Here is a 57,671-nt window from a genome sequence, read left to right on the forward strand (position 1 = left end):
GTCGGTCGATTGCGGCGCGGCGAGCAGCACGCCCGGTGCGGGGCGCCGCTCGAGGCTGGCGATCAGCGCGTCCACGCTGGCATAATCGGGTTCGCCGTTGCGCCAGTAGAGGTGCTCGATCCGCGGAAAGCGATGCTCCTCGATCGCGAACACCTCCTCGGGCAGGAACGCGCCCGGCCCTTCCTCGACCACCCCGCCAAAGGTGCCGTCGCGCTGGTGGCGCCCGGCGCGGCCGGCGATCTGCGCCATTTCCGCCACCGTCAGCCGGCGGTTGCGCCGTCCGTCGAACTTGTGGAGCCCGGCGAAGGCGACATGCGCGACGTCCATGTTCAGCCCCATGCCGATCGCGTCGGTCGCGACGAGGTAGTCGACCTCGCCTGCCTGGAACATCGCGACCTGCGCGTTGCGGGTGCGCGGGGAGAGCGCGCCCATCACCACCGCCGCACCACCGCGCAGCCGCCGCAGCATCTCGGCGACGGCATAGACCTCCTCGGCGCTGAACGCGACGATCGCGGATCGCTTGGGCAGGCGGCTGATCTTTTTCGCGCCCGCATAGGTCAGCTTCGAAAAGCGCGGGCGGCCGACGATCTCGGCATCGGGCACCAGATCGCGGATCATCGGCCGCAGCGCCTCCGATCCCAGGATCATCGTCTCCTCGCGCCCGCGCCGCCGCAGCAGCCGGTCGGTAAAGACATGGCCGCGCTCGGCATCGGTCCCCAGCTGCGCCTCGTCCAGCGCGACGAAGGCGGCATCTTGCTCCGGCATCGATTCGGCGGTGCACAGGAACCAGCGCGCGTTCGGCGGCATGATCTTCTCTTCGCCGGTGACCAGCGCGACCTGCTCCGGCCCCTTCAGCCGGACGACGCGATCATAGACCTCGCGCGCGAGCAGCCGCAGCGGAAAGCCCATGATCCCGCTCGAATGGGCGCACATCCGTTCGACGGCGAGATGCGTCTTCCCGGTATTGGTCGGCCCGAGGACCGCGGTGACCGCCGCTTTCATGACGCCAACATCGGGTCTGCCGCCGCCGGACGCAATGCGTTGAATCAACACGTTCGTCGCAGGCTGGCCGGATTGGTTCACGCGGAGACGCGGAGACGCGGAGAGTTGCGTTCGGCGCAGCCGTATCATCCGATCACGCCGGCAGCGGGCAACGCCGGTGTCGGGGAAGCAGGCCTCCGGCCCGGAGCGTAACCCCCTCCGCGTCTCCGCGTCTCCGCGCGAACCCCCTTCTTTCTTCCCGTCGCGCCTTTGCGTGAACCCAACCAACCCGACCAATCGCCGCACCGACAAAACGCCCCGTCGCAGCGTAACCCACCGGCCCCTCCGGTTAATTTGACTTTAGATATTGTCCCCCACAACGCTGCAACCCAGCGCCGGGGGGAAGACGGCGGGTAACGAAGAGGCGCCGTCCGCGTGTTCCTGCGTAACGATCAGGGTCTGGAGCTGGCCGGCGGCGGTGCCGCGCGGGGCCTCGGCGCGCGCCCGTTCGGCCGCGCGCCCGCGGCCAGGCCCGACCTCGGCCGTATCGACCGGCTGCGCGGTGCCGCCGCGGCGATCGACTGGGCACCCGATCTCGGCGCGCAAATCGGCAGCCGCGACTGGTGGCGCGGCGTCGCCACCGTCACCGTTCTGTGCGGCGCCGTCTGGGCGCTGGCGCCCGGCCTGCCGCCGCTGGTCGGCGCCACCCCCGCGCCGCTCGACGGCATCGCCTGGGAGGAAGCGCGCGGACAGGCGATCGCCCCGCTCGCCTGGGGCGGCGACACCGGCCGGCGGATGGCGGCGAACGACCTCGTCGCGCCGCTCGCCGAGGCGCCCGAACGCCCGATCGTCGATCTCAGCGCGACGCTGGGCGAGGGCGACGATCTCGACCATGTCCTGCTGCGCGCCGGCGTCGGCCGCGGCGATGCGCGCGCCGCCGCCGGTCTGGTCGCGCAGGCGGTGTCGCTGGGCGACATCAAACCCGGCACCCGCATCGCGCTGACGCTCGGCCGTCGCCCGGCCAAGACGGTGGCGCGCCCGCTCGACAAGCTCGCGCTGCGCGCCCGGTTCGACCTTGCGCTCAGCCTCGACCGCGTCGGCAACGGGCTGGTGATGACGCGCCAGCCGATCGCGATCGACGCGACGCCGCTGCGCATCCAGGGCCTCGTCGGCTCCAGCCTCTACCGCTCCGCGCGAGCGGCGGGCGCCCCCGCGCGTGTCGTCGAAAGCTATATCAAGGCGCTGGCGACCCGGCTGTCGATCGGGCGCGACGTCACCGCCGCCGACAGTTTCGACCTGATCGTCGAACAGCAACGTGCCGCCACCGGCGAAACCCGGGTCGGCGACCTGCTGTTCGCGGGGATCGACCAGGGCCGCCGCAAGGTGCAGCTGGTCCGCTGGGACGATGCGGGCAAGGCGGCGTGGTTCGACGCCAGCGGGCAGAGCGAACGCCGCGGCTTCATGGGCATGCCCGTCGCCGGCCGCATCACCTCGTCGTTCGGCTATCGCATGCATCCGCTGCTCGGCTATCTGAAGATGCACAAGGGGCTCGACATCGCCGCTCCTTATGGTTCGCCGATCTATGCGGCGCTCGACGGGGTCGTGCAGGGCGCGGGGCGCTCGGGCGGCTACGGCAATTTCGTCAAGCTGGTGCACGGCGGCGGCCTCGCCAGCGGCTATGGCCATATGAGCCGCATCGCGGTGGCGCGCGGCGCGCACGTCCGGCAGGGACAGGTGATCGGCTATGTCGGGTCGACCGGCATGTCGACCGGGCCGCATCTGCACTGGGAGGTCTGGCGCAACGGCCAGACGATCAACCCGCGCTCGATCAGCTTCGCCAGCGTCGCGGCGCTGTCGGGCGAATCGCTGCGCCGCTTCAAGGCGCGGGTGTCGGGCCTGCTCGCGGTGAAGGTCGGCCACGGCGGCTGACCGCGGGCGGGCGTGCTGTATGGGCGGTGTGTCAGGCCCTTGACCGCGCAGGCGAAACCACCGCTGCCTGTCCTACGGACGAGATGCGCCGGGATCGAATCCGCACTGTCTCTTGCTCACGAGAAATCGAAACGATCGCCCTGGATCGTTTTCTCACGCGTGTTGATGGCGTCCGAGTTGATCCGGGTTACCGGCCCTGCGCGCGCCACCGCATGATCGTGCGCTGGATGATCGCATCCTCGCCGCCGACGTCGCGCCACAGGGTGGAGAATAGCGGATCGCCCGAGGCCGGCCGCTTGCTCTCGTCGAGCCCGTCGAAGCTCACCCGGATCGGCACCGCGACGCCTTCGCCGCAGATGATGCATTCGCGGTTGCGCAGGGCCGGGATCGCATCGAGAAACCCGCGCGCGCCCTCGGGCATCGCCGCGCGCACGAACGCCTGGTCGCGTTCGTTGTTGAGGCGCATCGCGATGATCGTGCCGCATTGCGACAGCACGCCTTCCTCCAGATCGGACGGCCGCTGCGTGATGAGGCCCAGGCTGACGCCGTATTTGCGCCCTTCCTTGGCGATCCGGCTGAGGATGCGGCCGACCGAGGCGCTGCGCCCCTCGGTCCTGGCGCTGCTCGGGATATAGCGGTGCGCCTCCTCGCAGACGAGCAGGATCGGCCGCTGCGGTTCGTTGCGCGACCAGATCGCGAAGTCGAACGTCATCCGGCTCAACACCGCGACGACCACCGAGGTGATCTCCGACGGTACGCCCGAGACGTCGACGATCGAGATCGGCCGCCCGTCGCCCGGCATGCGAAAGATGCGGGCGAGGAAATCGGCCATCGTGTCCGCGACCAGCATGCCGGAAAACATGAAGCCGTAGCGCGGATCGGCCTTGATCTCGTCGATCCGGGTCTTGAGGCGCAGATAGGGCGCGGTGTCCCCCGCCCGGTCCATCTTGCCCATCTCGAGGTTGATGAGGTTGGTGAGGTCGCTGAGCAGATAGGGGATCGGTGCGTCGACGGTCAGCTTGGCGATCTCCTGCCCCAGCCGGTTCTTGGCGCGCGCCATCAGCAGGCATTTGGCGAGGATGTCGGCATCCTTCTGCCGCTCCGCCCCGCTGGAGGTGACGAAGACCTCGCAATGCTCCTCGAAGTTCATCAGCCAGTACGGCATCTGCAGGTTGTTGACGTCGTAGATCGCGCCGTTGCCGCGGAACGCCGCGGCATATTCGCCATGCGGGTCGATCATCACGACATGGCCCTGCGGCGCCAGTTCGCAGATGCGGTGGAGGATCAGCGCGGCGCTGGTCGACTTGCCGGTGCCGGTCGATCCGACCAGCGCGAAATGCTTGCCGAGCATCGCATCGACGTACAGCGACGCGCGCACGTCGCGGGTCGGGTAGACGGTGCCGATCTGGATATGCGGCTGGTCGGCGGCCGAATAGATCTGCTTCAGGTCGATCGTCGCGATCGGAAATACCTCGCAGCCGGGCAGCGGATAGCGCGTCACGCCGCGGCGGAAATTGTACAGCTTGCCGGTCAGCCGCTCCTCGTCGCCCTCGCCCAGGAAATCGATGTCGGCGGCGATCCAGTCGCTCTGGCCGTCCTGTAACGCGAGGCTGCGGATGTTGGCGATCAGCCAGGATCCGCCGACGCGCATCTTGATCTGTCCGCCGACCTGCCCGGCGGCGGCGACGACCGGGTCGGCATCCTGCGCGACGAGGTCGAGCGCGTGGCGGTCGAACAGCACGCGGCTGCTGCCGCCGGCGACCGCCAGCACGCAACCGACCGGCGTCGGGCCGAGGTTCAGCCCGGCGATCTGCCCCGCAGCGATAGGCGTCGCGCCTGCAAACGCACCCGGCACCGGCATATCGGTCATCACGGCAGATTCCTGTCCATAGACGCCGGGATCTAGGCGGGAGCGGTTAAGATACCGTCAGCGCAGGACTAAAGCCGGCGGGCGATCCAGCCGGCCGCCAGCCCCAGCCCGACCGACAGCGCGACCGCGACGAGGCCGTAGGCGATCGAATCGCGGTCCGCCGCCCGTGCGACGAATCGCTCGAAGCCCGATTTGCGGATGTCGATGTCGCGTACCGCGGCGGCGAGCACGCGGCCGTCGCGGATCAGGAACGTTTCCGCGGTGAACCGCCCGACCGGCACACGCGCCGGGATCGTCAGCCGCGCGCGGTAGAGCACGCCATCGGTGATCTCGACCGCATGCGGTGCCTCGACGTACAGCCCGGTGCGCCGCTTCAGCGCGACCAGCCCCTGCTGGAACCGATGCTCGACCGCGCTGATCGCGCTGGAACCGGGCGACAATTGCAGGCTGTCGAGCCCCAGTTCGTAGATCGCGCTCGTCCGCTCGTCGACGATCCGCCCGATCGGCCGCGACGACGCCAGCGCATAGAAACTCGGCACCGAGCTGTAGCGCTGATGCTCGGCATTGACCCAGATCCCGGCGACCTTCTGCTTCTCGCGCACCAGCACCGGCTGCGTCGGCCCCTTGACGACGACGACGATGTCGGTCGGCGCCTCGCCGCGCGGCAGCCGCCCGCCGGGGTAGAGGATCGCCCCGAACAGCAGCAGCTCGGCACCGGTGAAGCTGTAGGCGATCTCGATATCGCGCTGCGACACGTCGGGAACGAGCACCGGTTTCGGCGCCTGCGCCATCAATAGCGGCGCGAGCAGCAGGACGGCCGTCCGCGTCACGTCAGCTCGACCGTGAAGATGTCCTCGGGGCGCCAGACGAGGCCGAGCAGGATGCGCAATCCGACCAGCAGCACCATGACGGCGAGCGCGAGGCGGAGATATTCGGGCTTCACCTTGGTCGCGAAGCGCGCGCCGAGCTGCGCGCCGATCACCGATCCGATCAGCAGCAGGCCGGCGAGGACGATGTCGACCGCCTTGGTGGTCGTCGCGTGGACCATGGTCGCCACCGCGGTGACGAACAGCGTCTGGAACAGCGAGGTGCCGACGACGACGCTGGTCGCCATGCCGAGCAGGTAGATCATCGCAGGCACGAGGATGAAGCCGCCGCCGATGCCGAGCAGGATGGTGAGGATGCCCGTGCCGAAGCCCAGCAGCAGCGGCGCGAGCGGCGAGATGTAGAGCCCGGAGGCGTAGAAGCGCGTGCGCAGCGGTAGCGCGGCGACCAGCGGATGGTGGCGGCGCTTGCGTGGCCGGGCGACGCGCCGTCCGCGCGACACGCCGATCGCGGCGATCGATTCGCGCGCCATCAGCGTGCCGATCGACCCGAGCATGACGACATAGACGACGCCGATCACTGTATCGATCTGTCCGCTCGCCTGGAGCAGGCGGAATATCCATGCGCCCGCGAAGCTGCCGACGATCCCGCCGGCGACCAGCACGCCGCCCATCTTGGTATCGACGCCGTTGCGATGGAAATGCGCGATCACCCCCGACACGCTCGCCCCCGTCACCTGGCTCGCCGACGAGGCGGCGGCGACGGTCGGCGGGATGCCGTAGATGATGAGCAACGGCGTCGTCAGGAACCCGCCGCCGACCCCGAACATCCCCGATAGCAGCCCGACGCCGCCACCCAGCAGGATGATGACCAGCGCATTGACCGACAGGTTGGCGATGGGAAGGTACAGGTCCACGGGGCAGCGTTATAGGCCGCTGGCGGCGACCGGCTAGGCCGATGATGATCTTAAGGCCGATCGACATTCCGATGATGACGTGCCGAAAACGGTGGTTTTGCGTGACCGCGAGCGCAGCATACTTTCGGTAGGTGAGCACCGGAAGCCCGCGAAACCGCCGTTTGCAGGCCGTCAGGGCTGCATGGCGATCGGTCCTAGAAGTTGGTGCCGAGCGACAGCGCCGGTCCCGAACCCGGGCGCGCATCCCCGGCGATCCGTTCGCGCCAGTCGGCGGTCAGGCGGAACGCGGTACGGCCGACCGGCACGACGACGCCCACGGAAGGCCCGACGTCGAGCCGCGCCGCGCCACGCTGCGCGCCGCCCCACAGCCCCGCGCCGACGTCGAGGCGCAGCGTCCCGATCCGCCCGAGCGGATGCGCCACGCGCACCGCGCCATCGGCAAAGGCCTCGCCGCCATCGCGCGCGATCACGCCGGCCTGACCGTATCCCTCCAACTGGACGCCGCGCACGACCTCCGCCGGACCGTAGCCGCCGACGATTCCGAGGGTCGGCCCGCCGCGCCCGCCATCCAGCGCGATGCGATGTTCGGCGATGACGTGGACCGGCGCCCGCGTCGGTTGCCAGTCGAACCCTATCGCCGCTTCCCTGCCGCGGCCCGACAGCGGCGCCGACATCCGCGCGGCGAGCGCGAGGCGGCGGCGGGTGCCGAGCGCATAGGTGATCCGCGCGCCGGCCTGCGATCCGCCGAGCTGGCTGTTCGACACGCCGGTCGCGGCGCCGTCGCGTGCGATCAGCCACGCGCTGCCGGCAAGCCGCCCGCCGGTCCGCCTGACCGGCGGCGGCAGGACCGCGGGCGACAGCAGCGGCGCCGGCATCGCCGCAGGGGCGGGGTCCTGATGCCGCTCCGGCTCCCGCACCGTCGCCTGCGCGGACCCGGGCGGCGCCGGCGGACGGACGAACTGATGCGATGCGGCGGCGATCGGCACCGCGACCATGGCGTGCGCGGGCACGACGGGCACGACGAACGACCGGGCGGCCGCTGCAGCTTTCGGCACGCCGATCGCCGCGGCGAGGTCTTCGATCGGCCCGCTCACGGCCCCGGCCCCGGGCACGTCCCCGCTGCGTCGATAGAGGTCGAGGCTGCGCGCGGACGACCAGCCGCACAGCAGGATCACCAGAAAGCGTAACGGCCTCCCGCCCCTCACGCGGTCGCGGACCTCCGGGGATTGACCAGATCGGGAAAGACGTGCGCCGTCTTGTCCCAGACCAGCGTCTCGCCGCGGAGCAGTTTGAGATAACGGTGCAACGCCCGCGGCGCGGCGATCAGCGAAACGAGGTTGCCGATGAAGAATCGCGGCAGCGACCAGCATGCTTCGGACCGGCCATATGCGCGTGCGGTGCAGACGATCCGCATCATCAATCGCCAGCCGAGCAGCAGCGAGGTCGTGAGCAGCAGCCAGTCCGCCAGCCGGTCGTCCGCCGGCGGCAGCGATCGCAGCCAGCGCCACCCCGCCGCCAGCGGCCACAGCACCACCGCGGCATAGGCGACGGCGAGCACCAGCACCGATACGAGCGCCCGGCGGTCGCGCATCCGCATCCAGTGATCGGCCAGCGCGCCGGTTTCCCCCCAGCCGGTCCGGTCCCACCCCGCGAGCGCGATTCCCGTCATCCAGCGCGCCTTCTGCCGGGTCGCGGTGGTCAGGGTATCGGGGAAATAGGCCCGCACCGCGACGAGGCTGCCGTCACGGGAATCACGGACGCGGGCAAAGCGGCTGGCCCCGCCCCGCGCCGCGACGTGCAGCCCCAGTTCGTAATCCTCCGTCAGGCTGCTCGCGTCGAAGGGCGATCCGCCGCGTTCGGCGGCGATACCGGCGAGCATCGCCGTCGCGATCGCGCAGCCGGTCCCGGCGAGCGGCATCGCCGCGCCGAGCAGCGCGCGCACCGGTTGCTGGACGCTGTGCGCATAGGCGAACTCGTCCGCATAATGACCCGACACCAGCGACCCGCGCCGGATCAGCGGCAGCACCGGCAATTGCACCACCGCTTGCCCGCGAATCAGCGAATCGAAGACGATCAGCTCCGCCGGATGCACGACGTCCTCGGCATCGTGCAATACCACCGCCGTCGTCGCCCGCCCCTCCGCCCGATCGTCGCGCACCAGCGCCGCCCATAAGGTGTTGAGACAATCCGCCTTGGTCGTCGGACCGGCGCGCGCGCCGACGATGACGCGGATACGCGCGTCGGTCGCCGCGACCGCCCGCGCCGCGGCGATCGTTCCCGCATCGTTCGGATAGACGCCGACGTAGATCCGATAATCCGGGTGTTCGAACCGCCGGATCGCCGCAGACAGCATTCCGCCGATCACCGCCTGTTCGTCCCAGGCGGCGACGAACACTGCAAAGGTGGCGGGCGTCACCGGCACCGGCAGCGTGTCGGTGCGCAGGCCTCGGTCGTCCCGCCCGAACAGGCGATGCCCGATGAAGCACAGATCGATCAGCAGGTCGTCGATCCCGCCGATCAGCAATCCCGTCGCCGCGAACAGCATCGTTTCCCGCGCGGCCGCGTCCAGGCCCAGCGTCACCACGTCCATGAGCACCCCCGCCCCGTCCGTGACCATCATGTCCGAAACGGATTTAATCGGGCAAGTCGATTCCGCTAAGCGGCGGGCTTCGCGCGGCATTGCCGCGGCGCCGCGCGCCGTCATCGTCGCATCCCTGCCGAATCGGACAGACATGCTGAAGTTCCTGTGCGCGGCGGCACGCGGCATCTGCGCGCTGGATTCGCGGTCACTGGCGGCCTAACCTCGCCGCCGTTACGGGGAGACGGCGGATGCGTGGGGCGATGCGGTGGGCGGTACTGGCCTTGGCCCTCGCGCCGGTGGCGGCGTTCGGCGACAACAGCCCGCAGGTCGTGCTCGCGCAGCCCGGGGTCGGCGGCGCGGCGGGTGCGGTCGAGCGTTATACGATCCGCTTCAACCAGCCGATGGTGCCGCTCGGCGACCCGCGCAGCCCCGCGCCCTTCACCACCGCCTGCGCCGGCACCGGGCGCTGGGTCGATCAGCAGACCTGGGTCTTCGACTTCGCCGCGCCGCTGTCGGGCGATACGACGTGCAGTTTCGACGCGGCCAAGGGGCTGAAGAGCGTCGCCGGCTATGCGCTGAACGGCCGCACCCGCTACACCGTCGATGCCGGCGGCCCCTCGGCGCGGGCGGTGCTGCCGTCGGGCGACGGCGACGAGATCGAGGAGGATCAGGTCTTCCTCGTCGCCGCGACGCTGCCACCGACCCGCGCCTCGGTCGCCGCCAACGCCTATTGCGCGGTCGACGGCATCGGCGAGAAGATCCCGGTCGACGTCCTGCCCGCGGACCTGCCCGGCAGGCTGATCGGCGGGATGGGGACGCGGACCTGGTCGGTGCGCAGCTTCCTTGACAGCGCCGGCCTGCCCGAGGCGATTCCCGAGAAACCCGCCGAGCGGCAGGCGCTCTACGCCGGCGTCACCGCGCTGAAATGCCGCCGCGCGCTGCCGCCCGGCCGCGACATTGCGCTGGTCTGGCCGCAGGGCATCGCGTCGGCCTCCGGCCGCCTCGCCGGCAGCGACCAGCGTTTCGACTATACCGTGCGCAAGCCGTTCGCGGCGCGGTTCGAATGCAGCCGCACCAACCCGCAGGCGGGGTGCAGCCCGGTCCAGCCGGCCTATGTCCGCTTCACCGCGCCGGTGCCGATGAGCCAGGCCGCCGCGATCCGCCTGACGCTGGCGGACGGCAGGCAGATCGCGCCGACCTTCGACGACGACGACCGCAAGAAGGCGACGATCGCCGACGTCACCTTCAAGGCGCCATTGCCCTACGAAACCACGGCCAGGCTGACCCTGCCCGCCGGCCTGAAGGACGAGAGCGGCCGGGCCTTGTCCAACGCCGAACGCTTCCCGCTCGATGTGCGCTTCGACGCCGCGCCCCCGCTGGTGAAGTTCGCCGCCGGCTTCGGCATCCTCGAAGCGACGCAGGGCGGGGTGCTGCCGGTCACCGTGCGCAACGTCGAACCCGCGTTGCAAGGCAAGAGCCTGCCGATCGGCGGGCGGACGCTCAAGGTCGGCGACAGCGACGCGGCGGTCGCCGAATGGCTGCGCACCGTCGATGCCGCCGACGATGCCGACGTCGAGGAGGTCAGGCGCGGCGACGAGGTGATCCGCCGGATCAACCACACCGGCGACCGTTCGATCCTCGGCAATCAGGGCGCCGGCATGACGATCGGCCTGCCCGGCAAGGGTCGCGATTTCGAGGTCGTCGGCATCCCCTTGGGCAAGCCCGGCTTCTACGTCGTCGAACTCGCCAGCCCCGCGCTGGGGCGCGCGCTGCTGGGCCGCAACGCACCACGCTATGTCGCGACCGCGGCGCTGGTCACCGACATGGCGGTGCATTTCAAATGGGGCCGCGAACGCAGCCTCGCCTGGGTGACCTCGCTCGGCTCCGGCAAGCCGGTCGCCAATGCCGCCGTGCAGATCAGCGACAGCTGCACGGGCCGGCTGCTCGCGCGCGGCGCGACCGATCGCAGCGGCGGGCTGATGATCCCCGCGGGCCTGCCCGAACCGGAAACCTATGGCGGCTGCCAGGATGGATCGACCGCGCATCCGCTGATGATCTCGGCGCGCAGCGGCGACGATTTCAGCTTCGCGCTGACCAGCTGGGGCGACGGCATCCGGCCCTATGACTTCGAGCTGCCCTATGGCTATTCCGCCCCGGCCGAGACGTTCCACACCGTCTTCGACCGCGCGCTCGTCCGGCAGGGCGAAACGATCCACATGAAGCATATCGTTCGCCGTCCCAACGGCAGCGGCTTCGCGATCCCCGCCGGCTTCACCGGCACGCTGCGGCTTGCGCACCGCGGGTCGGACACGCAATTCGACCTGCCGCTCAGCATCGACGCGCGCGGGATCGGAGAGACGACATGGACCGCGCCGCAGGGGGCGCCGATGGGCGATTACGACCTGCGCATCGTGCGGGGGGAGGACGTCACCTACACCGACCAGTCGTTCAAGGTCGACGAATACAAACTGCCGACGATGCGCGCGAGCGTCACCGGGCCGAAGGCGGCGGCGGTACGGCCGAAGTCGCTGCCGCTCGACCTCTATGTCGGCTATCTGTCCGGCGGCGGTGCAGGCGGCCTGCCGGTCGACGTCCGCGTCGGCTGGTTCGCGCATGCCGCCACGCCCGAGGGCTATGACGGCTATACCTTCGGGGGAGCGAAGGTGGAGGAGGGCGTCAGGCCGATGAACGGCGATGGCGACGATCAGCAGACGCCGCTGCCGCCGACCCAGACGCTACCGGTGACGCTGGGCGCGGGCGGTACGGCGCGGACGAGCGTCGACGTGCCCGCGCTCGACGGCCTTGCCGACATGCGCGTCGAGATGGATTATCAGGACGCCAACGGCGAGGTGCTGACCGCCAGCCGCAACGTGCCGATCTTCGCCTCCGCGGTGCAGCTGGGCGTCAGGACCGACGGCTGGCTGATGAAGCAGGACGATTTGCGCCTGCGCTTCGTCGCGCTCGACACCGACGGCAAGCCGATCAGGAACCAGACGATCAGCGTGGCGCTCTACAGCCGCCAGATCCTCACCGCCCGGCGGCGGCTGATCGGCGGCTTCTACGCCTATGACAACCAGATGCGCACGACGAAGCTCGGTGCCACCTGCACCGCGACCACCGACGCGCAGGGGCTGGCGCAATGCGCGGTCGATCCCGGCGTCTCGGGCGAGGTCTATGTCGTCGCGACCAGCGCGGATGCGGACGGCCATGTCGCGCGGGCGGTGCGATCGGTGTGGCTGGCGGGCGACAACGCCTGGTGGTTCGGCGGCGACAACGGCGACCGGATGGACGTCGTGCCGGAGCGTAACGCGTACAAGGCGGGCGAGACCGCGCGCTTTCAGGTGCGCATGCCGTTCCGGTCCGCCACCGCGCTGGTGACGGTGGAGCGCGAGGGCGTGCTGTCGAGCTTCGTCACCCAACTCTCCGGCACCAATCCCGTCGTCGAGGTGCCGATGCCGGGCAGCTATGCGCCCGACGTCTATGTCTCGGTGATGGTCGTGCGTGGGCGGATCGAGAGCGGCTGGACCAGCTGGCTGCGCGGGATCGGCCAGAGCCTGGGGCTGGTGAAGGCCGAGCCTGCGCCCGAACCCACCGTGCTGGTCGACCTGTCCAAGCCCGCCTATCGCCTCGGCATCGCCCGGGTGAAGGTCGGCTGGGAGGGACACACGCTCGGCGTGACGGTGAAGGCGGACCGCGAACGGTTCAGCCCGCGCGGCACCGCCAATGTCGCATTGCAGGTCCGCCGCCCCGACGGCAGCCCCGCCGCCAGTGCCGACGTCGCCTTCGCCGCGGTGGACGAGGCACTGTTGCAGCTCGCGCCCAACGCCAGCTGGGACGTGCTGACTGCGATGATGGGCGACCGGCCGCTGTCGGTGCTGACCGCGACCGCGCAGATGCAGGTGGTCGGCAAGCGCCATTACGGCCGCAAGGCGGTAGAGGCCGGCGGTGGCGGCGGCGATGCCGCGGCGGCGCTCAACCGCGAGAATTTCCAGCCGGTGCTGTTGTGGAAGGGCCGCGTCGCGCTCGACGCGCAGGGCCGCGCGCGCCTGTCCGTGCCCCTGTCCGACGCGCTGTCGTCGTTCAAACTGGTCGCGATCGCCACCGATGGCGATGGCCTGTTCGGCACCGGCAGCACCGCGATCCGCACCGCGCAGGACCTGTCGCTCTATGCCGGCCTGCCGCCGCTGGTGCGCAGCGGCGATTGGTATGCGGCGGGCTTCACGCTGCGCAACGGCAGCGATCGGCCGATGACCGTCACCGCCGAGGTCGCGGTCTTCCCCCGCATCGCCCAGGGCAAGCCGCTGACCGTGACGATCCCGGCGGGCGGCGCCGCGCCGGTCGCGTGGAACCTCACCGCACCGCAGGCGAGCGGCACGCTCCGCTGGCAGGTCACCGCGCGCAGCCGGGACGGCAAGGCGACCGATCGCCTGACGGTCAGTCAGGACGTGGTGCCGGCGGTGCCGGTCGAGACATGGGCGGCGGCGCTGACCCGCGTCGGCGACACCAACCTGCCGATCGCCCCGCCCGTCGGGGCGCTGGCGGTACGCGGATCGGTCGACGTGCAGCTCACCGACACGCTCGCGCCGCCGCTCGCCGGCGTACGGCGTTACATGAGCGACTATCCGTACAATTGCTTCGAACAGCAGTTGAGCCGGGTCGTCGCGCTCGGCGATACGGCGCGCTGGGCGGCGCTGGCCGGGGCGATCCCGACCTATCAGGCGCCCGACGGCCTGCTGCGCTACTGGCCGAGCGAATCGCTGGAGGGGTCGGAGGCGCTCACCGCCTATGTCCTGTCGCTGACCAGCGAGGCCGGGTTGCCGTTGCCGCCCGCGCCGCGTGCGCGGATGGTGGAGGGGCTGAAGGCGGTGCTCTACGGCCGCGTCCGCCACGAAACCTACGGCGATCCCCGCCAGCAGCGGCTGGTCGCCTTCGCCGCGCTCGCCCGCGCCGGCGAGGCGACACCGGCGATGCTCGGGCAGGTCGGGCTGGCGGCGCAGGACATGCCGACCGCGCTGCTGAGCGATTACATCGCTGCGCTTGACCGCGTCCCCCTCGCCAACGCTGCTGCGCTGAAGGGACAGGCGGAGGGCGTGCTGCGCAGCCGGCTGGTCTATGAGGGCACGCGGCTCGACCTGTCGGATGCGGCGAACCAGTCGTGGTGGCTGATGTCGTCGGGTGACGAGGCGTCGATCAAGGCGCTGCTGGTGACGCTCGGCCGTCCCGGCTGGCAGGACGAGGCGGCGAGGATGATGGTCGGCGTCGCGCTGCGCCAGTCGCGCGGCCATTGGGACACGACCACCGCCAACGCCTGGGGCGCGGTCGCGGTGCGCAGGTTCGCCGGCCTCCATCCGGCGCAGGCGATCGCCGGCACGACCATCGTGCAACTGGGCGCGACCAGCGTGTCGCGGGCCTGGCCGCTCGCCGCCGAGGCACGGTCGGTCAGCCTGCCGCTGCCTGCCACGGCGACGCCGCTGCTGCTCCGCCAGAGCGGCGGCAGCGGCCCGTGGGCGATGGTGTCGGTTCGCGCTGCGGTGCCGCTCAAGGCGCCGCTGTTCGCCGGCTATCGCGCGACGCGCAGCGTCACCCCCGTGCAGGTGCGCAAGGCCGGGCAGCTCACCCGCGGCGACGTGCTGCGCGTGACGATCACCGTCGATGCCACCGCGGAGCGCAACTGGGTGGTGGTCAACGATCCGATCCCGGCGGGCGCGACGATCATCGGCGACCTCGCCAACCAGTCGCAGATGCTGGGCGAGGGCGGTGCGAATGAAGGCGTCCAGCCCTCCTATGTCGAGCGCGGCAACGACGGCTGGCGCGGCTATTTCGCCTGGGTGCCGCGCGGGCGATTCACGGTGAGCTATGCGGTGCGGCTGAACGGCGCGGGCCGGTTCGGCCTGCCGCCGACGCGGGTCGAGGCGATGTATACGCCGGCGATCCGCGCGCAGGTGCCGAACGCGCCGATGGTGGTGGCGCAGCGGTGAGGGGGGCGGCGTCCTCGCGCGATGACGGACGGCGGCGCCTGATGCGGCGGTGTGCCGCCGGGCAGGATCTCCCCATTACCCGGGGCTTGTTCCGGAGCCTGCTGTCGGGCGGGAGGAGCGATGCGCATCGACGGCGGCGTGCCTCGGTGCGGCGTGGCACCCGGAACACGTCCGGGATGACGATATGTTCAGGGCGGGCGGTGTGGCGGTGCCGCGAGTGTGCCGCCCCGAATCGTTGACGTGGCGTTTCGCTTCACCCCCCGCCGCGCCCTTGCGCTTGTCGGCGTCGTCGCGGTAGCGAGCGGTGCGCTCGATTACGTCACCCGGCCGCCGCCCTTGCCCGACTATGCCGCCGTCCGCAGCCGGTGGCATCCGTCCGAAGCGTGGCTGTACGACCGCCACGGCACGCTGATCGACAGCGCCCGTGTCGACTTCGCCGTGCGCCGGCTCGCCTGGACGCCGCTCGCCGCGATCACTCCCGCCGCGCGCGACACGATCGTCGCCGCGGAGGACCATCGCTTTCCCGACCATGCCGGCGTCGACTGGCTCGCGCTCGGTGGCGCCGCGCGCGACCGGATCGCGCGCCATCGTCCGCGCGGCGCGTCGACGCTGTCGATGCAGCTCGCCGCCTTCCTGTCCCCCGGCCTCGCCCGCCCCGGCGCGCGCGGCTGGTTCGACAAGGTGCGCCAGATCCGTGCCGGCCGCGCGCTCGAGCAGCGGTGGAGCAAGGACCAGATACTCGAAGCATATCTCAACCTCGCCGGCTATCGGGGCGAGGCGCAGGGGATCGGCGCCGCTGCGCTCGGCCTGTTCGGCAAGACGCCGGCCAGCCTGTCGCGCGACGATGCGCTGCTGCTCGCCGCGCTGCTGCCCGATCCGCGCGCCGACGCCGCGACGCTCGCCCGCCGCGCCTGCGCCCTCGCCGGCCGAGGGGATTGCGCGCGCTTTCCCGCCGCCGTCGCGGCGATGCTCGGCCCCGCGCGCAGCCTCGCGCTCGATCCCGGGCTCGCGCCGCACCTGTCCGACCGGCTGCTGACCAAAGCGGGGCTGCGCGTCACCACCACGCTCGACGCCGGGCTGCAACGGCTCGCCGCCGCGGCGCTGCGCCGCCAGCTGCTCGGCCTCGGTGGCACGCGCGCACGCGACGGCGCCGCGGTCGTCGTCGACAATGCCAGCGGCGACGTGCTCGCCTATGTCGGCGGTATCGGCGGCGCCTCCACCGCGCCCGCGGTGGATAATGCCGCGAGCTACCGCCAGGCGGGCTCGACGCTCAAGCCCTTCCTCTACGCGCAGGCGATCGAGCGCCGTTACCTCACCCCCGCCTCGATCCTAGATGATTCGCCGGTGCAGCTCGACACCGCCTCGGGCCTCTACGTCCCCCAGAATTACGATCGCGGCTTCAAGGGGCCGGTATCGGCGCGCACTGCGCTCGCCGGATCGCTCAACGTGCCGGCGGTGCGCACGCTGCTGCTGGTCGGGGTCGAACCGTTCCGCGACCGGCTGTGGGACCTCGGCTATCGCGGGCTGGTCGAGGACGGCGCCTATTATGGTTTCTCGCTCGCATTGGGGTCGGCGGAGGTGACGCTGCTCGAACAGGCCGCCGCCTATCGCGCGCTCGCGCAGGGCGGCCGGTGGAGCCCGTTGCGGCTGACGCGGGACCAGCCCGCCGCGCCGTCCCGCGCGATCGTCTCGCCCGCGGCGGCATGGATCGTCAGTGACATGATCGCCGATCCCAACGCCCGCGCCGCCACCTTCGGCCTCGATTCGGCGTTGCGCCTGCCGTTCTGGGCGGCGGTGAAGACGGGGACGTCGAAGGCGATGCGCGACAATTGGTGCGTCGGCTATTCCGACCGCTTCACCGTCGCGGTCTGGGTCGGCAATGCGGAGGGCGACCCGATGCGCGCGGTGTCGGGCACCAGTGGCGCGGCGCCGGTGTGGCGCGACATCATGATGGCGCTCCACGCCCGCAGCCCCAGCCGCGAGCCCGCGCCGCCGGCGGACGTCGAGGCCGTCCGCATCGCCTTCGCCGACGGCACCGAAGAGCCGCGTCGCGACTGGTTCCTGCGCGGCACCGCGCAGACGCTGATCGCCGCCGCGCCCGCCGCCGCGCGGCGCCCACGCTTCACCACGCCGGTCGCGGGCAGCGTCTATGCGCTCGACCCGGATATCCCGATCGATCGCCAGCGGCTCGGCATCGGCGTCAGCGGCGCGGCGGCGGCGCATCGCGTCCTGCTCGACGCCCGCGACCTCGGGCCGGCGGACCATGCGCCGCTGATCCTGCCCGGGCCCGGCGTGCACCGGCTGCGGCTGGTCGACCTCGCCGGGCGTGTGGTGGACCAGGTGATGTTCACCGTTCGCTGACGCGTCCGTCGTCGTCGCGCGAAAATAGGTGCGACGACCAGAACCATTCCTGCGGCGGCGCGTTTGCCGTCACTGATCCCTTCCCCTTTCGGGATCAGTGCCGGTCCAAGCACGGCACGGCCGCGTCGATGCGTAGCATGCGGCGCGGCCAACCGCGCCGGGGAGCAGCCTTCGCTTAGCGGAAACCCTCTTACGGCGTGTCGCGACCACCGCCGCCGCCGCCCGGACCACCCGCACCCGCCGCGCCGACGGTGCCGATATTGCCGAACAGATCCTCGAAGAAGCCGCGCTTCTTGCCCAGCGTCGGCGTGGTCTTGCCATAGGTGTCGACCTTGGCGATCTGCTCGACGCCGGTGCGCGTCACCGACTTCACCGTGCCGTTGGGATCGAAGCTGATCTTCAGCGTGATCTGGTCCTTGGGCTTGGGCTTCTGGAAATTGAGGTTGCGGCTGTCGCGCGCGACATAATACCAGTCCTCCGCACCGAACTGGCTGGCGATCGTCGGCCGGCCCAGCACCTGCGCCACCGACTGGCGGTTGTCGACGCCCGGCTGCACCGAATTCACCAGATCGGCGTCGATGATATAGCCCTGGTGCGAGCGCAGCGGCGCGCAGGCGCCACTCGCGATGGTCAGCCCGAGGCCGAACAGCAGGCCGGCACGGGCAAAGGATACGCTCATCACTATCTCCAGCGGCATCGGCGCGCATGGTCGATTGCATCGCCCGCCGATCGCCTCGATATGCGAGGAACGGATGAGCATCAAGCGCCGGCTGTCGCCGCGCACAGGACGAGGACGCGACGTGGGTTGGTGGGGACGGTTGTTCGGCGAGAGGCGCGACGAGGCGCTGCCGCTCTATAATGCGGTGGTGACGCGCGGCCGCGCGGAGCATTGGTACGTCGCGGGCGCGGTGCCGGACACGGTCGACGGCCGCTTCGACATGATCGCCGCAGTGCTGGCGATGGTGCTGCTGCGGCTGGAGACGCAGCCCGAGGCGGCGGCGCTGTCGGCGCATCTGACCGAGCGCTTCGTCGACGACATGGACGGGCAGCTGCGCCAGATGGGGATGGGCGACATCGTCGTCGGCAAGCATATCGGCAAGATGATGAGCATGCTCGGCGGGCGGCTGGGCGCCTATCGCGACGGGCTGGCGGCGGGCGACCTGACGCCGGCGCTGGTCCGCAACCTCTACCGCGGCGACGCGCCTGCGCCCGCGGCGAGCGCCCATGTCGCGGCGGCACTCGCAACGCTGCGCACCGACTTGGACGCGATGCCGCTCGACCGGCTCACTGCGGGAGACCTGCCATGACCCCACCCGAATTCAGCCGCCCTGAACGGCTCGACGCGATCGGCGCGGGTGAGCGCGAGGTGCGGATCGCCGCGACCGACGCCGAGCGTGCGGCGCTCGCCGGGCGGTTCGGCGTGCTCTCGGTCGAACGGCTGGAGGCGGTGCTGGCCGTGCGCAAGGAGGCCGCCGGCATCGCCGTGCGCGGCCGGGTGACCGGCGCGGTGGTGCAGGCCTGTTCGGTCACCGGCGTGCCGCTCGACGCGACGATCGACGAGCCGGTCGCGCTGCTGTTCGTCGCGGCGCTCGACGAGCAGGAGGAGATCGAGCTGGACGCGGGCGCGCTCGACACGGTCGAGATCGAGGGCGGCGCGGTTGACCTCGGCGAGGCGGCGGCGGAGACGATGGCGCTGGCGCTCGATCCCTTCCCGCGCAGCCCGCAGGCGGAGGCGGTGCTGCGCGCGGCGGGCGTCGTCAGCGAGGACGAACACCGCCCGCTCGGCGCGCTGCACGGGTTGAAGGCGATGCTGGAGAAGAAATAGGGCTGGAGAAGAAATAGGGCTTTAGCAGAAACAGGCGTCAGCCCGCCCGTCGCGCATCGCCCAAATCGGCGTCGGCGATCCGCCGATCCTCGCGCTGCTCGGTCAGGATCTGCCATCCGGCTATGAACAGCGCCGCGACCAGCGGACCGACGACGATGCCGCTGAGGCCGGCGACCTCGATCCCGCCCAACGTCGTCACCAGCACCAGCCAGTCGGGGATGCCGGTGTCGCGGCCGACCAGGATCGGGCGCAGGATATTGTCGGCGAGCCCGATCACCGCGACGCCCGAGACGATGACCACCACGCCCTGCCACACCGCGCCGGTCGCGAGCAGATAGACGGCGACCGGCACCCAGACGAGCGCCGGCCCAACCGCGGGCAGCAGCGCGACCAGCGCCATCAGCAGGCCCCAGAGCAGTGCCGCGGGGACGCCGACGATCCAGAAGGTGATGGCGCCGAGCGCACCCTGGACGAGCGCGACGACCACCGATCCCTTGATCGTCGCGCGGACGACCGAGACGAACTTGCCGAGCAGCCGGTCGGCGACGTCGCGGTCCAGCGGCAGCGCGTCGCGTAGCGCGGGCGCCAGCTTCTCGCCGTCGCGCAGCAGGAAATAGGTGACGTACAGGCCGACGCCGAACGCGAGCAGGAACGCCGCGGCGTTGCGGCCGATCGACAGCGCCTGGCTGGCGATCGAACGGAAGCTGTTGCGGAAGCCTTCGGCGATCCGCGCCTGCGCCCGGTCGAAGCTACCCAGTCCCGACCGGTCGAGCGGGCGCTGCACCCATTCGGGCAGGCCGTCGTGGACCTGTTGGAAATAGGTCGCGAAATCGATCTGGCCGGTCTGCACCTTGGCATAGACGCCGGCGGTCTGGTCGACGACCATGCCCGCGATCGCCAGCGCCGGGATGATGACCGCGACGAGGATGATGAGCAACGTCGCCGCCGCGGCGGCGTTGCGCCGGCCGGGCCAGCGCTTGAGCAGCCACTGGAACAGCGACTGGAACAGGATCGCCGCGAGCACCGCCCACAGCAGCGCGCCGGCGAAGGACGACACGACCAGCATCAGCCCCAACGTGATGAGCGCCAGGAACAGGATAAGCCCGCCCGATTCGAGCCGTCGTCTGTCGATCACGTCATTCCCCCCTGCGCGCCGATGCGCGTGTCAGAGGACAGAACACACTGGCGCCGTTTCGGGTCCGAAGCCGACATGCTTCCCTCGTGGCGAGGGAAACGCCGCGCTCACTCCTCGTCCGGCCCCAGCGTCGCGTCGAGGTCGCGCGGGCGGATGTAGCGGGTCAGCGTCGCGGCGCCGGTCGCCACCGCATCCCAGCTCTCGCCCGCCAGCGTCATCTCCGCCAGCGTCGCGGTCGGATATTTTTCCTCGACCAGCACGCGCAGGCCGTCCGCCGCCTCCGGCACCAGCATCAGCACCAGATCCTCGAGCCCGGGATTGTGGCCGACCATCAGCACGCGCTCCGCATCGGCGGGCAGTTCGTGCACCACGTCGAGCAGGGTCGCGGCGGAGGCGAGGTAGATGCGGCGTTCCCAGACCGGCGCCAGCTTGCGGCCATAGCCGGCGGTCACCGCGTCCAGCGTCTCGCCGACGCGGATCGCGGGAGAGGCGACGACATGGTCGAATGCCAGCCCCAGCTCGCGCAGGTGGCGGCCGACCGCCTGTGCGGCGCGCTTGCCCTTGGCGTTGAGCGGACGGTCGAAATCGCGGGTCACCGGATCGTCCCAGCCGGACTTGGCGTGGCGCAGCAGCGTCAGCGTCTTCAACCGGCGTCTCCGTGATCGATCGCGAGAGGCGCCTCTTGCCCGATCGTCCGGGAGAAGGAAAGCCGTGCCTGTACCCGCGCCACCGCCTCGTCGAGCGTCACCCGCGTGATCCCCACCCCCGCCGGAAAGGCGGAGAGCAGCCGCGACGGCATCGCCGCGGACAGCATGACGAAGGCGCCGCGATCGTCCGCGCGGCGGATCAGTCGCCCGAACGCCTGCGCCAGCCGCGCCCGCACGATCCGGTCGTCATAGGCGGATCCGCCGCCCGCCAGCCGCCGCGCGGCGTGGAGCACGCTCGGCTTGGGCCAGGGCACGCCCTCCATCACCACCAGCCGCAGCGACGATCCGGGAACGTCGACGCCGTCGCGCAGCGCGTCGGTGCCGAGCAGGCTGGCGGCGGGATCGTCGCGGAAGATATCGACCAGCGTGCCGGTATCGATCGGATCGACATGCTGCGCGTGGAGCGGCAGCCCCTCGCGCGCCAGCCGGTCGGCGATGCGGCCATGCACCCCGCGCAGCCGGCGGATCGCGGTGAACAGCCCCAGCGTGCCGCCACCCGCGGCGAGGATCAGCCGGGCATAGGCGTTGGCGAGCGCGGGCAGGTCGCCACGCTTGACGTCGGTGACGATCAGCACCTCGGCATGCGCGGGATAGTCGAACGGGCTCTTCGCCTCGAACCGCGACGGCGCGCGGGCGAGGTGCGGCGCGCCGACGCGCGCCTCCGCCGTCTCCCACCGTTCGGATTCATCGGCGCCGCCGCCGGTCAGCGTCGCGGAGGTGACCAGCGCGCCATGTGCGGGCTTGAGCACGATTTCGGCGAAGGGCCTCGTCGGATCGAGCCAGTGGCGGTGCAGGCCGATGTCATATTCGCGGCCCTCGACGCGATCGACCGCGAGCCAGTCGACGTGCGCGGGATCGACCGGGCCGCCGACGCGGGCGAGCAGCGACAGCCACGCCGCGACCGTCTCGGCGCGCCAGCCGATCGAGGCGATCGCGCCCTCGACGCGCGCGCGCGCCGGTGCGTCCATCCAGTCGGGCGCCTCGGCCAGCACCGCCTCCAGCCGCCGGCCAAGCGTCACCAGCGGCCGCACCAGCGCATCGAGCGCGGCGGCGGCGGGGGCGGCGGCCTCGATCAGCTCGGGCGTCGGTTCGGCGAGTTCGGTTTCGAGGCCATAGCCGGCATCGCCCGGCTGCTCGGCGCGCGCATAGGTAAGGCCGCGGACGGCGGCGAGCAGATGCTCGATCGGCCCGAACGGCGCGCCCTCCGCGATTCGCCCCAGCCAGCCGTCGGCGGCGAGGTGGCGCGCCGCCTCGACCGCGTCCTGGATCGCGATGCCGCCCTGTTCGTCATAGCTGGCGACGTCCGACAGCCGCGCCTGCAAACCGCGACGGCGGCCGCGTCCGCCGCTTTCGGGACCCAGAATCCAGCGGCGCAGCTCGATCGTCTCCTGCCCGGTCAGCGCGGTGGCGAACATCGAATCGGCAGCTTCGAACAGGTGATGGCCCTCGTCGAAGACGTAGCGGGTCGGGCGGGTCGTGGTTTCGCGACCGCGCGCGGCATTGACCATGACGAGGGCGTGGTTGGCGATCACCACGTCCGCTTCGGCGCTCGCGCGGGCGGCGCGCTCGATGAAGCATTTCCGGTAATGCGGGCAGCCGGCATAGACGCATTCGCCGCGCCGGTCGGTGAGCGCGGCGGGGCCGTTGCGGCGGAACAAGGTGGGGAGCCAGCCGGGCAGGTCGCCGCCGACCATGTCGCCGTCGGCGCTATACGCCGCCCAGCGCGCGACCAGCTGCGCGAGGATCGCGGCACGGCCGGCGAAGCCGCCCTGCAACGCATCCTCGAGGTTGAGCAGGCACAGGTAGTTCTCGCGGCCCTTGCGCGTCACCACCTTCTGCCGGCGCAGCGCGGCGTCCGGATAGACGCGCTCGGTCTCGCGGGAGAGCTGGCGTTGCAGCGCCTTGGTATAGGTGCTGATCCACACCGCGCCGCCGGCGCGCTCCGCCCAGAGCGAGGCGGGGGCGAGATAGCCCAGCGTCTTGCCGATGCCGGTGCCCGCCTCCGCCAGCACGAGATTGGGCGAATCGCGCATCGCCCGCGGTGCGAAGGCATGCGTCGCCGCGGCGGCAAAGGCGCGCTGGCCGAGCCGCTCCTCGGCGCCATGGCCGGTCAGCTCGGCGAGCCGCGCCTCGGCATCGGCGGGCGGGATCACCGCGGTCAGCGGCGCGGGGCGCGGTGCCTGTTCCTCCCATTCGGGCAGCCGGGCGAACAGCCAGCGTTCGTTGACCTGCGGCTTGGCGAGCAACGGCCCGATCGCGGGCGCCCATGGCCAGCGCAGCCGGCCGAGCGATTGCACCGCGGTCCAGGCCCCCTCGCGCTCGGGCCAGTCGCCCGCCGGCACCGCCAGCAAGGCGGCGGCGGCTTCGCGCAGGAAGGCGGCGACATCCTCGTCCTTGTCCGGCGGCGACAGGTCAACGGCGCGGGCAAGGCCGCCCGGCGTCGGCACCGCGAAGCGCGCCGGGTAGAGGAAGGCGAAGAGTTCGAGCAGGTCGAGCCCGGACAGTTCGGGATAGCCCAGCCGTAACCCGACCAGCGGCGCGTTGAGCAGGAACACCGGCGTATCGGCGGCGATGCGGATCGCCTCGCCCCGCCCGATCGGCCGCGTCCCCTCCGCGGTGGCGATCCAGATGCCGCCATGGCTGGCGTGGATGGCGGGATAGGGGATCACGCCGCCTCCTTACCGCGGAACGAACCGGATACGCCAGCGCGATGTCCGGCGGCACATGCGCGCGACATGGACGACAGGAACACCCTAGCGGAAACGGTCGACTCCGGTCATTTCGCTGCCTGTGTCGATCGGCTGGGCCTGCCGCCATGGGCTTCGATAGATGGACGCGGCCGTCCATCGCGCAGGTAAAGGGATCGCGGTTCTAGAGGATGCCGGCGCCGTCGATGACGAGGTCGGGCAGCGTCACGCTGGCGATCGGGCCGGCGAGCGGCACGATCCGGGTGTCGCGATAGTCGCCGTCGTGCGGCGCCCAGAATTGGTGGAGCTGCCGGCCCGTCACGTCGGCGACCCAATACTCGGGAATGCCGTGCGTCGCATACAGGCGCTTCTTGACGCCCAGATCGGCGCGCAGCGACGATGCCGCCACCTCGATGACGATCGCGACATCCGCCATGCCCAGATAGGTGCCGCGCGCGCCGCTGTCGGCCACGACGATGTCGGCGTCGGGCATGTCGTACGGCGGCAGTGCGAGGCTCGCCTCGACGAAGGCGTCGAACGCCATCGTCCGGTCCCGCAGCGCGATCCGCAACCGGAACATCAGTTCGTTCTTCAGGCGGGTGTGCGGCAGATGTTCCGAATTCACGGTGACGACGACCCCCTCGATCAGTTCGACACGCTGCATCGCGAACGCGCCCGCCCCGTCGAGCAGTTCGTAATCCTCGATACGCAGCTTGAACGGCCGCAGGTCTTCGGGCGCCAGCATGTTCATGGGGCAACCTATAGCATTTGCGCTTCGGCGCGCGAAGCGGCAGATGCGCGGGGCTATGACCGATACCGACCTGCGCTCCGCCGCCCTCGACTCCAAGGCCTGGCCCTATGAGGAGGCGCGCAAGCTGTTGAAGCGCTATCCCGACGGCAAGCCCGGCGGCGAACCGATCCTGTTCGAAACGGGCTACGGCCCCTCGGGACTGCCGCATATCGGCACGTTCAACGAGGTGCTGCGCACGACGATGGTGCGCAACGCCTTCCATGCGCTGTCCGACCAGCCGACCCGGCTGATCGCGTTCAGCGACGACATGGACGGCCTGCGCAAGGTGCCGGACAACGTCCCCAACGGCGACATGCTGCGCGAACACCTCGGCAAGCCGCTGACCCGCATCCCCGATCCGTTCGGCAAGTTCGACAGTTTCGCCGCGCACAACAATGCGATGCTGCGCCAATTCCTCGACCGGTTCGGGTTCGAGTATGAATTCGCTTCGTCCACCGAATATTACGAGGGCGGCCGGTTCGACGATGCGATCAAGGGCGTGCTGCGCCACTATCAGGGCATCCTCGACGTGATGCTGCCGACGCTGCGCGCGGAGCGGCGCGGGACCTATTCGCCGGTGCTGCCGGTCAGCCCGGTGACGGGCGTGGTGCTGCAGGTGCCGGTCGAGGTGGTCGATGCCGACGCCGGGACGATCGCCTTCACGGACGAAAGCGGCGAGCGGATCGTCCAGTCGGCGCTGGGCGGGCTCAGCAAGCTGCAATGGAAGGTCGACTGGGCGATGCGCTGGGTCGCGCTCGGCGTCGATTACGAGATGGCGGGCAAGGACCTGATCGATTCGGTGACGCAAAGCTCGAAGATCGCGCGCGTGCTCGGCGGCCGTCCGCCCGAAGGCTTCAACTACGAGATGTTCCTCGACGAAAAGGGCGAGAAGATCTCCAAGTCCAAGGGCAACGGCCTCAGCCTCGACCAGTGGCTGACCTATGGCCCGGAGGAGAGCCTCGCCTTCTTCGCCTATCGCGAGCCCAAGAAGGCCAAGTCGCTGCATTTCGGCGTCATTCCGCGCGCGGTCGACGATTACTGGCAGTTCCGCGGCAATTATGCGGGACAGGACGTCAAGCAACGGCTCGGCAATCCGGTCCACCATATCCACGACGGCACGGTGCCGGAGGCGACGCTGCCGGTGACGTTCGGGCTGCTGCTCAACCTCGTCGGCGTGATGGGCGAGGCGAGCAAGGAGCAGGTCTGGGGCTATCTGCGCAATTACGTGCCGGATGCGACGCCGGAGCGCGATCCCGAACTCGACCGTCTGATCGGCTATGCGCTCGCCTATGCCCGCGATTTCGTCGCGCCGACGCTGAACCGCCGCGCGCCCGAGGGTGTCGAGGTCGAGGCCTTGCGGCGGCTGGACGCGGACCTTGCCGCTCTGCCCGAGGGGGCAAGTGCGGAGGACATCCAGAACATCGTCTACGAGATCGGCAAGACCGGCGGGTTCGAGACCCTGCGCGACTGGTTCAAGGCGCTGTACGAGACGCTGCTCGGGTCCGAACAGGGGCCGCGGATGGGGAGCTTCATCGCTCTGTACGGCGTGGCGAACAGCCGCACGCTGATCGGCGAGGCGCTGGCGAAGGCCGCCTAGGGCCAATCGACATTCAGCCCCGACGGCATGCAAACGGCGGTTTCGCGTGCTTCCGGTGCTCACGTACCGTTAGTACGCTGCGCTCCGGGTCACGTGAAACCACCGTTTTCGGCACGTCATCTTCTGAATGTCGATCGGCCCTAGTGGCTGGCGCCCGGCCGCCACAGGACATCGCCCGCCGCGCCCGCATTCACCGCGCGCGCGGCGACGAACAGCCAGTCTGACAGGCGGTTGAGATAAGCGAGGGCGGGGGCGTTGAGCCCGCCGGCCGCCACCGCGCTCCGCTCCGCGCGGCGGACGATCGCGCGGGCGAGGTGCAGCGCCGCCGCGGCGGGATCGCCCCCCGGCAGGATGAAGCTCGTCAGCGGCGACAGCGTGGCGTTCATCGCGTCGATCTCCGCCTCCAGCCGTGCGACCTGCTCGGGCAGGATGCGCAGCGCGCCGTCGATGCCGGCGGGCGTGGCGATATCGGCGCCAAGGTCGAACAGGTCGTTCTGGATCACTAGCAGCCGCGCCGCCGGATCGCGGGAGCCGAGCGTCGCCAGCGCGACGCCGATCGCGCTGTTCGCCTCGTCGACGTCGCCGATCGCGATCATCACCGGTTCCGCCTTCGACACGCGCGATCCGTCGACGAGGCCGGTCGTCCCGGCATCGCCGGTGCGCGTGTAGATGCGGTTGAGCTTTACCACCTTGGTAGCAGGATCAGGTGCGTCCGGCGGCGAACAGGATGACGACCACGATCAGGATCGCCAATGCCTGGAAGAAGATGCGCTGCTGCATCATCTTGTTCGATTTGAGCGACGCCGCCGACGGGCCTTCGCCGCCCCGGACCTGTGCGTGCGATTCCTGGAGGAAGGCGATGATGCCCCGGACCAGCGCGACCACCGTCGCCAGCATCGCCGCGATCAGCAGAATGACGAGGAAGGTGTTCATGCCTTCTACTTAGGGATGCTGCGCGGCAAAGCCAATGGGAAGCCGCCCGGCGCGCATGGCGTCGGCGAGCGCGGGGCCGTCCGCCCCCGCGGCGCGCAGATCGGCGAGCGCGGGAGCGCCGTTGCGCTTGGCGAGCCGCGCGCCGTCCGGGCCGGTCAGCAGCGCATGGTGCAGGTAGCGCGGCGTCGGCAGACCGAGCAGCGCCTGCAGCAGCCGGTGGATATCGGTCGCGCGCAGCAGGTCGCGGCCGCGCACCACGTCGGTGACGCCCTGTGCGGCATCGTCGACCGTCACCGCGAGGTGATAGCTCGCCGGCGCATCCTTGCGCGCCAGCACGACGTCGCCGAACGCCTGCGGATCGGCGCGCTGCGGCCCCGCCTCGCGGTCGGTCCAGTGCAGCGGGCCGGCGCGCCCCACCGCCGCCGTCATCGCCAGCCGCCACGCATGCGGCGCGCCGGCCGCGATCCGCGTCGCGGCGCTTGCGGGGTCGAGATGCCGGCAGGTGCCCGGATAGATCGGTCCGTCCGGCCCGTCCGGCCCGTGATGCGGCGCGCTGGCGCTCGCCGCGATATCGGCGCGCGTGCAGAAACAGGGATAGAGCAGGCCGGCGTCGCGCAGTCGCGCCAGCGCCGCCTCGTAGAGCGCCAGCCGCGCCGACTGGCGGACGACCGGCTCGTCCCACGTCAGCCCCAGCCAGCCGAGATCGGCGACGATGTCCGCGACATGCGCCTCGCGGCTGCGGGTGCCGTCGATATCCTCGATGCGGAGCAGGAACGTGCCGCCCGCGGCGCGGGCATGGTCGTGCGCGCGGATCGCCGCATAGGCGTGGCCGAGGTGCAGCCGCCCGGTCGGGCTCGGCGCGAAGCGCGTGATGACGGTCATCGCGCTCGCCACCCCTGCCGCCGCCGGTGCGGGGCGCAGCCCCCTTGACCGACATCGGTCGCCCGTGCTGTCATACTGGCGTCACTCTCGTGGGCGACATGGCCCGCGGGTAATCCGTGGGAGGAGCCGTGTTTCATCCCGATCTGATCCGTCACCCCGACAGCTGCCCCGCGCTGGTGCTCAACGCGGACTATACGCCCTTGTCCTATTATCCGCTCAGCGTCTGGCCGTGGCAGACCGCGATCAAGGCGGTGTTCCTCGACCGGGTCGACATCGTCGCGCATTACGAGCGCGCGGTGCGCAGCCCGACCGCGGAGATCAAGCTGCCCTCGGTGATCGCGCTCAAGCAATATGTCCGTCCTTCGGCATTTCCGGCGTTCACCCGCTTCAACCTGTTCCTGCGCGACCGCTTCTCCTGCCAATATTGCGGCGTGGGGCGCGACCTGACGTTCGACCATGTCGTGCCGCGCGCGCAAGGGGGGCGGACGACGTGGGAGAATGTCGTCACCGCCTGCGCGCCGTGCAACCTCAGGAAGGGCGGGCGGACGCCGAAACAGGCGCATATGCCGCTGTACGTCGAGCCGATCCGGCCGACCAACTGGCATCTGCAGGAACATGGCCGCGCCTTCCCGCCCAACTATCTCCACGACACGTGGCACGACTGGCTCTATTGGGACGTTGAACTGGAAGCATGACCGAAGGGGGCCGTTTTTGCGCAATCTGATGATCGTGGCCGCGCTGGTGGCGCTGGCCGGTTGCGGCAGCGCGCGCGAGGAGAAGGCGGCGCAGGCCGACGCCAATGCGGCGGGCTTCGTGCCGCCGGCGGTGACCAGCCGGGTCGATTTCTCCAGCGCGATGGAGCGGCGGTTCCGCGAGCTCGACCGCAACGGCGACGACCGGTTGGACAAGACCGAACTGCCCCGTCAGAACAGTCGCCTGATGAACCTCGACCGCAACGGGGACGGCGAGATCAGCCTGATCGAATGGGGCGAGGGCACGATCAAGCGCTTCGACCAGATGGACCTCAACCACGACGGCACGGTGACCTCGGACGAGGAGAGCGAATGGCGCGCCGCCCGGGCGGCGGGGCGCCAGCCGGCGGCGGCGCCGACCACGCCGGTCCTGGGCGATACGCTGAGCAACCAGGGGACGGTGGCGCCGCCGTCGCGCTGACCGATCGGGGAGAGGGCGGCCGCAGCCGCAGCCGCAACCGTCCCTTTTGTCGTGCAAACCCCATCCCCGGTTGACCCCGCTCCTGCCGCAGCGCAGCATGAGGGGCATGGCTACCGTCGACCCCGCTTCGCTTCCCCCGATCGCCAACAACCCTGACGTCCGCTTCCTCGGTACGAAACTGGGCGACGTCATCCGCGCCTATGGCGGCGATGCCCTGTTCGAGGCGACCGAGGCGATCCGCCGCGCCTCGGTCGAGCGGCACCGCGGCACCGACACCAGCGACGCGATCCACCGCCACCTTCAGGACCTCGGCCTCGACGAGACGCTCGATTTCGTCCGCGGCTTCATGCTGTTCTCGATGCTCGCCAACCTCGCGGAGGATCGCCAGGGCATCGCCGCCGAACAGGGCGCCGACGTCGCCGCCGCGCTCGCGACGCTGGCCGACGAGGGCATCGACCGCGCCGCGATCCAGCAATTGCTCGCGCATGCGCTGATCGTCCCGGTGCTCACCGCGCACCCCACCGAGGTGCGGCGCAAGAGCATGATCGACCACCGCAACCGCATCGCGCAGCTGATGACGCTGAAGGACGCCGGGCGCGAGGAAACCCCCGACGGCGACCGCGTCGAGGATGCGATCACCCGCCAGATCGCCTTGCTGTGGCAGACGCGGGTGCTGCGCCGCGAGCGCCTCTACGTCACCGACGAGGTCGAAACCGCGCTGAGCTACATGCGCGAGGTGTTCCTGCCGGCGCTGCCCGCGCTCTACCAGCGCTGGGACCGCGCGTTCGGCGAACGCGTGCCGAGCTTCGTCAGGCCGGGCAGCTGGATCGGCGGCGACCGCGACGGCAATCCCTTCGTGACCGCCGATTCGCTGCGCACCGCGCTGGGCCGCGCCTGCGAGGCGGTGCTCGGCTTCTACCTCGACGCGGTCCATGCGCTGGGCGCGGAGCTGTCGATCTCGACCCAGCACGTCCCCGTCGATGCCGCGGTCGAGGCGCTGGCGGACGCGAGCGGCGACACCGCCGAAAGCCGCCGCGACGAGCCGTATCGGCGTGCACTGTCGGGCATCTATGCGCGCCTCGCCGCGACGCATCAGGCGCTGACCGGCAAGGCGGCGCCGCGGCCCGGTCACCTGACCGGCGAACCCTATGCCGATCCGCAGGCGTTCCGCGCCGACCTCGTCGCGATCGCGCATGGCCTCTCGCCGAAGGATTCCGGGGCCGGTGCGCTGGGGACCGGCGGCGCGCTCGGCCGGCTGATCCGCGCGGTCGAGACGTTCGGCTTCCACCTCGCGACGCTCGACCTGCGCCAGAACAGCGCCGTCCACGAACGCGTCGTCGCCGAATTGTTCAGGACCGCCGGGGTCGAGGCGGATTATCTGGCGCTCGACGAGGACGCGCGCGTCGCCCTGCTCCGCCGCGAACTCGCCCATGCCCGCCCGCTTGCCAGCCGCTTCACCACCTATTCGGACGAAACCGATTCTGAGCTGAAGATCGTCCTCGCCGCGGCAGAGGCGCATGCCAAATACGGGCCGGCGTGCATCACCAACTATATCGTCTCGATGGCGCAGTCGGTGTCCGACCTGCTCGAGATCAACCTGCTGCTGAAGGAGGTCGGGCTCTACCGGCCGGGCGACGCGCCGAGCGCCGCGATCATGGCGGTGCCCCTTTTCGAGACGGTCGGCGATCTGGAAGCCGCGCCCGGCATCATGACCGCCTGGTTCGGCCTGCCCGAGATCGCCGCGATCGCCGCGAAGCGCGGGCATCAGGAGGTGATGATCGGCTATTCGGACAGCAACAAGGACGGCGGCTACCTCACCTCGACCTGGCAATTGTCCAAGGCGTCGACCGCCCTGAAGCCGGTGTTCGAGGCGGCGGGCGTCGGCATGCAGCTGTTCCACGGGCGCGGCGGCGCGGTCGGGCGCGGCGGCGGCAGCGCCTTCGCCGCGATCCGCGCGCAGCCCGCCGGCACCGTGCAGGGCCGCATCCGCATCACCGAACAGGGCGAGGTGATCGCCGCCAAATACGGCACCCGCGACAGCGCGATGACCAATCTGGAGGCGATCGCGTCCGCCACCCTGCTCGCCAGCCTCGAGCCGGAACGCCTGTCCAATGCGGAGAACGACCAGTTCGCGGGCGCGATGGACACATTGTCCGACACCGCGTTCCACGCCTATCGCGACCTCGTCTACGGGACCGAGGGGTTCCGGACCTTCTTCCGCCAGATGACGCCGATCGGCGAGATCGCGGGGCTGAAGATCGGCAGCCGCCCGGCCAGCCGCAAGAAGAGCGACGCGATCGAGGATCTGCGCGCGATCCCCTGGGTGTTCAGCTGGGCGCAGGCGCGGGTGATGCTGCCGGGCTGGTATGGCGTCGGCCAGGCGCTGGCGGGGTTCGAGGACCGCGGCCTGTTGAAGGAGATGGCGCAGGGCTGGCCGCTGTTTGCCTCCAGCCTCGCCAATATGGAGATGGTGCTGGCGAAGTCGGACATCGACATCGCCGGCCATTATGCCGAACTGGTCGAGGACGAGGGGCTGCGCACCACCATCTTCACCCGTATCCGCGACGCCTGGCACCAGACGCATGACGGGCTGCTGGAGGTGACCGGCCAGACCCGCCTGCTCGACAAGCATCCCGCGCTCGACGCGTCGATCCGCCTGCGCCTGCCCTATATCGAACCGCTCAACCTGCTCCAGATCGAGCTGATGAAGCGCCACCGCGCCGGCGAGGACGATCCCCGCATCGGCGAAGGCATCCTGCTGTCGATCAACGCCGTCGCGACCGCGCTGCGCAACAGCGGGTGATCGGGGGCGAGCGCGGGTTTCTCCTGCGCCCGGTTCGCCGTCGATTCTCCTCGCGCGCCCTCAGTGGAAATCGCGCGACGGCGGCAGCACCCTTACGTCGCGCGGGTGGCCGCCGCGGGGGTCGCGGCTCATGATCGGTTTGGGGCGGATCACCTCGTCGACCGGCAGCAGCGGGGTTTCGGCGCTATAGTCGGACGACAGCCGGCCGAGTTCCGCGCTACGGTCGTACGCCTTCACCGTCATCAGGTGGATGACGCCCTCCTCGCTGCGCTGGATCACGCCTTCCAGCACCAGCAGCCGCGCCGCCATCACTGCGCGCCGGTTCGCCTCGAAATCGCGCGCCCACATCAGCGCGTTGGTGACGCCAGTCTCGTCCTCGATCGTCACGAAGATCGCATTGCCCTTGCCCGGCCGCTGGCGGACCAGCACCACGCCGGCGATCCGCGCCCGCCGCCCATCCCTGGCGCGTGCCGCCTGCGCGCTCGAAAGGATGCCCTCGGCGGCGAAGACCGGGCGCAGGAAGCGCATCGGATGGTCCTTCAGCGACAATCGCGTCGTCTGGTAATCCGCCGCGACCTGTTCGCTCGCCGGCATCGCCGGCAGCCGCGCGTCGGTTTCCTCGCCCAGCTCCGGCGCCTCCGCCGCGGCGAACAGGGCGAGCTGTTTCGGCGGCGTGCGCCGCACCTCCCACAGCGCATCGCGCCGTTCCATCGCGATCGAGCCGAACGCGTCGGCATCGGCGAGCAGGTTGAGCCCGCGCGTCGGCAGTCCCGCCCGCGCCGCGAGCGCCTCCACCCCCGCAAACGGCACGTCGCCGCGCGCGTCGACCAGCGCCTCGGCCCAGGTCTGGCGAAAGCCGTCGACCTGGCGAAAGCCGAGCCGGATCGCGAGGCTGCCGTCGTCCAGTGGCTCCAGCACATTGTCCCAATGGCTGGCGTTGACGTCGATCGGCCGCACCACGACGCCATGGTCGCGCGCATCCTGCACCAGCTGCGCGGGTGCGTAGAAGCCCATCGGCTGCGAATTGAGGATCGCGCAGCCGAACACGGCGGGCTGGAAGCATTTGATCCACGACGACACATAGACCAGCCGTGCGAACGACAGCGCGTGGCTTTCGGGAAAGCCATAGCTGCCGAACCCCTCGATCTGCTTGTAGCAGCGCTCGGCGAAGTCGCGTTGATAGCCGCGGCGGACCATGCCGCCGATCAGCTTCTCCTCGAAATTGTCCATGCCGCCGACCTTGCGGAACGTCGCCATCGCGCGCCGCAGCTGGTTCGCCTCGCCCGGCGTGAACCCTGCCGCGACGATGGCGAGCTTCATCGCCTGTTCCTGGAACAGCGGCACGCCATAGGTTTCCCTGAGCAGCGTGCGCAGTTCGTCGGGCGGACCGAAGGCGGGGTCGGGGGAGGGGAATTCCGGTATTTCCTTGCCGGCCCGGCGACGGAGATACGGATGGACCATGTCGCCCGCGATCGGCCCCGGCCGCACGATCGCGACCTGCACGACCAGATCGTACAATTTGCGCGGCTTGAGGCGGGGCAGCATGTTGATCTGCGCCCGGCTTTCGACCTGGAACACGCCGATGCTGTCGCCTTTGCACAGCATGTCGTAGACGCGGGGATGTTCGTCGTTGGCGATCGTTTCGAGCCGGTGCGTGCCGAGGCCATGGTCATGCATCAGGTCGAACGCCTTGCGGATGCACGTCAGCATCCCGAGCGCGAGGATATCGACCTTCATGATCTTCAGTTCGTCGATGTCATCCTTGTCCCATTCGATGAAGGTGCGGTCCGCCATCGCGCCGTGATGGATCGGCACCGTCTCGTCCAGTCGACCCTGCGTCAGCACATAGCCGCCGACATGCTGCGACAGATGGCGGGGGAATCGGATCAGGCTGTCGACGATGCCGCGCAGCCGGCCGATTTCGGGATTGTCGATATCGAAACCGGTCTGGCCGAGGTGTTTCGCTTCGAACCGGTCGGCGAAGCTGCCCCAGACGGTGCTGGTCAGCCGCTGCGTCACGTCTTCGGTCAGGCCCAGCGCCTTGCCGGCTTCGCGGACCGCGCTGCGCGGGCGATAATGGATCACGGTTGCCGCGATCGCCGCGCGATGGCGGCCGTAGCGGCGGTAGATATATTGCATCACCTCCTCGCGCCGCTCATGCTCGAAATCGACGTCGATGTCGGGGGGCTCGTCGCGCTCGGCCGAAACGAAGCGCGAGAAGAGCAGATCGTAGCGCATCGGATCGACCGACGTGACGCCGAGCAACCAGCAGACCGCCGAATTCGCCGCCGATCCACGGCCCTGGCAGAGGATCGGCGGCTCGCATTCCTCCCGCGCGAAGCGGACGATGTCGTGAACCGTCAGGAAATAATAGGCATATTGCCGGTCCCGTATCAGCGGCAGTTCCTCGTCGAGCAGGGCCTGCAATCGGGCGGGGATGCCGCCCGGAAAGCGCCGATGCGCCGCGGCATAGGCGATATGCTCCAGCCAGCCCTGCGCATCCCAGCCGTCCGGCACCGGTTCGTGGGGATATTCATAGGCAAGCTGCGTCAGCGTGAAATCGATGCGATCGAGAATCGCCAGACTCTCCGCCACCGCCTGCGGCGCATCGGCGAACAGGCGGGCCATTTCCTCGCCGGGTTTGAGGTGACGTTCGGCATTGGCGGCGAGCAGCTGCCCGGCCGACGCGATCGTTGTACTGTGCCGGATGCAGGTCAGCACGTCGTGGAGCGGCCGCGCATCGGGGGTTGCGAACACCGCATCGCAGGTCGCGAGCAACGGCACGCCGGCGTTCCGGGCGATCTGCGCATGGCGGCGCAACTGCCGTCGATCCCGGCCGGCGCGCGGCATGGTGAGGCCCAGCCACAGCCGATCCGGTGCGGCATGGGCTAGCCGGTGCAGCGTCTCGCGCAGGCTCGGGTCGTCGCGTCGAGGCGGCAGCATCGCCTCCGGCCGCGGGGTCGCCGGCCGGGCGCTCGACACGGGCAGCACGATCAGCAGCAGGTCGTCGCTATGCCGCAGCAGGTCGCCCAGCCCCAGGATGCAATCGCCCTTCTGCGCCCGCAGATTGCCGGTGGTGAGCAGGCGGGTCAGCCGGCCCCAGCCATGCCGGGTGGCCGGATAGGCGACGATGTCCGGCGTGCCGTCGGCGAAGACCAGCCGCGCGCCGACCACCAGCTTGAAATCGATGTCGCGGAAGCCGCCCGTGATCGCGCGTTCGCGAATCTCGCGCAACGCCTTGTGGGCGCGCACCACCCCGGCGACGGTATTGCGGTCGGCGATGCCGATTCCCGCATGGCCCAGCGCCACCGCCTGTCCGATCATGTCCTCGCCATGACTCGCCCCGTGCAGGAACGAGAAATTGGTCGCGGCGACGAGTTCGGCGAACGCGGTCATGGCGATCGGCGGGGCGTCACGCGAACAGTCCGTGCAGATACCAGCGCGGATGCTCGCGTTCGTCGTGCAGGCCGTGGCGGAAGATCCAGAAGCGGCGGCCGCGGCGGTCCTCAACGCGATAATAATCGCGGGTCGGGATCGTCGCATCGTGCCGCCGCCACCATTCGCCGGCGATCCGCTCCGGCCCTTCCGAACGGGCGATCTCGTGCACCCGCCGGCGCCAGCGGAAGCGGTGCGGGGGGCCGTCCGGCACCTCGGCCATGACGCTCTCGATCGGCTGCGGCGGGTCGAACAGATAGATCGGGCGCAGCGGCGGCTCGCCCGCCTCCGTCTCCGGCCAGGCGGCGGCCGGCGCGTCGGCGGTGGCGGGCAGCATCAGCTCGGCCTGTTCGGGGATGTGGCTGTCGCGCGCGCCGAAGCGGCGCACCCGGCTGCGCCCGAGCCGGGTCGAGAGCTGGTCGACCAGCTGCGCCACCTCGCCCTCTCGCGACGCGCCGCCCTCCAGCCGCAATTGCGCCGCGTCGAGCCGCTCGGCCAGCGCGACGTCGAGCCGCACCAGATCGTAGCCGAAGCCGGGGTCGAGCGGATCGGCGAGGCTGTCGATCCGCTCCGCGAACAGGCGCATCAGCAGCGCGACGTCGCGCGTCGGCTGGCCGGTCTCGACGCGCAGCGACTGGACGTGGCCGTCGGCGCGGAACAGGCGCGCCTCCCACCGCCGCCCGCCTTGGTGGCGTTCGGCCAGCGTCGCCGCCGCCTCCGCCGCCAGCTCCTCCAGCACCTCCAGCGCATAATCGGTGCGCGCGATCGGTTCGGCGAAGCGGCGCTCGATCGCGATCGGGGCGATCCGGACGCGCGCCTTCACCGGCGCCTTGTGATCGCCCGAGAGCCGCCGCACCATCGTCGCCGCCTCCTCGCCGAAGCGCGCGGCGATCCCCGCCAGCGGACGCGCCATCACGTCGCCGACCGTCTTCAGCCCGGCGCGGGTCAGCGCCACGGTCGCGTCCCGGTCGAGCTCGAGCGCCGCCACCGGCAGCCGCTTCACCGCGCCCTTCTCGTCCGGTGCGGCGGCCCCGGCATAGCGGGCGAGCGCCCGCGCGATCTCCGGCGTGTCGCCGAAGGCGTGGCGCGCCAGGATGCCGCGTCGCGCCATCCGCGCCTCGACATCCGCCGCCAGCGGCCGTTCGCCGTCGAAGGCATGCGCGCAGCCGGCGATATCGAGCACCAGGGCATCGGGCGGCATCAGCGCCACCGTCGGGCTGTAGCGCGCGCAGCCGTCCGCCAGCCGCTCCAGCCAGTCCATGTCGGCGTGCGGATCGGCGGGGAACACCTCCAGCTCCGGCACCCGCGCGCGCGCATCGGCGAGGCTGAGGCCCGGCTCCAGCCCGGCGCGCGCGGCGGTCAGGTCGGTCGCGGTCAGCCGCACCGCCTGGCCGACCGTCTCGGTAAAGGCGATCGGCGTCTCACCCTGTCGCACGAACAGGTGCGGCCGGGTGGCGCGCAGCCGCTCGATCGGGAGCCACGGAAAGACCAGCGCCAGATAGCGGCGCTCCACGGAAACTCTTGGCATCACGATCCCACTCCACGCGCCAGCGCTGCCCCGCGGGGCCTCCGCGCCGGCGCAGACATTCGACGTCGAACGCGGGGAGGCCGGGCGCGCCCTCTCCCCCGCCCTGATCCAGCGCGGTCGACGGCACCGCCGCCACGCCCCAGCGGGTCGCCGCGGCGCTCGGCGTCGGTGCGGCGCCGATGCGCAGCGACAGGATGGTGACCCCCGACGATTCGGCCGCCAGCATCAGCCGCCGCGTCGCGGTGAGGTCGAACCCCGGCGCGCGCCCGACGCTCTCGACCAGCACGGTGCCGAGCCCGGCGCAGCGCGCCGCATCCGCCGCCGCGCGCAGCAGCGCCGCCTCGTCCGCGACGACGCCCAGCACCAGCGAATCGGCGCAAAGCCCCAGTTCGATCAATCCGGTCGCATGCAGCCGGCCCTGGCTGCGCTCGCACGCCTCGGTGCGCAGCCACAGCAGCGGCAGCGCGCCGGCGGCGAGCGCGGCGGCGATGCCGAAGCCGGCGCCGCTCGGCCCGTCCTCGCCATCGATCGCATAGATATCATGCAGTTGCGCCCGCCCCAGCCCCTGCGCCAGCCATGCGTCGACCGGCGCGGCGGCGGCTTGCGCAGCACCCGTGCCGGCGGCAATGCGCCGCAGGCGGGCGATCAGGGCGGACGAGTCGCTCATCTATGTTCTTGTAATGTTCTATCTATCGAGTCGCCAAGCCTGAATCGTGTTGCTGTATTTCGAGATAGGGGTTGCACCCCTCAAAACACGCGGCTAATAGCGCCCCTCACCCACCGACCAGCCGGTCGGACAGGCGCCAGAGCGGGCGTAGCTCAGGGGTAGAGCACAACCTTGCCAAGGTTGGGGTCGAGGGTTCGAATCCCTTCGCCCGCTCCAGTTTTTCCGGACATCAGCGAGAAAAATGCCGAAAGGCGATCCCGACCATCGGGATTGCGGTGACGCGCGTGCCGATGGCGCCGCGTGGTCCGGATGGGCCTCCGCTATCGTCCGGTCGATGCCCGTTCGTCGGGACATGCGATTTAGGTTGGCGGGCGGAAACCTGATAGCAGGACGACACCGCCGCTTCCGCCCTAGGCACCGCGACGGCTGAGAGACCGCTTAGTGCTCCCGCTTGATACGGGAGGCTTTTATGCCGGCTCTTCGCAACATGCATCGCAGGCGTGCCCTGTTCGAACAGGGGATGGCCGATCGCTCGGCGACCAACATGGCGCGGATCATCCATCAGCGGCTGGCGGTGCTCCACGACGTCGCGGCCGAACTGCCCCCGCCATCGCCCGCACCATCTCCCGTGGGGACGGAGCGTTGACGGTGGCGGCACTGGCGGCGCCGCCGGCCCCGCGCGACGACGGCGCCCCCGCCGGGCCGCTCTCCCCCGACATGCTCCACCGGATGCACGGCTATTGGCGCGCGGCCAACTACCTGTCGGTCGGGCAGATCTACCTGCGCGCCAATCCGCTGCTGGAACGCCCGCTGACCCGCGCCGACATCAAGCCGCGCCTGCTCGGCCACTGGGGGACGACGCCGGGGCTCAACCTCCTCTACGTCCATCTCAACCGGCTGATCGTCGAGCAGGACGTCGACATGATCGCCGTGATCGGCCCGGGGCACGGCGGCCCGGGCATCGTCGCGCACACCTATCTGGAGGGCTCCTATACCGAACGCTATCCGGCGATCGAGCGCAGCCGGGGCGGGATGGAGCGGCTGTTCCGGCAATTCTCCTGGCCCGGCGGCATCCCGAGCCATGTCGCGCCCGAAACGCCGGGGTCGATCCACGAGGGCGGCGAGCTCGGCTATTCGCTCGCCCATGCCTATGGCGCGGCGTTCGACAATCCCGATCTGGTGGTCGCCTGCGTGATCGGCGATGGCGAGGCGGAAACCGGGGCGCTCGCTACGAGCTGGCACAGCAACAAATTCCTCAATCCGGTCTCGGACGGGACGGTGCTGCCGATCCTGCACCTCAACGGCTTCAAGATCGCCAACCCGACCATACTCGCCCGCATCCCCGAGGAGGAGCTCGCCGCGCTGATGCGCGGCTATGGTCACGAACCGTTCTTCGTCGGCGGCGACGATCCGCTGATCGTCCATCAGCAGCTGGCGGCGACGCTCGACACCGTGCTGGCACGCATCCGCGCGATCCGGCACGCGGCCCGATCGGGGGCGTCGGACGGTGTCCGCCCGCGCTGGCCGATGATCGTGCTGCGGACGCCCAAGGGCTGGACCGGACCGAAGCAGGTCGACGGCAAGGCGGTCGAGGGCAGCTGGCGCGCGCATCAGGTGCCGATCGCCGATTTCGACGATCCCCGGCATCTCGTCCAGCTCGACGAATGGCTGCGCAGCTACCGTCCCGAGGAGCTGTTCGACGCGCGCGGCAAGTTCCGCGAAACCTTCGCCAGCCTCGCGCCGACCGGGCACCGGCGGATGGGTTGCAACCCGCACGCCAACGGCGGCGAATTGCTGACGCCGCTGATCCTGCCCGACTTTCGCGACCATGCGATCGCGGTCGCCGCACCCGGCGGCGTCGCGGCCGCGGCGACTGCGACGCTGGGCGGCTATCTCCGGGAGGTGATGGCGCTCAACCTCGCCGGCGCCAATTTCCGCCTGTTCGGGCCGGACGAAACCGCGTCGAACCGGTTGCAGGCGGTCTATGACGTCAGCGGCAAGACGTGGCTCGCCGAGACGCGCGCCGGCGATACCGATCTCAGCCCCGACGGCCGGGTGATGGAGGTGCTGAGCGAGCATCTCTGCCAGGGCTGGCTCGAAGGCTATCTGCTGACCGGCCGGCACGGGCTGTTCTCCTGCTACGAGGCGTTCGTCCACATCGTCGATTCGATGGTCAACCAGCATGCCAAATGGCTGAAGACGACGCGGTCGATCCCGTGGCGCCGGCCGGTCGCCTCGCTCAACTATCTGCTGACCTCGCATGTCTGGCGACAGGATCACAACGGCTCCTCGCACCAGGACCCGGGCTTCCTCGACCATGTCGCCAACCGGACCGCGGCGGTCGCGCGCCTCTATTTGCCGCCCGACGCCAATTGCCTGCTCTCGGTCGCCGATCACTGCCTGCGCAGTCAGGGCTATGTGAACGTCATCGTTGCCGGCAAGCAGCCCGAGCGGCAATGGCTGACGATCGACCAGGCGGTGCGCCATTGCACGATCGGCGCAGGGATCTGGGACTGGGCGAGCGACGACGGCGATCCCGACGTCGTGCTCGCCTGCGCCGGCGACGTGCCGACGCTGGAGACGCTCGCCGCGGCGATGCTGCTGCGACGTTTCGTGCCGGACATCCGGCTGCGCGTCGTCAACGTCGTCGACCTGATGGTGCTCCAGCCGCAGACGCAGCATCCGCACGGGCTGGACGATCGCGCGTTCGATGCGATGTTCACGGCCGACCGTCCGGTGATCTTCGCCTTCCACGGCTATCCCGCGCTCGTCCACCGGCTGGCCTATGCGCGCGCCGGGCACCGCAATTTCCATGTCCGCGGCTACAAGGGCGAGGGGACGACGACGACGCCGTTCGACATGGTGGTGATGAACGATCTCGATCGCTACCGCCTCGCGCTCGACGCGATCGAGCGGGTGCCGCGGCTGCGCGACCGCGTGCCGGCGGAAACGGCACGCTATTGGGCGACGATCGAGCGCCACAAACTGCATATCGCCGAAGAGGGCGACGACCTGCCGGAGGTGCGCGACTGGCAATGGGCGCGGTGATTTTCGCGCTCAACGGCGGATCGTCGTCGCTGAAATATGGCGCGTTCGCGATCGACGGCGACGATGTCGTGCGGCGTGCGGGCGGCAGTGTTGCGGCGGATGCCGATCACGACGCGCTGTTCGACGCCATCGCCACCGCGCTTCCCGGCGTGGTGCCGGCCGCGATCGGCCACCGCATCGTCCATGGCGGCCCCGACCTGTTCGATCCGGTGCCGGTCGATGCCGCGGTCATCGCCCGGCTGGAGGCGGCCTGCGCCTTCGCGCCGCTGCATGGCCCCGCGGCGCTGGCGCTGATCGCCGCGGCGCAGCGCCGCTATCCGGGCGTGCCGCAGGTCGCCTGTTTCGATACCGGCTTCCACCGGCACCTGCCGCCGGTCGCGGCGGTGCTGCCGGTCCCCGCCGCGTTGCGCGCCGGGGGGATCCGGCGATACGGCTTCCACGGCCTGTCGTGCCAGTCGATCGTCCGCCAGCTGGGCCGCGCGCTGCCCGACCGGTTGGTGATCGCGCACCTCGGCAGCGGCGCGAGCGTCACGGCGGTGCGGGCGGGGCGCTCGATCGACACGTCGATGGGGCTGACGCCGTCCGGCGGGGTGGTGATGGCGACGCGCAGCGGCGACGTCGATCCGGGGCTGCTGCTGTTCCTGCTGCGCGAGCGCGGCATGACCGCCGCCACGCTCGAGGAGCTCGTCGACCGCCGGTCCGGGCTGCTCGGCATATCCGGCTTGTCCGGCGATCTGCGTCTGTTGCGGCAGGAGGGCGCCGCGCTGCCCGACGCCGCGCTCGCCATCGCGATCTTCTGCCGCTCGGTCGCCAAGCAGATCGCGGCGATGATCGTCAGCCTCGGCGGCATCGACCTGCTCGTCTTCAGCGGCGGGATCGGCACGCATGACGCCACGACCCGCGACGCCATCTGCGCGGACCTCGCCTGGGCGAATATCGCCGCATCCGTCGATGCGCGGGCCGGCGTCCCCGTCATGCTGCTGCCCCCGGACGAGGAGGAACAGATCGCGCGCGACGTCTCGATCGTCGCGAGGGGCCGGCCGTGATCGCGCCGCGGCCGGCGCGCTTGCGATGGCGAACGCCCTGCCGCAGGCGATCGGTCTTCGCGGCGTGCGGATCACCGGTGCAGGCGAGGTCGCAGCGGGCGTTCGCGTGGTACTGGCGCATCCGGGCCCGGCGCTGCCCGACGTGGTCACCGCACGGACCGAATTGTCGATACCGCGCAGGATCACCCTCGAGCAGATGAAGGGCTTCACGCCCTACATGGCTCAGGCGATCCCGTCCGGCCGGGGGCGATGCGGTGGTCGAACTCGGCAAGACCAACGCCGGCCCGCTGAAACGGCTGTTCTGGGAGCACGCGTCGGGACACCGCTCCACGATCTTGGCCGGAAAAGTTATATCTGTCGCATACGGTGGGGGAACGTCGGACGGACAGGATATTACTTCCTGAAAATCGCGATACTCGGAATTGTGGAGCGAGAATAGTCAAAGCGCGTACAATAGAGCACGCATAGAAAATACTCGCGATCGGCCGTGCTGGCGCCGCGAATAACGAGCCAATATGGCTTGATTTTCTCATTGCGGTTTCAATACTTTGCCAAACCGCCGAACGGCGCGACCCGTCTTAAGGAACGGTCAATATCCATCGAGCCATGGTTGGCCATGGATGAGGGCTCACATGGCGGCGCACCGGAGCAGCATATGGGGCTGGGCGGTGCGCTGCTCAGGCTGCAGAACGCGATCCTCGGATCGATCGCCAAGGGTGACCGGCTCGCCTCGACCTGTACGCAGCTGTGTGTCGAGGTCGAGGCGCTGCTGCCCGACGCGATCTGTTCGGTTTTGCTCGTCGACGACGAAGGCCGGCTGCATCCGCTGGCGGGGCCCAGCCTGCCCAATGCCTATTCCGCGGCGCTGGATGGCACGCTCATCGGCCCGTCTGCGGGCTCCTGCGGCAGCACCGCTTATTTCGGTGCGGAAGTGGCGGTGGAGGATATCGCCACCGATCCGCGCTGGGAGCAATACCGGCACATCGCGCTTTCGCACGGCCTGAGGGCCTGTTGGTCCAGCCCGATCATCAACGCTGCCGGCACCACGGTCGCGACCTTCGCGATCTACCATCGCGAGCCGACGATGCCGACGGAGGCCGAGCGGGAGGTCGTGCACAATTGCGTGCACCTCTGCCTGATCGCGATCGACCGGCACCATCGCCTGGTCGAGCACGAACGGCGCGCGTTTACGGACGCGCTGACCGGGCTGCCGAACCGCGCGGCCTTCAATGCCGCCCTGCTCGACCTCGACTGCAGGGAGGTCGGCAGCTGGGCGCTGTTTGCGCTCGACCTCGACAATTTGAAGGTGGTCAACGACACGTTCGGCCATGCCGCGGGTGATGGGCTGCTGCGGGCGGCCAGCCGTTGCGTCGAGAAAGCGGCATTCCCCGATCGCGCGTTCCGCATCGGCGGCGACGAACTGGCCGTCGTCGTCCAGTCGCCCGAGGCCCTGCGCGATCTGGAGGGGGCGGCCGGAAAGATCCTGCAGGCGCTGATGACGCCGGTCGATTGCGGCGGGCAGACCATCGTGCCGCGCGCGACCATCGGTGGCGCCGTCCAGTCGCACGATGCGCCGTCGGTGGATCGCGTCCGGCAGAACGCCGACTTCGCGCTCTACCATGCCAAGGAGACCGGGCGGGGCGGGTTCGTCCGCTACTGGCCGGGCCTGGGCTCGTCGATGACGCAACGGCTGAGCGCCATCCGCGACGTGGGGGCGGCGCTGCGCGAGGACCGGATCGAGGCCTTCTACCAGCCGATCTTCCGCCTCGACACGCGCGAGATCGTCGGGCTCGAAGCGCTGTGTCGCATGCGTATCGGCGACGGGATCGTCGCGGCCTCCTCGTTCCACGAAGCGATGAGCGACGTGTATGTCGCCACCGCGATCACCGCGCGAATGATGCAAATAGTCGCGGCGGACGTCCGCCGCTGGCTGGATATGTACATTCCCATCCAGCACGTCGGCATCAACGTCTCATCCGCCGATCTGAGCGGCGGATCGGTCGACCGCGTTCTGACCGATGCTTTCGCACAGGCAGGCGTCCCGCTGGAGCACGTCATCCTCGAGGTGACGGAAACCGTCTACATGGGTGATGGCGACCAGCTGATCCAGGCGGCGATCCAGTCGCTGCGCGGCAAAGGCATCAAGGTGGCGCTGGACGATTTCGGCACCGGCTTCGCCTCGCTGACGCATCTGCTCACCGTGCCGGTCGACATCATCAAGATCGACAAGACTTTCGTCGATCACCTCGCGGTGGACAGCGTGAGCATGACGATCGTCGAAGGGCTGATCCGCATCGCCGAACGGATGAACATCCGCATCGTCGCGGAAGGCATCGAGTCCGAGGAACAGGCCGGCCTGCTCGCCGCCGCGGGCTGCATTCTTGGGCAGGGGTTCCTGGTGTCGCCCGCGCTCCCACGCCAGCAGGCGACCGCACTGCTGCTGAGCCGGGCGCAGCGTCCGGAGGGGGCGACAACCGGCGTGCCTGCTGCCGATACCGAGCGGATGGCGACGCGATCGTTGTGTTAGGGGCGTTGGTGTGATAGTAGAAGTTGTTCGCGCGGGGCATGGTTGTGTCTATCTGCCTGTAGGACCCTAGTAATATGAACCGCTTGATCGCCACCTTTGCCTGTCTTGCCACGCTCGGTGCCGCCGGAGCGGTCGCGCAGTCCGTTGCCCCATCCAAGGAGATCGTCGCCGCGGTCGCAGCGCCGACGCGGACGCCGGCGAACCGGGAGCGCGATCGCTATCGCCGCCCGGCGGAGACGCTCGCCTTCTTTGGCGTGACGCCGACGCAGACGGTCGTCGAATTCCTGCCGGCCGGGGGCTGGTATACCGAGATCCTTGCGCCGCTGACCAACGGCCGCGGGGGCTATGTCGCGCTGGTGCCGACGCCGCAGGCCGAACGCACCCGCACCCAATTGGCCGGCAAGGCCGCGACCTATGGCCCGACGCAGGTCGCGACGATCGATTTCAGGACGGGCGCATCCTCGCTTCCCGCGGGCAGCGCCGACGTGGTGCTGACGTTCCGCAACGTCCACAATCTGCTGATGCAGGACGATCCCGCCGCTGCGGGGCGGGTGTTCAAGGCATTCTATGCGGCGCTGAAGCCGGGCGGCGTGCTGGGCGTCGTCGACCATCGCTTGCCCGAGAACATGGACACGGCACGCGAGAAGACGAGCGGCTATATCAAGCGGTCGACTGTCGTCCGGCTGGCGAAGGACGCGGGCTTCACGCTCGCCGGGGAATCGCGGATCAACGCCAATGCCAGGGACACGCACGACCATCCCGAGGGCGTGTGGACGCTGCCGCCGACCTATCGCCTGAAGGATGTGGATCGCGCCAGATATGCGGCGATCGGCGAGAGCGACCGCTTCACGCTCCGGTTCGTCAAGCCGCGCTGAGCCTTGCGGCGCCGGCCGTGGCACCATCCACGGCCGGCCGTCTGTAACGATTTGTGACCCCCGCATCCAAAACCGCATCGGGCCGTTAGGTCCGCAGCGGGCGCATCCTACGCATGAGACCCGGCTGTCCGGAGAGGACCACGACAGAGGGACCGCCTGCCATGACCGATGCCACCACAGCCCGCCCGAGGCTTGCGCTTGCCCTGCAGGGCGGGGGCGCGCACGGCGCCTATGGCTGGGGCGTGCTCGAACGCCTGCTCGACGAGGATGTGGAGATCGTCGCGGTCAGCGGCGCCAGCGCGGGAGCGCTGAACGGCACGGCGCTGGTCGCGGGGCTGGCATCCGGCGGCCGTGAGGGCGCGCGGGCAGGGCTGGAGCGATTGTGGCGCGCGGTGTCGGGCGGGTCGCCGTTGCAGGCGTTCGATTTCGACCTGTGGGCCGGGCCGCTCTTCGAGCCGTTGTTCCGCCGCTCTCTGGAAGTGACGAAGCTGCTCGGCCGCTATATCGCGCCGTTCGCGCCGCATATCCGCGACATGCGCGCGCTGCGCCGGATCGTCGACCAGACGATCGACCTGTCTGCGATCACCCGCCCGGACGCGCTGCCGCTGCACATCGCCGCGACGCGCGTGGCCAACGGCACCGCGCGCCTGTTCGCGAACGACGAGATCACGCTCGACGCGCTGATGGCGTCCGCCTGCCTGCCAGATCTGTTCGCGGCGGTGCATATCGACGGCGAGGATTATTGGGACGGCGGCTTTTCCGCCAACCCCGCGCTCGAGCCGTTGATCTTCGGCGATGCCCGCGCCACCGACATGCTGATCGTGCAGATCACGCCGTTCACCAACGCGGACGTGTCGTCGTCGCTGACCGGCACGATGGCGCGGATGAGCGATATCGGGTTCAACGCCTGCCTGCTCCGCGACCTCAAGGCGCTGACCGAGGTGCAGGCGATCGCGCGCGAGGCGCAGTCCGCGTCGCCCAAGATGCAGGCGCTCGCCGCGACCAACCTGCACCTGATGGGCGCACCGCCCGAACTGGCGCAGCGCGGCGCGGCGAGCAAGATCGACACGCGCTGGTCGCAGATCGAGGAGCTGCGCGCGCTGGGCCGTGCGACGGCGGAAGCCTGGCTCGCCGACCATCGCGGGGGGCTGGGGCGCATCTCGACACTGACCGGCCTGCCCGACGCGGTGGCGGCATGAGCCGGGTCCCGCGGACGCTGCTGCTCGGCGTGCAGGCGGCGGCGGGCCTGCTCGGCGCGGCGATGCTCGCGCTTGGGCTGTGGCTGCTCGCGCTGGGAGGGACTCCTTATTATGCGGTCGCCGGCGCCCTGCTGATCGGCGGCACCGTGCTGACGTGGCGGGGCCGGCCGGTCGGTGGCCTGCTGCTGACGGGGGCGGCACTGCTGCTCAGCATCGTCTGGGCGGTGGCCGAGATCGCCGGCAAGGGCTGGCAACCGGTCTGGGCGATCGACCTGGCTGCGCGAGCCGGTGCGATCGGCGCCCTGTTCGCGGTGGCGCTGCTGGTCTGGCTGCTCGGCAGCGCGGGCGCGACGGCGCGGCGACGGCGGACGGCGCTCGCGACGGGCGGGGTCGCGCTGGTCGCGGTGGCGGGCGGCGTCGTGCTCGCCTGGGAGCGGCCCGTCTCGCCGGAGGGAAGGCCGGGTGCGCCACAGCCCTTCCCGGCGGATACCGACTGGGCGGCGTTCGGCGGCACCAACCGCGGCGAGCGTTATTCCCCCGCGGCGCAGATCACGCCCGCCAACGTGTCGGCACTGCGCCCGGCGTGGCAGTTCCACACGGGCGATGTCGCGCCCAACGATCGCGTCTCCTATGCCGCGCAGAACACGCCGCTGAAGGTCGGCGATAGGCTGTTCCTGTGTTCGCCGGGCAACATGGTCTTCGCGCTCGATCCGGGGACGGGGGCGGAACGCTGGCGCTATGATCCCAGGGTCGCGCCGCGCGCGATGGAATCGATGTTCAGTGCCGCCTGTCGCGCGGTCGGCTATCATGCCGCCGCGGCCGGTGGCGACGCGGCGTGCGCCACGCGGGTCTTCGTCGCGGCGGCAGACGGACGGCTGATCGCGCTCGATGCGCGGCGTGGCACCCCGTGTCCGGGTTTCGGCACCGGCGGCACGGTCGACCTGACCGCGGGCATGGGCCTGCGCGAACCCGGCCATGCCTCCAGCAATTCGGGGCCGGCGGTGGTCGGCGATCTCGTGCTGGTCGGCCAGCAGGTCAGCGACAACCAGCGGCGCGATGCGCCCTCGGGCGTGGTCCGCGCCTATGACGCGACCAGCGGTGCCCTGCGCTGGGCATGGGACGCCAAGCGCATCGACCGGCCGCAGGCACCACTGGCGCCCGGCGAGATCTGGCCGCTGGGGACGCCCAACGTCTGGAACGTGATCTCCGCCGACGAAGCCATGGGGCTGGTGTTCCTGGCGACAGGCAATGCCGGCAACGACCATTTCGGCGGCAATCGCGAGGCGGTGGACGACCGCTACAGCTCCGCCGTCGTCGCGGTGAAACTGGCCACCGGCGCAACGCGCTGGGTGTTCCGCACCGTGGAACGCGACCGGTTCGACTACGACCTCGGCGCGCAGCCGGTCATCACCGACATGACGATCGCCGGCGCGCGCCGGCGCGTCGTCATCCAGGGGACCAAGACCGGGTCGCTGTTCGTCCTCGACGCCGCCACCGGCCGGCCGCTACGCCCGGTCGTCCGTCGCCCGGTGCCGCAGGGCGGCGTGCGGGGCGAGACACTGTCGCCGACGCAGCCGCAATCGGTCTTCTACCCTAATTTCGCCGGCCTGCCGGGCCGCGATCCGGAGCGGATCGATGCGCGCCATGCCTTCGGCCTGACGCCGATCGACGCCGCTCTGTGCCGGATCCAGTTCCACCGGATGCGCTATGAGGGGATGTACACGCCGCCGACCGACAAGGAGCTGGGGACATTGCTGTATCCCGGTACGATCGGCGGGCTGAACTGGGGCGGGCTGGCGATCGATCCGGCGCGCGGGCTGGTCGTCACCAACCACAGCCGCCTTGCCAATCAAGTCCGCCTGATCCCGCGCGACAAGGTGGCGGACCCGGCGATCGGCGATGGCGGGCGTCGCCCCGACCAGGCGGTGGCGCCGCAGAAGGGCGCGCTCTGGGGCGTCGACCGGCCGATCTGGCTGTCGATCCTCGGCGTGCCGTGCAACACGCCGCCCTGGGGATTCCTGTCGGCGACCGATCTGGCGACCGGCAGGCTGGCGTGGAGCCAGCCGTTCGGGACGGGCTATGACGCCGGGCCGCTCGGCATCCCGATGCGGCTGCGCATCCCGCTCGGCACACCCAATCTGGGCGGGGCGGTGACGACCGCATCGGGGCTGACCTTCATCGCCGCCGCGCAGGACGATTATCTGCGCGCGTTCGAGACGGCGAGCGGCCGGCTGCTCTGGGCGGCGCGCCTGCCGGCAGGCGGGCAGGCATCGGCGATGACCTACATGCACCGCGGCCGGCAATATGTCGCGATCGGGGCGACCGGGCACAAGCAGCTCAAGACCCGGGCGGGCGATGCGCTGATGGTCTATGCGCTGCCCGATTAGGCGGGGCGCTCCATCGGCATCTCGCCCAGCAATTCCCTGACCCGCTCGCTGCGGCGCAGCGGGTCGGCGATCCGTTCGCGCACGAGCCACCGCCGTTTCGATGCCTCGAACGGGGCGGGCAAATGCGCCTTCGGGTCGCCCAGCGTGAACGCCAGCGCGCCCGGACCCGCGTCGATCTGGCGGACGCCCGCGTCCATCGCCAGGATCACGATCCGTGTCATCTCCAGCAGGCGGACGGTGGCGGCCGGCAGGCTGCCGAAGCGGTCCTCTAGCTCGGCGGCGAACGCCTCCAGCGCCGCCACGTCGCCGAGGTGCGCGAGCTGGCCGTAGAGGGTCAGCCGGACATCGGCTTCGGGAATCCACGCCTCCGGTATCGCCCCCGCCAGACCGAGGTTGAGGACCGGATGTACGCGCTCGACATCCTCGCCGCGCGCCGCCTTGAGCGCCTGGCCGAGCAAATGCTGGTAGAGATCGACGCCGATCAGCTTCATGTGGCCGGCCTGCTCCTCGCCGACGAGGTCGCCCGCGCCGCGCATGTCGAGATCGCGGGCGCTGATCGCGAACCCCGCGCCGAGCTGGTCGAACGCCTGCAGCGCGCGCAGGCGTTTCAACGTCGCCTCCGCGATCGTCGCATCGCCCGCGGTCAGCAGCAGGATCTGGCCGCGCCGCCCGCCGCGGCCGACCCGCCCGCGCAGCTGGTGCAGCTGCGACAGGCCGAAGCGGTCGGCATGGTGGACGATCATCGTATTGGCGCGCGGCACGTCCAGTCCCGCCTCGATGATGTTCGTCGCCAGCAGGATATCGCCGTCACCCGCGGCAAAGGCGGTCATCGCATCGTCGAGGTCGCCGGCGTCCATCCGGCCATGCGCGACGACGACGCCCAGTTCGGGGACGAGGCTCGCCAGCCGCTTGGCCAGCGGTGCGATATCGTCGATCCGCGGGACGACGACGAAGCTCTGGCCGCCGCGCGCCCGCTCACGCCGGAGCGCCCGGCGGACCGTCTCGTCATCGAAGGTCTGCACGATGGTGCGGATCGGCTGGCGCCGTGCGGGCGGGGTCGCGATGATCGACAGGGACTGCAGCCCGACCATCGCGGATTGCAGGGTGCGCGGGATCGGCGTGGCGCTCAGCGTCAGGACGTGACCGGCGCCCATGGCGCGCACGCCAGCCTTCGCCTTCGTACCGAAACGCTGTTCCTCGTCGATCACGACGAGCGCCAGGTCGGCGAACGTCACGCTCTTGCCGCCGACGATGCCGGTGCCGATCACGACGTCGATCGAGCCGTCGGCAAGGCCCGTCCGGACGCGCTTGCGCTCGGCGGCGGTGGACAGGCGCGACAGGCCGGCGACCGTCAGGCCGGTCCCTTCGAACCGCTTGCGGAAGGTCGCGAGATGCTGGCGGACCAGCACCGTCGTCGGCGCGACGACGGCGACCTGGCGACCGGCCAGCGCGACCATCGCCGCGGCGCGCAGCGCGACCTCGGTCTTGCCATAGCCGACGTCGCCCACGACCAGCCGATCCATCGGCCGCCCGCTGGCCAGATCGCTGCGCACGGCCGCGATCGCGCGCATCTGATCCGGGGTTTCGGTAAAGGTGAAGCCCGCCGCGAACGCCTCGTACGCCGCATTGTCGGGGACGATCGGCGCGGTGGTGCGCGCGTCGCGTGCCGCGGCGAGCGCCTGCAACGCCCGCGCACTGTCGGCGATGGCGGCGTCGATCCCGGCCCGGCGCTTCGCCCAGCTGCCGCCGTCGAGCGTGTCGTAGGTCACCGCATCGGCATCCGCGCCATAGCGCCAGATCCGCCCCGCTTCAGTGACGGGGACGAGGCGGCGGGCGCCCCTGGCATATTCGAGCACGATCGCGTCGGTGGACGCGGTGTCGTCGAGCTGGACGGCCTCCAGCCCGACCACCGCGCCGATGCCGTGATCCTCGTGCACGATGAGGTCGCCGATCCGCAGCTCCGCGCCCTCGCCGAACGCCTGCGCGGACCGCGGGTCCGCCGCATCGAGCCGCGCGCGGCTGCCGAGCAGATCGGCGGCGGCGACGATCGTCACATCCTCGAGGATGAGACCATGGTCGAGTGGTGCGACGAGCAGCGATACGGTGCCGGCGGGGCTGCGCGCCGCCTCCGCCAGCGAGCCGATCGCCACGCCATCCAGCCCGAGGCGGGGCGACAGGAAGCGCAGGTCGCGGGCGGCACCGGCGATGACCATGCGTCCTTCGGCCAGGGCGGCGCCGGCGAAACGGCGGAACGCCCGCAGCGGATCGCGGCGTTCGACGAAGCGCGGGATCGGCGCGCCCGTGTCCGGCCCCGGTACGATCCGGCGGTCCGCGACGGCGGCCTGCCATGCCGCATCGTCGACGAGCGCCGCCAGCGATCGGCGGCCCGCCGATCCGTCCGCGGCGAGCGCGAGGAACCGGTCCCGCCGGTCCTGCGCGCGAGGATCCAGATAGACATCGGCGTCCGGCAGATGGGCGGTGATTGGCACGCCGTCGCCGAGCGGCGGCTCGCTGGCCCGGCCGATCGTCACCTGTTCGATATCCTCCAGCCCGAGCTGGGTGACCGGATCGTAGCTGCGCAGCGTCGTGACGCGACCGTCGGCGAATTCGATCCGTACCGGGTGCAGGCGATCCGCCGGGAACAGGTCGACGACGCTGCCGCGGATCGCGATCTCCCCCGGCTCGTCGACGCGATCGTCGAGGACATAGCCGATACTCTCCGCCAGCGCGGGCAGGGCGGCGACGTCAATCGCATCGCCGACCGCGAACACCGGTGGCGCTTCGTCGAACGCGGTCGGCGCCGCATAGCGCACGGCGCTCGCCTCGGCGGACAGCACGAGCAGGACCGGCCGATCAGCCGCGCCGGCCGTGGCGATGCGCAGGCGGCGCAATGCCTCGACCCGCTGACCGACGTTGGCGGCGCTCGGCGGGGCGGCTTCGCCGGGCAGCGCGTCGCTGCCGGTCAGATGGATCACCTCCGTCGCCGGCGCGAACGCCGCGGCGAGGCGGGCGATGGTTTCGGCGCGGGCCTCGTCCTCGGCGATGACGATCGCGCGCGGGCTATCGCCGGCGACGATCCGGGCGGCGACGCAAGCGGCCGGCGCGGCGGGCGCCGTCGCCTCTTCGCCGACGACGACGCGGTTGCTGGTACGCTTCAACATGGCCGCTCTCCGGGGCGATCATGCCCGCAAGATGAACGGCAGCCCGTCGTGCTTCGTTCCGCGCCGACGGATCCGGTGTCGACGATCGGAAGGAAAAATATCCTTCCATCACAAAGGGAACCGATGCGGGGGGAACCGATGCGGGACCCCTGACCGGTCGCGCCGACCTCACGCGTCCGGCGGCGTGCCGAACGAGAGCGCTTCGGCCGAGCCGATTTTCGTCTCGCCGGCAAACAGCTGGTCGAGCCGTTCCCGGATCTCCTGACGATATTCCTGCTGGCCGCGCCGTCGCGGACCGGCGACCGACACCTCGTCGGCGATCGCGTCCTTGATCCGCGCGATCGCCGGCTCCGCGAGCACATTGGCATCGCGCAATTCGATGCAGAGCTGCACCAGCCCGACCGCGGTCGCCTGCGCCCGCAAGCCGACGTTCACCACATCGAAGTGCAACCTTTTCTGTCTGTCGACCGTGTTCATCCGACCTCTCCTTTCGTCCGCATGGTCAACGCGCGAAGGCGGTGATGCGCTGCGATGCGTCCGATATCGGTCCCGTCGCGTTGGGCGATGCGATTGGAGAGAAATCGATGAGCACCACCCTGAGCGCCAAGTTCGACACCCGCCGCGACGCCGAGATGACGGTCGAACGCCTGGTCCAGCAATTCCGGATCGAGCGGACGGACATCCTGGTCACGGCAGACGGCGACGACAACACCGCCGGCGTCGAGGAAGCGGGATCCGACATCGCGGCCGGCACGCCGACCCCGGAAAGCCGCGACGATGCCGCGCTCGAAGGGCAGGTGGTCGTTTCGGTGAAGATCGATGACGAGGCCCTCGCCGACGAGGTCCGCGCGGCGTTCGGCGAATTCGACGCCGAAGACGTCACTGAACAATAAGAATGTGCGATCATGGGCGGCGCCGTCGCCCATGATCGTCACTACACCCTGTCGGCCTCGGCTCAGCTGGCGGCGGGTGCGCGTCCGCCGGTTTCGCGACGCCGTGCCAGATCGGCGTTCTGGGCCTGCCGTATCTCGTCGTACGTCCCCGTGCGAGGTTCCGGCATCGGGACGGTGGCGAGGCCGCTGACGTTCGGACTGTCGCCCGCGCCGCCGCTGATCTCCTTGTCGAACACGCCGGTTTGCACCGCGACGCGCATCGCCTGCAGGTAGTCGGCGAAGCGATCCGCCGGAACGAACACCCGCGTCTGGCCATCGATCGTCAGCGGCGCGCCGTTGGGCAGCGTCGGGCTGAAGGCGACATGGCCGTTGTCCTCATCGAACCATGAGGGGCGATCGTCCGCCGCGGGCTCGGCCCATTGCCGCTCCGCCGTATCGAGCGAGGCGAGCACGGGTGCTCGCATCGCCGCGATGTCGGGGCTGTCGCTCTTCATCGTATCGGCAATGGCCTGAACGGCGCCATCGACTATGGTCTTGAGTGACATATATGCTCTCCAATGACGGTTAAACGTCTGAAGAGACGGGAAAGTGCCTCGTGTCCCGGCTGACGTCGCGTCGCGACGGCCCGCGCCGATGACGGTCGGCCGGTGGCGCCATGCGCACGACCAGCCCGGCGACCGGGCAAGGGATGCCGGCCGCGCCGGTGACCCTCGACTAATCGTTCGGGCGTGACGACCAGCCGCTGCGGCGGCGCGACGGGCCGGCTAGTATCGATCGGGCGGACGCATGTTTCCGGCTCTGCGCCGCCGCGGTGGCGGATGCGACGCAGAGCCACATCCCCATGCGCTATCCGGCATTCAACGACATGCCTGCCCGCGAACGGCACGCTGATCCGGTCCGACCGGCGCGCGGGTCATTCCATCTCGAGGATGATCTGGTCGACCGACAGGCTGTCGCCCGCCGCAGCGGAAACGGCCTTCACCCGCCCGGATTTCTCCGCGCGCAGGATATTCTCCATCTTCATGGCTTCGACGACGGCCAGCGGCTGGCCCGCCTCGACCGCGTCGCCGGCGCCGACGTCGAGCCGGACGAGCAGGCCCGGCATCGGCGCGATCAAGAAGCGCGACAGGTCGGGCGGGACCTTCTCGATCAGATGCGTCGCATAGGGCGCGGCATGCGCGGGCAGCACCCGCACCTGATGGCTCGCGCCCCGCGTGGTCAGGCGGAAGCCGCCGCGGGTCGGCGCGATGCGGACGGACACATGCCGATCCTCGCCGATTTCCGCCTCCACCATCCGGTCGCCCGGGGTATATTCGAGCGCGATGTCGAGGTCCTCGCCGTCCACGGCGATGCCGTTGGTGGAGACGTCCACCGCGTGATCGCTGCCGTCGATCCGCACCGCCCATCGGCTCGGCGGCGGCAGGCGGCGGCCGAGCTGGCCGTCGATCCGCCGGGCGCGATCCGCCTGCGCGGTCGCGGCAAAGGCGGCGATCGCGGCGAGCGTGCGCGTCAGGTCGGCGTCGGCGGCGGCGCCGTGGAAGCCGTCGGGATATTCCTCGGCGATGAAGCCGGTGGTGATCGCGCCCGAACGGAAGCGCGGATGCTGCATCAGCGCCGACAGAAAATCGATGTTGGTCCCGGGTCCCTCGATCTCGAACGCGTCGAGCGCGGCGATCTGCGCATCGATCGCCGCCTCCCGCGTCGGCGCCCAGGTGATGAGCTTGGCGATCATCGGGTCGTAGAACATGCTGACCTCGCCGCCCTCGGTGACGCCGTCGTCGACGCGGATGCGGGGTTCCCCTTCTGCTTGCGCGAGGGGCTGGGGCTCACCCGATGCATCGCCTACGGACAAGCCCTCCCCTGGTCCCTCCCGCAAGCGGGATGGGGATTGCATGGGCGGATTGTAGCGCACCAGCCGGCCGATGCTCGGCAGGAAGCCGCGATAGGGGTCCTCGGCATAGACGCGACTCTCGATCGACCAGCCGTGGATGCCGACCTGATCCTGCGTGATAGCCAGCGATTCGCCGGCGGCGACGCGGATCATCTGCTCGACCAGATCGAGGCCGGTGATCTCCTCGGTCACCGGATGCTCGACCTGCAGCCGGGTGTTCATCTCGAGGAAGTAGAAGCCCTGACCGGTGGTGTCGGCGCCCGACACGATCAGCTCGACCGTACCCGCGCTGTAATAACCGACCGCGCGGGCGAGCGCGACCGCCTGTTCGCCCATCGCCTTGCGCATCGCCGGGGTGACGAAGGGGGAGGGCGCCTCCTCGACCACCTTCTGGTGGCGGCGCTGGACCGAACATTCGCGCTCGTTGAGGTAGAGGATGTTGCCGTGCTGGTCGCCGAGCACCTGGATCTCGATGTGGCGCGGGCTCTCGATGAACTTCTCGATGAACACGCGGTCGTCGCCGAAGCTGGCGAGGCCTTCGCGCTTGGTCGCCTCGAACCCCTCGCGCACGTCCTGTTCGCCGTAGGCGAGGCGCATGCCCTTGCCGCCGCCGCCGGCCGAGGCCTTCATCATCACCGGATAGCCGATCTCGGCGGCGATCCGCACCGCCTCGTCGGTATCGGCGATCTCGCCCAGAAAGCCGGGGACGACGTTGACGCCGGCCGCCTTGGCGAGCTTCTTCGATTCGATCTTGTCGCCCATTGCGGCGATGGCGTTGGGCGGCGGCCCGACGAAGGCGATGCCGGCGTCGGCGCAGGCGCGCGCGAAGCTCTCGCGCTCGGAGAGGAAGCCATAGCCGGGATGGATACAGTCCGCGCCGGTTTCCCGGGCGGCGAGCAGGATCAGCTCCGCCTTCAGATAGCTTTCGGCAGCGGGCGCTGGCCCGAGCCGGACGCTCTCGTCCGCCATTAGCACATGCGGGCTGCGCGCGTCGGCGTCGGAATAGACCGCGACGGTGGCGATCCCCATCCGTTTGGCGGTCCGCATGACACGGCACGCGATCTCGCCGCGATTGGCGACCAGGATCTTCTTGAACATCAGTGTTTCCCTCTCGCCTCAACCCGCTTGACGATGCGGCGAGCAAACCAATGGCAAAATAATACGCAGCAGATGGCGTAGATCAGCAGCGGAACGGTATCGGTCAGGTAGCTGTCGAAATAGCCGCGCGGCGGCCTCGCCTTTCCGGCGGCGGTCCACGTTGCATCACGCTGGATGCTGATCGCCGTTTCCCAGTAGATAGCCGAGCCGATTGTGAAGAGGGCCGCCCCGCCGCGGATCAATGCCTTCATTCCGCCGCGACCCGCATCGGTTCCGCCGCCGCCATCGGCACCAGCCCCAGCTTGGCCATCAGCGCCGCATCCTTGTCGTCGCCGGCATTGCCCGCGGTGAGCAGCTTGTCGCCGGTGAAGATCGAGTTGGCGCCCGCCATGAAGCACAGCGCCTGGGTCGCCTCGGACATGCTCTCGCGTCCCGCCGACAGGCGGACCATGCTCAACGGCATCGTGATCCGCGCCACCGCGACGGTGCGGACGAACTCGATCTCGTCGATCCTGGCCAGCGGCGTGTCCGCCAGCATGTCGCCGAGCACGGTGCCCTTGACCGGCACCAGAGCATTGACCGGCACGCTTTCCGGGTGGCGCGGCAGGGTCGCGAGCGCATGGACGAAGCCGACACGATCGTCGCGCGTCTCGCCCATGCCGACGATGCCGCCGCAGCACACGTTGATTCCGGCCTCTCGTACATGCTCCAGCGTGTCGAGTCGCTCGGCGAAGGTGCGCGTGGTGATGACCTGGTCGTAGCGCTCCGGCGAAGTGTCGATGTTATGGTTATAGTAATCGAGGCCGGCATCGGCGAGCATGGCCGCCTGCGCCGGCGTCAGCATGCCCAGGGTCATGCAGGTTTCCATGCCCATCTGGCGCACGCCCTTCACCATCTCGATGATCGCGGGCATGTCGCGATCCTTGGGATTGCGCCACGCCGCGCCCATGCAGAAGCGCTGCGACCCTGAATCCTTCGCCTGCGCCGCCGCCTGCAGCACCGCGCGCGGATCCATCAGCTTGGTCGCCTTGACGCCGCTCTCGGCTGACGCGGACTGCGAGCAATAGCCGCAATCCTCGGGGCAGCCGCCGGTCTTGATCGACAGCAGCGTGCAGAGCTGCACCTCGCCCGCCGCATGGTGCGCGCGGTGCACGGTCTGCGCCTGATACATCAGCTCGTCGAACGGCAGGTCGAACAGGGCGGCGATATCCGCCCGCGTCCAGTCGTTGCGTGTCCCGTTCATCGTCCCCGCTGCCACATCATGTCCTTCAATTGTGCCGTCCGTTCGCGCGTCAATCGCGCGAGGCATTGCGCCCGTACCATCGGCTGCATCGATCCGCCCGCATATTCCCCGCCCTCGATCGTGCACTGGGAATCGCGAAACGCCAGCCAGGCGCGCTGGCTGGCGAGCGTCGCCGGGGCATAGCCGAACCCGCCGCCGCGCGTGGTGTCGGCGGCGTCGCGCCGCTTCATCGCCGCATAGGTGCGCTGCCACTGGACGGTCATCGTTGCATCGGCGGCCTTCCATGCGACGCCGGCCTGCTGGTTCATCGCGGTCTGCGTCTGCGCCGCGGCCGGGCCGCCGATCAGCACCATGGCGGCAAGGGCATAACGGTTCATGCGGCATCCTCCTGCGGGGGCATGTTGTGGCCGAGCAATCGTAGCACGTCCTCGGCCGCCTTGATGAGGTTCGTACCCGGACCGAAGATCGCCTGCACCCCCGCATCGCGAAGCGCCTGATAATCCTGCGCCGGGATGACGCCGCCGGCGATGACCTTGATGTCGGCACGGCCGGCATCGCGCAAATGGCCGATCAGTTCGGGGATCAACGTCTTGTGCCCCGCGGCGAGGCTGGATGCGCCGACGATATCGACGTCGCTGTCCAGCGCCAGGGTGGCGGCCTCCTTCGGCGTCTGGAACAGCGGTCCGGGGACGACCTCGAA

44 protein-coding genes and 1 tRNA gene (2 of these 45 running past the window's edge) are annotated in these 57,671 nt (G+C 70.2%); 20 read left to right on the forward strand and 25 right to left on the reverse strand.

The window, feature by feature from the left end; translation table 11 throughout:
- A protein-coding gene (locus AC1RTO_RS14550; RefSeq protein WP_493161509.1) for a helicase-related protein crosses the window boundary here: on the reverse strand, positions 1-1,002 show its 5' portion. It extends 1,479 nt beyond the left edge of the window; 1,002 of the gene's 2,481 nt are visible here — the first part of the coding sequence; the start codon lies at positions 1,000-1,002; the stop codon falls past the left edge of the window.
- Between the two features lie 414 nt (positions 1,003-1,416).
- On the opposite strand from AC1RTO_RS14550, the gene AC1RTO_RS14555 reads away from it, so the two are divergent.
- Positions 1,417-2,910: a M23 family metallopeptidase gene (locus AC1RTO_RS14555; protein ID WP_493161510.1), complete on the forward strand. Its 1,494-nt coding sequence runs from the start codon at positions 1,417-1,419 to the stop codon at positions 2,908-2,910.
- Between the two features lie 187 nt (positions 2,911-3,097).
- Here the strand turns inward: AC1RTO_RS14555 and AC1RTO_RS14560 are convergent, their stop codons facing one another.
- The 5 genes from AC1RTO_RS14560 to AC1RTO_RS14580 all read right to left on the reverse strand — a co-directional run bounded on the left by AC1RTO_RS14560 (position 3,098) and on the right by AC1RTO_RS14580 (position 9,141).
- The gene (locus AC1RTO_RS14560; protein WP_493161511.1) at positions 3,098-4,780 is read right to left on the reverse strand and encodes an ATP-binding protein; all 1,683 of its coding nucleotides are present in this window, start codon (positions 4,778-4,780) and stop codon (positions 3,098-3,100) included.
- Positions 4,781-4,848: 68 nt separating this feature from the next.
- A complete protein-coding gene (locus tag AC1RTO_RS14565) occupies positions 4,849-5,571 on the reverse strand; it encodes a TIGR02186 family protein (protein WP_493161613.1) in 723 nt (240 codons plus the stop codon).
- 35 nt (positions 5,572-5,606) lie between these two features.
- The gene (locus AC1RTO_RS14570) at positions 5,607-6,521 is read right to left on the reverse strand and encodes a sulfite exporter TauE/SafE family protein (protein ID WP_293875848.1); all 915 of its coding nucleotides are present in this window, start codon (positions 6,519-6,521) and stop codon (positions 5,607-5,609) included.
- Between the two features lie 194 nt (positions 6,522-6,715).
- Entirely contained in the window at positions 6,716-7,696 is a 981-nt protein-coding gene (locus AC1RTO_RS14575; RefSeq protein ID WP_493161512.1) for a hypothetical protein, read from the reverse strand.
- A gap of 26 nt (positions 7,697-7,722) precedes the next feature.
- Positions 7,723-9,141 carry a glycosyl transferase family protein gene (locus AC1RTO_RS14580; RefSeq protein ID WP_493161513.1) on the reverse strand — a complete coding sequence of 473 codons (1,419 nt, stop codon included), beginning with the start codon at positions 9,139-9,141 and terminating at the stop codon, positions 7,723-7,725.
- Between AC1RTO_RS14580 and AC1RTO_RS14585 the strand changes: the two genes are divergently transcribed.
- From AC1RTO_RS14585 to pbpC, 3 genes are all read left to right on the forward strand, one after another.
- Positions 9,131-9,322 (forward strand): hypothetical protein, encoded by a 192-nt coding sequence (locus AC1RTO_RS14585; protein ID WP_493161514.1) that lies wholly within the window; start codon positions 9,131-9,133, stop codon positions 9,320-9,322. The two genes, AC1RTO_RS14580 and AC1RTO_RS14585, sit on opposite strands and share 11 nt — an antisense overlap.
- 28 nt (positions 9,323-9,350) lie before the next feature.
- Positions 9,351-15,080: an alpha-2-macroglobulin family protein gene (locus AC1RTO_RS14590; protein ID WP_493161515.1), complete on the forward strand. Its 5,730-nt coding sequence runs from the start codon at positions 9,351-9,353 to the stop codon at positions 15,078-15,080.
- A 240-nt stretch (positions 15,081-15,320) separates the two neighbouring features.
- Positions 15,321-17,441 (forward strand): penicillin-binding protein 1C, encoded by a 2,121-nt coding sequence (gene pbpC, locus AC1RTO_RS14595; protein ID WP_493161516.1) that lies wholly within the window; start codon positions 15,321-15,323, stop codon positions 17,439-17,441.
- A 190-nt stretch (positions 17,442-17,631) separates the two neighbouring features.
- On the opposite strand, the gene AC1RTO_RS14600 is transcribed toward pbpC, so the two are convergent.
- Positions 17,632-18,120, reverse strand: a complete 489-nt coding sequence (locus AC1RTO_RS14600; RefSeq protein ID WP_293875843.1) for an outer membrane protein assembly factor BamE — start codon at positions 18,118-18,120, stop codon at positions 17,632-17,634.
- Between the two features lie 73 nt (positions 18,121-18,193).
- Here AC1RTO_RS14600 and AC1RTO_RS14605 point away from each other — a divergent pair, with 73 nt between their 5' ends.
- Both AC1RTO_RS14605 and AC1RTO_RS14610 read left to right on the forward strand, forming a co-directional pair.
- On the forward strand, positions 18,194-18,748 hold the full coding sequence (locus tag AC1RTO_RS14605; RefSeq protein ID WP_493161517.1) for a ubiquinol-cytochrome C chaperone family protein: 555 nt from the start codon (positions 18,194-18,196) through the stop codon (positions 18,746-18,748).
- A complete protein-coding gene (locus AC1RTO_RS14610) occupies positions 18,745-19,266 on the forward strand; it encodes a DUF177 domain-containing protein (protein ID WP_493161518.1) in 522 nt (173 codons plus the stop codon). Before AC1RTO_RS14605 ends, AC1RTO_RS14610 begins: the two co-directional genes overlap by 4 nt.
- A gap of 37 nt (positions 19,267-19,303) precedes the next feature.
- Here the strand turns inward: AC1RTO_RS14610 and AC1RTO_RS14615 are convergent, their stop codons facing one another.
- From AC1RTO_RS14615 to AC1RTO_RS14630, 4 genes are all read right to left on the reverse strand, one after another.
- Positions 19,304-20,401: an AI-2E family transporter gene (locus AC1RTO_RS14615; protein ID WP_493161519.1), complete on the reverse strand. Its 1,098-nt coding sequence runs from the start codon at positions 20,399-20,401 to the stop codon at positions 19,304-19,306.
- Between the two features lie 107 nt (positions 20,402-20,508).
- Positions 20,509-21,048, reverse strand: a complete 540-nt coding sequence (locus AC1RTO_RS14620) for a SixA phosphatase family protein (RefSeq protein WP_493161520.1) — start codon at positions 21,046-21,048, stop codon at positions 20,509-20,511.
- Positions 21,045-23,777: an ATP-dependent DNA helicase gene (locus tag AC1RTO_RS14625; RefSeq protein WP_493161521.1), complete on the reverse strand. Its 2,733-nt coding sequence runs from the start codon at positions 23,775-23,777 to the stop codon at positions 21,045-21,047. Before AC1RTO_RS14625 ends, AC1RTO_RS14620 begins: the two co-directional genes overlap by 4 nt.
- 202 nt (positions 23,778-23,979) lie before the next feature.
- Positions 23,980-24,546, reverse strand: coding sequence for a Uma2 family endonuclease (locus AC1RTO_RS14630; protein ID WP_493161522.1), 567 nt, complete (start codon positions 24,544-24,546; stop codon positions 23,980-23,982).
- Between the two features lie 55 nt (positions 24,547-24,601).
- Between AC1RTO_RS14630 and AC1RTO_RS14635 the strand changes: the two genes are divergently transcribed.
- Positions 24,602-26,182, forward strand: a complete 1,581-nt coding sequence (locus AC1RTO_RS14635) for a lysine--tRNA ligase (RefSeq protein WP_493161523.1) — start codon at positions 24,602-24,604, stop codon at positions 26,180-26,182.
- 140 nt (positions 26,183-26,322) lie between these two features.
- On the opposite strand, the gene AC1RTO_RS14640 is transcribed toward AC1RTO_RS14635, so the two are convergent.
- The 3 genes from AC1RTO_RS14640 to gluQRS are packed head-to-tail and all read right to left on the reverse strand — an operon-like array spanning position 26,323 to position 27,997.
- Positions 26,323-26,871, reverse strand: coding sequence for a cob(I)yrinic acid a,c-diamide adenosyltransferase (locus AC1RTO_RS14640; protein ID WP_493161524.1), 549 nt, complete (start codon positions 26,869-26,871; stop codon positions 26,323-26,325).
- Positions 26,872-26,884: 13 nt separating this feature from the next.
- Positions 26,885-27,115 (reverse strand): twin transmembrane helix small protein, encoded by a 231-nt coding sequence (locus AC1RTO_RS14645; protein ID WP_493161525.1) that lies wholly within the window; start codon positions 27,113-27,115, stop codon positions 26,885-26,887.
- 9 nt (positions 27,116-27,124) lie between these two features.
- Positions 27,125-27,997: a tRNA glutamyl-Q(34) synthetase GluQRS gene (gene gluQRS / locus AC1RTO_RS14650; protein WP_493161526.1), complete on the reverse strand. Its 873-nt coding sequence runs from the start codon at positions 27,995-27,997 to the stop codon at positions 27,125-27,127.
- Between the two features lie 128 nt (positions 27,998-28,125).
- Here gluQRS and AC1RTO_RS14655 point away from each other — a divergent pair, with 128 nt between their 5' ends.
- The 3 genes from AC1RTO_RS14655 (at position 28,126) to ppc (ending at position 31,973) form a co-directional block, all read left to right on the forward strand.
- Positions 28,126-28,692 carry an HNH endonuclease gene (locus AC1RTO_RS14655; RefSeq protein ID WP_293872495.1) on the forward strand — a complete coding sequence of 189 codons (567 nt, stop codon included), beginning with the start codon at positions 28,126-28,128 and terminating at the stop codon, positions 28,690-28,692.
- A gap of 16 nt (positions 28,693-28,708) precedes the next feature.
- On the forward strand, positions 28,709-29,170 hold the full coding sequence (locus AC1RTO_RS14660; protein ID WP_493161527.1) for an EF-hand domain-containing protein: 462 nt from the start codon (positions 28,709-28,711) through the stop codon (positions 29,168-29,170).
- Positions 29,171-29,276: 106 nt separating this feature from the next.
- Positions 29,277-31,973, forward strand: a complete 2,697-nt coding sequence (ppc, locus tag AC1RTO_RS14665; RefSeq protein ID WP_493161528.1) for a phosphoenolpyruvate carboxylase — start codon at positions 29,277-29,279, stop codon at positions 31,971-31,973.
- 60 nt (positions 31,974-32,033) lie between these two features.
- Here ppc and AC1RTO_RS14670 read toward each other — a convergent pair whose 3' ends face one another.
- From AC1RTO_RS14670 to AC1RTO_RS14680, 3 genes are read right to left on the reverse strand one after another with little or no spacing between them, the layout of a single operon-like run.
- Complete coding sequence (locus AC1RTO_RS14670; RefSeq protein ID WP_493161529.1) at positions 32,034-35,369, reverse strand: error-prone DNA polymerase; 3,336 nt, start codon at positions 35,367-35,369, stop codon at positions 32,034-32,036.
- 16 nt (positions 35,370-35,385) lie between these two features.
- Entirely contained in the window at positions 35,386-36,936 is a 1,551-nt protein-coding gene (locus AC1RTO_RS14675; protein ID WP_493161530.1) for a Y-family DNA polymerase, read from the reverse strand.
- Positions 36,830-37,603, reverse strand: coding sequence for a hypothetical protein (locus tag AC1RTO_RS14680; protein WP_493161531.1), 774 nt, complete (start codon positions 37,601-37,603; stop codon positions 36,830-36,832). Before AC1RTO_RS14680 ends, AC1RTO_RS14675 begins: the two co-directional genes overlap by 107 nt.
- Positions 37,604-37,744: 141 nt before the next feature.
- Here AC1RTO_RS14680 and AC1RTO_RS14685 point away from each other — a divergent pair.
- From AC1RTO_RS14685 to AC1RTO_RS14725, 9 genes are all read left to right on the forward strand, one after another.
- Positions 37,745-37,819: transfer RNA gene (locus AC1RTO_RS14685), tRNA-Gly, on the forward strand.
- Between the two features lie 253 nt (positions 37,820-38,072).
- Positions 38,073-38,249: a hypothetical protein gene (locus tag AC1RTO_RS14690; protein WP_493161532.1), complete on the forward strand. Its 177-nt coding sequence runs from the start codon at positions 38,073-38,075 to the stop codon at positions 38,247-38,249.
- Between the two features lie 71 nt (positions 38,250-38,320).
- On the forward strand, positions 38,321-40,651 hold the full coding sequence (locus AC1RTO_RS14695) for a phosphoketolase family protein (protein WP_493161614.1): 2,331 nt from the start codon (positions 38,321-38,323) through the stop codon (positions 40,649-40,651).
- The gene (locus AC1RTO_RS14700; RefSeq protein ID WP_493161533.1) at positions 40,639-41,697 is read left to right on the forward strand and encodes an acetate/propionate family kinase; all 1,059 of its coding nucleotides are present in this window, start codon (positions 40,639-40,641) and stop codon (positions 41,695-41,697) included. Before AC1RTO_RS14695 ends, AC1RTO_RS14700 begins: the two co-directional genes overlap by 13 nt.
- A gap of 25 nt (positions 41,698-41,722) precedes the next feature.
- On the forward strand, positions 41,723-42,136 hold the full coding sequence (locus AC1RTO_RS14705; protein WP_493161534.1) for a hypothetical protein: 414 nt from the start codon (positions 41,723-41,725) through the stop codon (positions 42,134-42,136).
- Positions 42,137-42,313: 177 nt separating this feature from the next.
- Entirely contained in the window at positions 42,314-44,224 is a 1,911-nt protein-coding gene (locus AC1RTO_RS14710; protein ID WP_493161535.1) for a putative bifunctional diguanylate cyclase/phosphodiesterase, read from the forward strand.
- 74 nt (positions 44,225-44,298) lie between these two features.
- A complete protein-coding gene (locus AC1RTO_RS14715; RefSeq protein WP_493161536.1) occupies positions 44,299-45,099 on the forward strand; it encodes a class I SAM-dependent methyltransferase in 801 nt (266 codons plus the stop codon).
- A gap of 161 nt (positions 45,100-45,260) precedes the next feature.
- The gene (locus AC1RTO_RS14720) at positions 45,261-46,298 is read left to right on the forward strand and encodes a patatin-like phospholipase family protein (RefSeq protein ID WP_493161537.1); all 1,038 of its coding nucleotides are present in this window, start codon (positions 45,261-45,263) and stop codon (positions 46,296-46,298) included.
- The gene (locus AC1RTO_RS14725; RefSeq protein WP_493161538.1) at positions 46,295-48,685 is read left to right on the forward strand and encodes an outer membrane protein assembly factor BamB family protein; all 2,391 of its coding nucleotides are present in this window, start codon (positions 46,295-46,297) and stop codon (positions 48,683-48,685) included. The genes AC1RTO_RS14720 and AC1RTO_RS14725 overlap by 4 nt, the downstream gene beginning before the upstream one ends.
- Here the strand turns inward: AC1RTO_RS14725 and AC1RTO_RS14730 are convergent.
- Complete coding sequence (locus AC1RTO_RS14730; protein WP_493161539.1) at positions 48,682-51,846, reverse strand: helicase-related protein; 3,165 nt, start codon at positions 51,844-51,846, stop codon at positions 48,682-48,684. The genes AC1RTO_RS14725 and AC1RTO_RS14730 overlap by 4 nt on opposite strands.
- Positions 51,847-52,014: 168 nt before the next feature.
- Positions 52,015-52,323, reverse strand: a complete 309-nt coding sequence (locus AC1RTO_RS14735; RefSeq protein ID WP_493161540.1) for a hypothetical protein — start codon at positions 52,321-52,323, stop codon at positions 52,015-52,017.
- 44 nt (positions 52,324-52,367) lie between these two features.
- On the opposite strand from AC1RTO_RS14735, the gene AC1RTO_RS14740 reads away from it, so the two are divergent.
- The gene (locus AC1RTO_RS14740) at positions 52,368-52,739 is read left to right on the forward strand and encodes a hypothetical protein (RefSeq protein WP_493161541.1); all 372 of its coding nucleotides are present in this window, start codon (positions 52,368-52,370) and stop codon (positions 52,737-52,739) included.
- A 62-nt stretch (positions 52,740-52,801) separates the two neighbouring features.
- Here AC1RTO_RS14740 and AC1RTO_RS14745 read toward each other — a convergent pair whose 3' ends face one another.
- The 6 genes from AC1RTO_RS14745 to scpA form a co-directional block, all read right to left on the reverse strand.
- Positions 52,802-53,284, reverse strand: a complete 483-nt coding sequence (locus AC1RTO_RS14745) for a hypothetical protein (protein WP_493161542.1) — start codon at positions 53,282-53,284, stop codon at positions 52,802-52,804.
- 368 nt (positions 53,285-53,652) lie between these two features.
- Entirely contained in the window at positions 53,653-55,731 is a 2,079-nt protein-coding gene (locus AC1RTO_RS14750; protein WP_493161615.1) for an ATP-binding protein, read from the reverse strand.
- Positions 55,728-55,979, reverse strand: a complete 252-nt coding sequence (locus AC1RTO_RS14755; RefSeq protein ID WP_493161543.1) for a hypothetical protein — start codon at positions 55,977-55,979, stop codon at positions 55,728-55,730. The genes AC1RTO_RS14750 and AC1RTO_RS14755 overlap by 4 nt, the downstream gene beginning before the upstream one ends.
- Positions 55,976-56,971, reverse strand: a complete 996-nt coding sequence (gene bioB, locus AC1RTO_RS14760) for a biotin synthase BioB (RefSeq protein ID WP_493161544.1) — start codon at positions 56,969-56,971, stop codon at positions 55,976-55,978. Before bioB ends, AC1RTO_RS14755 begins: the two co-directional genes overlap by 4 nt.
- Positions 56,968-57,348, reverse strand: a complete 381-nt coding sequence (locus tag AC1RTO_RS14765; protein ID WP_493161545.1) for a lysozyme inhibitor LprI family protein — start codon at positions 57,346-57,348, stop codon at positions 56,968-56,970. Before AC1RTO_RS14765 ends, bioB begins: the two co-directional genes overlap by 4 nt.
- On the reverse strand, positions 57,345-57,671 hold the 3' end of the coding sequence (gene scpA / locus AC1RTO_RS14770; protein WP_493161546.1) for a methylmalonyl-CoA mutase. Its footprint extends 1,878 nt past the window's final position; only the last 327 of its 2,205 coding nucleotides appear in the window; its start codon lies beyond the right edge, outside the window; it ends in the stop codon at positions 57,345-57,347. The genes AC1RTO_RS14765 and scpA overlap by 4 nt, the downstream gene beginning before the upstream one ends.

It is taken from the genome of Sphingomonas sp. GW821-FHT10F09 (genome assembly GCF_058809195.1).

Bases quoted from the DNA above. Each gene is read 5' to 3' on its own strand.
- AC1RTO_RS14560 (WP_493161511.1), bottom strand. From the start codon at position 4,780: ATGACCGATATGCCGGTGCCGGGTGCGTTTGCAGGCGCGACGCCTATC.
- AC1RTO_RS14565 (WP_493161613.1), bottom strand. From the start codon at position 5,571: ATGGCGCAGGCGCCGAAACCGGTGCTCGTTCCCGACGTGTCGCAGCGC.
- AC1RTO_RS14580 (WP_493161513.1), bottom strand. From the start codon at position 9,141: ATGATGGTCACGGACGGGGCGGGGGTGCTCATGGACGTGGTGACGCTG.
- AC1RTO_RS14590 (WP_493161515.1), top strand. From the start codon at position 9,351: ATGCGTGGGGCGATGCGGTGGGCGGTACTGGCCTTGGCCCTCGCGCCG.
- AC1RTO_RS14600 (WP_293875843.1), bottom strand. From the start codon at position 18,120: ATGAGCGTATCCTTTGCCCGTGCCGGCCTGCTGTTCGGCCTCGGGCTG.
- AC1RTO_RS14605 (WP_493161517.1), top strand. From the start codon at position 18,194: ATGAGCATCAAGCGCCGGCTGTCGCCGCGCACAGGACGAGGACGCGAC.
- AC1RTO_RS14610 (WP_493161518.1), top strand. From the start codon at position 18,745: ATGACCCCACCCGAATTCAGCCGCCCTGAACGGCTCGACGCGATCGGC.
- AC1RTO_RS14630 (WP_493161522.1), bottom strand. From the start codon at position 24,546: ATGAACATGCTGGCGCCCGAAGACCTGCGGCCGTTCAAGCTGCGTATC.
- AC1RTO_RS14635 (WP_493161523.1), top strand. From the start codon at position 24,602: ATGACCGATACCGACCTGCGCTCCGCCGCCCTCGACTCCAAGGCCTGG.
- AC1RTO_RS14645 (WP_493161525.1), bottom strand. From the start codon at position 27,115: ATGAACACCTTCCTCGTCATTCTGCTGATCGCGGCGATGCTGGCGACG.
- gluQRS (WP_493161526.1), bottom strand. From the start codon at position 27,997: ATGACCGTCATCACGCGCTTCGCGCCGAGCCCGACCGGGCGGCTGCAC.
- ppc (WP_493161528.1), top strand. From the start codon at position 29,277: ATGGCTACCGTCGACCCCGCTTCGCTTCCCCCGATCGCCAACAACCCT.
- AC1RTO_RS14670 (WP_493161529.1), bottom strand. From the start codon at position 35,369: ATGACCGCGTTCGCCGAACTCGTCGCCGCGACCAATTTCTCGTTCCTG.
- AC1RTO_RS14675 (WP_493161530.1), bottom strand. From the start codon at position 36,936: ATGCCAAGAGTTTCCGTGGAGCGCCGCTATCTGGCGCTGGTCTTTCCG.
- AC1RTO_RS14680 (WP_493161531.1), bottom strand. From the start codon at position 37,603: ATGAGCGACTCGTCCGCCCTGATCGCCCGCCTGCGGCGCATTGCCGCC.
- AC1RTO_RS14690 (WP_493161532.1), top strand. From the start codon at position 38,073: ATGCCGGCTCTTCGCAACATGCATCGCAGGCGTGCCCTGTTCGAACAG.
- AC1RTO_RS14695 (WP_493161614.1), top strand. From the start codon at position 38,321: ATGCTCCACCGGATGCACGGCTATTGGCGCGCGGCCAACTACCTGTCG.
- AC1RTO_RS14700 (WP_493161533.1), top strand. From the start codon at position 40,639: ATGGGCGCGGTGATTTTCGCGCTCAACGGCGGATCGTCGTCGCTGAAA.
- AC1RTO_RS14705 (WP_493161534.1), top strand. From the start codon at position 41,723: ATGGCGAACGCCCTGCCGCAGGCGATCGGTCTTCGCGGCGTGCGGATC.
- AC1RTO_RS14710 (WP_493161535.1), top strand. From the start codon at position 42,314: ATGGATGAGGGCTCACATGGCGGCGCACCGGAGCAGCATATGGGGCTG.
- AC1RTO_RS14715 (WP_493161536.1), top strand. From the start codon at position 44,299: ATGAACCGCTTGATCGCCACCTTTGCCTGTCTTGCCACGCTCGGTGCC.
- AC1RTO_RS14720 (WP_493161537.1), top strand. From the start codon at position 45,261: ATGACCGATGCCACCACAGCCCGCCCGAGGCTTGCGCTTGCCCTGCAG.
- AC1RTO_RS14725 (WP_493161538.1), top strand. From the start codon at position 46,295: ATGAGCCGGGTCCCGCGGACGCTGCTGCTCGGCGTGCAGGCGGCGGCG.
- AC1RTO_RS14730 (WP_493161539.1), bottom strand. From the start codon at position 51,846: ATGTTGAAGCGTACCAGCAACCGCGTCGTCGTCGGCGAAGAGGCGACG.
- AC1RTO_RS14735 (WP_493161540.1), bottom strand. From the start codon at position 52,323: ATGAACACGGTCGACAGACAGAAAAGGTTGCACTTCGATGTGGTGAAC.
- AC1RTO_RS14740 (WP_493161541.1), top strand. From the start codon at position 52,368: ATGCGCTGCGATGCGTCCGATATCGGTCCCGTCGCGTTGGGCGATGCG.
- AC1RTO_RS14745 (WP_493161542.1), bottom strand. From the start codon at position 53,284: ATGTCACTCAAGACCATAGTCGATGGCGCCGTTCAGGCCATTGCCGAT.
- AC1RTO_RS14755 (WP_493161543.1), bottom strand. From the start codon at position 55,979: ATGAAGGCATTGATCCGCGGCGGGGCGGCCCTCTTCACAATCGGCTCG.
- bioB (WP_493161544.1), bottom strand. From the start codon at position 56,971: ATGAACGGGACACGCAACGACTGGACGCGGGCGGATATCGCCGCCCTG.
- AC1RTO_RS14765 (WP_493161545.1), bottom strand. From the start codon at position 57,348: ATGAACCGTTATGCCCTTGCCGCCATGGTGCTGATCGGCGGCCCGGCC.